This window comes from uncultured Albimonas sp. (assembly GCF_963977235.1).
Lineage (GTDB): Bacteria > Pseudomonadota > Alphaproteobacteria > Rhodobacterales > Rhodobacteraceae > Albimonas.
This window is the reverse complement of sequence record NZ_CAXBOD010000020.1, coordinates 1-54,566: the sequence shown is the minus strand read 5'-3', so window position 1 is coordinate 54,566 and position 54,566 is coordinate 1. Positions and strand designations below refer to the sequence as shown.

55 protein-coding genes and 2 pseudogenes (1 of these 57 running past the window's edge) are annotated in these 54,566 nt (G+C 71.5%); 22 read left to right on the top strand and 35 right to left on the bottom strand.

The window, feature by feature from the left end; genetic code table 11:
- From AAC134_RS11720 to AAC134_RS11700, 5 genes are all read right to left on the bottom strand, one after another.
- Positions 1-806, bottom strand: partial view of an ATP-binding protein gene (locus AAC134_RS11720; RefSeq protein ID WP_339949277.1) — the start only. Its footprint begins 1,252 nt before the window's first position; 806 of the gene's 2,058 nt are visible here — the first part of the coding sequence; the start codon lies at positions 804-806; its stop codon lies beyond the left edge, outside the window.
- Positions 807-912: 106 nt separating this feature from the next.
- Positions 913-2,229 (bottom strand): MFS transporter, encoded by a 1,317-nt coding sequence (locus AAC134_RS11715; protein ID WP_339949276.1) that lies wholly within the window; start codon positions 2,227-2,229, stop codon positions 913-915.
- Positions 2,230-2,379: 150 nt separating this feature from the next.
- Positions 2,380-3,564 carry a thiolase family protein gene (locus tag AAC134_RS11710; protein WP_339949275.1) on the bottom strand — a complete coding sequence of 395 codons (1,185 nt, stop codon included), beginning with the start codon at positions 3,562-3,564 and terminating at the stop codon, positions 2,380-2,382.
- A 10-nt stretch (positions 3,565-3,574) separates the two neighbouring features.
- Positions 3,575-4,402, bottom strand: a complete 828-nt coding sequence (locus AAC134_RS11705) for an alpha/beta hydrolase (RefSeq protein WP_339949274.1) — start codon at positions 4,400-4,402, stop codon at positions 3,575-3,577.
- Between the two features lie 144 nt (positions 4,403-4,546).
- Positions 4,547-5,506 (bottom strand): GlxA family transcriptional regulator, encoded by a 960-nt coding sequence (locus AAC134_RS11700; RefSeq protein WP_339949273.1) that lies wholly within the window; start codon positions 5,504-5,506, stop codon positions 4,547-4,549.
- Positions 5,507-5,696: 190 nt separating this feature from the next.
- Between AAC134_RS11700 and AAC134_RS11695 the strand changes: the two genes are divergently transcribed.
- Entirely contained in the window at positions 5,697-6,518 is an 822-nt protein-coding gene (locus AAC134_RS11695) for an SDR family oxidoreductase (protein WP_339949272.1), read from the top strand.
- Between the two features lie 119 nt (positions 6,519-6,637).
- Entirely contained in the window at positions 6,638-7,000 is a 363-nt protein-coding gene (locus tag AAC134_RS11690) for a carboxymuconolactone decarboxylase family protein (RefSeq protein WP_339949271.1), read from the top strand.
- Positions 7,001-7,071: 71 nt separating this feature from the next.
- Here AAC134_RS11690 and AAC134_RS11685 read toward each other — a convergent pair whose 3' ends face one another.
- Positions 7,072-7,749 (bottom strand): response regulator, encoded by a 678-nt coding sequence (locus AAC134_RS11685; protein WP_339949270.1) that lies wholly within the window; start codon positions 7,747-7,749, stop codon positions 7,072-7,074.
- Between the two features lie 173 nt (positions 7,750-7,922).
- Here AAC134_RS11685 and AAC134_RS11680 point away from each other — a divergent pair, with 173 nt between their 5' ends.
- The 6 genes from AAC134_RS11680 (at position 7,923) to AAC134_RS11655 (ending at position 14,225) form a co-directional block, all read left to right on the top strand.
- Positions 7,923-8,294, top strand: coding sequence for a response regulator (locus tag AAC134_RS11680; RefSeq protein ID WP_339949269.1), 372 nt, complete (start codon positions 7,923-7,925; stop codon positions 8,292-8,294).
- Positions 8,295-8,466: 172 nt separating this feature from the next.
- Positions 8,467-8,910 carry a (2Fe-2S)-binding protein gene (locus AAC134_RS11675; protein ID WP_339949268.1) on the top strand — a complete coding sequence of 148 codons (444 nt, stop codon included), beginning with the start codon at positions 8,467-8,469 and terminating at the stop codon, positions 8,908-8,910.
- A gap of 29 nt (positions 8,911-8,939) precedes the next feature.
- The gene (locus AAC134_RS11670; RefSeq protein WP_339949267.1) at positions 8,940-11,129 is read left to right on the top strand and encodes a molybdopterin cofactor-binding domain-containing protein; all 2,190 of its coding nucleotides are present in this window, start codon (positions 8,940-8,942) and stop codon (positions 11,127-11,129) included.
- 26 nt (positions 11,130-11,155) lie between these two features.
- Complete coding sequence (locus tag AAC134_RS11665; protein ID WP_339949266.1) at positions 11,156-11,881, top strand: cysteine hydrolase; 726 nt, start codon at positions 11,156-11,158, stop codon at positions 11,879-11,881.
- 159 nt (positions 11,882-12,040) lie between these two features.
- Positions 12,041-13,270 (top strand): bifunctional alpha/beta hydrolase/OsmC family protein, encoded by a 1,230-nt coding sequence (locus AAC134_RS11660; protein ID WP_339949265.1) that lies wholly within the window; start codon positions 12,041-12,043, stop codon positions 13,268-13,270.
- A gap of 70 nt (positions 13,271-13,340) precedes the next feature.
- Positions 13,341-14,225 carry a LysR family transcriptional regulator gene (locus tag AAC134_RS11655; RefSeq protein ID WP_339949264.1) on the top strand — a complete coding sequence of 295 codons (885 nt, stop codon included), beginning with the start codon at positions 13,341-13,343 and terminating at the stop codon, positions 14,223-14,225.
- Between the two features lie 98 nt (positions 14,226-14,323).
- Here the strand turns inward: AAC134_RS11655 and AAC134_RS11650 are convergent, their stop codons facing one another.
- Positions 14,324-15,289 (bottom strand): alpha/beta hydrolase, encoded by a 966-nt coding sequence (locus AAC134_RS11650; RefSeq protein WP_339949263.1) that lies wholly within the window; start codon positions 15,287-15,289, stop codon positions 14,324-14,326.
- Between the two features lie 287 nt (positions 15,290-15,576).
- Between AAC134_RS11650 and AAC134_RS11645 the strand changes: the two genes are divergently transcribed.
- The 4 genes from AAC134_RS11645 (at position 15,577) to AAC134_RS11630 (ending at position 19,329) form a co-directional block, all read left to right on the top strand.
- Positions 15,577-16,881 (top strand): L-dopachrome tautomerase-related protein, encoded by a 1,305-nt coding sequence (locus AAC134_RS11645; protein ID WP_339949262.1) that lies wholly within the window; start codon positions 15,577-15,579, stop codon positions 16,879-16,881.
- A gap of 150 nt (positions 16,882-17,031) precedes the next feature.
- Positions 17,032-17,565 carry an ester cyclase gene (locus tag AAC134_RS11640; protein WP_339949261.1) on the top strand — a complete coding sequence of 178 codons (534 nt, stop codon included), beginning with the start codon at positions 17,032-17,034 and terminating at the stop codon, positions 17,563-17,565.
- Positions 17,562-18,299, top strand: coding sequence for a glycine betaine ABC transporter substrate-binding protein (locus tag AAC134_RS11635; RefSeq protein ID WP_339949260.1), 738 nt, complete (start codon positions 17,562-17,564; stop codon positions 18,297-18,299). The genes AAC134_RS11640 and AAC134_RS11635 overlap by 4 nt, the downstream gene beginning before the upstream one ends.
- 19 nt (positions 18,300-18,318) lie before the next feature.
- Positions 18,319-19,329 (top strand): zinc-binding alcohol dehydrogenase family protein, encoded by a 1,011-nt coding sequence (locus AAC134_RS11630; protein WP_339949259.1) that lies wholly within the window; start codon positions 18,319-18,321, stop codon positions 19,327-19,329.
- Between the two features lie 71 nt (positions 19,330-19,400).
- Here the strand turns inward: AAC134_RS11630 and AAC134_RS11625 are convergent, their stop codons facing one another.
- Genes AAC134_RS11625 through AAC134_RS11605 form a run of 5 tightly spaced genes read right to left on the bottom strand, consistent with a single transcriptional unit; the run spans position 19,401 to position 22,588 of the window.
- Complete coding sequence (locus AAC134_RS11625) at positions 19,401-20,432, bottom strand: hypothetical protein (RefSeq protein WP_339949258.1); 1,032 nt, start codon at positions 20,430-20,432, stop codon at positions 19,401-19,403.
- On the bottom strand, positions 20,429-21,226 hold the full coding sequence (locus tag AAC134_RS11620; RefSeq protein ID WP_339949287.1) for an aquaporin: 798 nt from the start codon (positions 21,224-21,226) through the stop codon (positions 20,429-20,431). The genes AAC134_RS11625 and AAC134_RS11620 overlap by 4 nt, the downstream gene beginning before the upstream one ends.
- 14 nt (positions 21,227-21,240) lie before the next feature.
- Positions 21,241-21,624: a hypothetical protein gene (locus AAC134_RS11615; RefSeq protein WP_339949257.1), complete on the bottom strand. Its 384-nt coding sequence runs from the start codon at positions 21,622-21,624 to the stop codon at positions 21,241-21,243.
- A complete protein-coding gene (gene nthA / locus AAC134_RS11610; protein ID WP_339949256.1) occupies positions 21,624-22,271 on the bottom strand; it encodes a nitrile hydratase subunit alpha in 648 nt (215 codons plus the stop codon). Before nthA ends, AAC134_RS11615 begins: the two co-directional genes overlap by 1 nt.
- The gene (locus AAC134_RS11605; RefSeq protein ID WP_339949255.1) at positions 22,271-22,588 is read right to left on the bottom strand and encodes an SH3-like domain-containing protein; all 318 of its coding nucleotides are present in this window, start codon (positions 22,586-22,588) and stop codon (positions 22,271-22,273) included. The genes nthA and AAC134_RS11605 overlap by 1 nt, the downstream gene beginning before the upstream one ends.
- A gap of 262 nt (positions 22,589-22,850) precedes the next feature.
- Here AAC134_RS11605 and AAC134_RS11600 point away from each other — a divergent pair, with 262 nt between their 5' ends.
- The 3 genes from AAC134_RS11600 to AAC134_RS11590 are packed head-to-tail and all read left to right on the top strand — an operon-like array spanning position 22,851 to position 25,506.
- Positions 22,851-24,047, top strand: a complete 1,197-nt coding sequence (locus tag AAC134_RS11600; protein WP_339949254.1) for an L-dopachrome tautomerase-related protein — start codon at positions 22,851-22,853, stop codon at positions 24,045-24,047.
- On the top strand, positions 24,044-24,352 hold the full coding sequence (locus AAC134_RS11595; protein WP_339949253.1) for a putative quinol monooxygenase: 309 nt from the start codon (positions 24,044-24,046) through the stop codon (positions 24,350-24,352). Before AAC134_RS11600 ends, AAC134_RS11595 begins: the two co-directional genes overlap by 4 nt.
- 11 nt (positions 24,353-24,363) lie before the next feature.
- Positions 24,364-25,506: an enolase C-terminal domain-like protein gene (locus tag AAC134_RS11590; RefSeq protein WP_339949252.1), complete on the top strand. Its 1,143-nt coding sequence runs from the start codon at positions 24,364-24,366 to the stop codon at positions 25,504-25,506.
- A gap of 50 nt (positions 25,507-25,556) precedes the next feature.
- Here AAC134_RS11590 and AAC134_RS11585 read toward each other — a convergent pair whose 3' ends face one another.
- Positions 25,557-27,269 (bottom strand): thiamine pyrophosphate-dependent enzyme, encoded by a 1,713-nt coding sequence (locus AAC134_RS11585; RefSeq protein ID WP_339949251.1) that lies wholly within the window; start codon positions 27,267-27,269, stop codon positions 25,557-25,559.
- A 282-nt stretch (positions 27,270-27,551) separates the two neighbouring features.
- On the opposite strand from AAC134_RS11585, the gene AAC134_RS11580 reads away from it, so the two are divergent.
- The gene (locus AAC134_RS11580) at positions 27,552-27,920 is read left to right on the top strand and encodes a c-type cytochrome (RefSeq protein ID WP_339949250.1); all 369 of its coding nucleotides are present in this window, start codon (positions 27,552-27,554) and stop codon (positions 27,918-27,920) included.
- A gap of 55 nt (positions 27,921-27,975) precedes the next feature.
- Here the strand turns inward: AAC134_RS11580 and AAC134_RS11575 are convergent.
- A pseudogene (locus AAC134_RS11575) lies at positions 27,976-28,192 on the bottom strand (transposase); the annotation flags it as partial.
- Between the two features lie 209 nt (positions 28,193-28,401).
- Between AAC134_RS11575 and AAC134_RS11570 the strand changes: the two are divergent.
- Positions 28,402-29,106: an IS6 family transposase gene (locus tag AAC134_RS11570; RefSeq protein ID WP_339949249.1), complete on the top strand. Its 705-nt coding sequence runs from the start codon at positions 28,402-28,404 to the stop codon at positions 29,104-29,106.
- 132 nt (positions 29,107-29,238) lie between these two features.
- Here AAC134_RS11570 and AAC134_RS11565 read toward each other — a convergent pair whose 3' ends face one another.
- The 4 genes from AAC134_RS11565 to AAC134_RS11550 form a co-directional block, all read right to left on the bottom strand.
- Complete coding sequence (locus AAC134_RS11565; protein WP_339949248.1) at positions 29,239-30,519, bottom strand: TRAP transporter large permease; 1,281 nt, start codon at positions 30,517-30,519, stop codon at positions 29,239-29,241.
- A gap of 1 nt (position 30,520) precedes the next feature.
- Positions 30,521-31,063 (bottom strand): TRAP transporter small permease, encoded by a 543-nt coding sequence (locus AAC134_RS11560; protein ID WP_339949247.1) that lies wholly within the window; start codon positions 31,061-31,063, stop codon positions 30,521-30,523.
- Between the two features lie 70 nt (positions 31,064-31,133).
- Positions 31,134-32,123, bottom strand: coding sequence for a TRAP transporter substrate-binding protein (locus AAC134_RS11555; RefSeq protein WP_339949246.1), 990 nt, complete (start codon positions 32,121-32,123; stop codon positions 31,134-31,136).
- A gap of 168 nt (positions 32,124-32,291) precedes the next feature.
- On the bottom strand, positions 32,292-32,981 hold the full coding sequence (locus tag AAC134_RS11550; protein ID WP_339949245.1) for a GntR family transcriptional regulator: 690 nt from the start codon (positions 32,979-32,981) through the stop codon (positions 32,292-32,294).
- Between the two features lie 232 nt (positions 32,982-33,213).
- Here AAC134_RS11550 and AAC134_RS11545 point away from each other — a divergent pair, with 232 nt between their 5' ends.
- Genes AAC134_RS11545 through AAC134_RS11535 form a run of 3 tightly spaced genes read left to right on the top strand, consistent with a single transcriptional unit; the run spans position 33,214 to position 35,694 of the window.
- A complete protein-coding gene (locus tag AAC134_RS11545) occupies positions 33,214-33,957 on the top strand; it encodes a glucose 1-dehydrogenase (protein WP_339949244.1) in 744 nt (247 codons plus the stop codon).
- Positions 33,958-34,011: 54 nt separating this feature from the next.
- A complete protein-coding gene (locus AAC134_RS11540; RefSeq protein ID WP_339949243.1) occupies positions 34,012-34,932 on the top strand; it encodes a sugar kinase in 921 nt (306 codons plus the stop codon).
- A gap of 18 nt (positions 34,933-34,950) precedes the next feature.
- The gene (locus AAC134_RS11535) at positions 34,951-35,694 is read left to right on the top strand and encodes a ribonuclease activity regulator RraA (RefSeq protein ID WP_339949242.1); all 744 of its coding nucleotides are present in this window, start codon (positions 34,951-34,953) and stop codon (positions 35,692-35,694) included.
- 19 nt (positions 35,695-35,713) lie between these two features.
- Here the strand turns inward: AAC134_RS11535 and AAC134_RS11530 are convergent, their stop codons facing one another.
- A complete protein-coding gene (locus AAC134_RS11530; RefSeq protein WP_339949241.1) occupies positions 35,714-36,346 on the bottom strand; it encodes a TetR/AcrR family transcriptional regulator in 633 nt (210 codons plus the stop codon).
- Positions 36,347-36,511: 165 nt separating this feature from the next.
- Between AAC134_RS11530 and AAC134_RS11525 the strand changes: the two genes are divergently transcribed.
- A complete protein-coding gene (locus tag AAC134_RS11525) occupies positions 36,512-37,075 on the top strand; it encodes a carboxymuconolactone decarboxylase family protein (protein WP_339949240.1) in 564 nt (187 codons plus the stop codon).
- A 710-nt stretch (positions 37,076-37,785) separates the two neighbouring features.
- On the opposite strand, the gene AAC134_RS11520 is transcribed toward AAC134_RS11525, so the two are convergent.
- From AAC134_RS11520 to AAC134_RS11465, 12 genes and pseudogenes are all read right to left on the bottom strand, one after another.
- Positions 37,786-37,956, bottom strand: a complete 171-nt coding sequence (locus AAC134_RS11520; RefSeq protein ID WP_339949239.1) for a hypothetical protein — start codon at positions 37,954-37,956, stop codon at positions 37,786-37,788.
- A 142-nt stretch (positions 37,957-38,098) separates the two neighbouring features.
- Positions 38,099-38,482, bottom strand: coding sequence for a response regulator (locus tag AAC134_RS11515; protein ID WP_339949238.1), 384 nt, complete (start codon positions 38,480-38,482; stop codon positions 38,099-38,101).
- A complete protein-coding gene (locus tag AAC134_RS11510) occupies positions 38,482-40,509 on the bottom strand; it encodes an ATP-binding protein (protein ID WP_339949237.1) in 2,028 nt (675 codons plus the stop codon). Before AAC134_RS11510 ends, AAC134_RS11515 begins: the two co-directional genes overlap by 1 nt.
- A 97-nt stretch (positions 40,510-40,606) precedes the next feature.
- Positions 40,607-41,431, bottom strand: coding sequence for a hypothetical protein (locus tag AAC134_RS11505; RefSeq protein ID WP_339949236.1), 825 nt, complete (start codon positions 41,429-41,431; stop codon positions 40,607-40,609).
- On the bottom strand, positions 41,428-42,423 hold the full coding sequence (locus AAC134_RS11500; RefSeq protein ID WP_339949235.1) for a response regulator: 996 nt from the start codon (positions 42,421-42,423) through the stop codon (positions 41,428-41,430). Before AAC134_RS11500 ends, AAC134_RS11505 begins: the two co-directional genes overlap by 4 nt.
- Positions 42,420-43,892, bottom strand: a complete 1,473-nt coding sequence (locus AAC134_RS11495) for a hypothetical protein (RefSeq protein ID WP_339949234.1) — start codon at positions 43,890-43,892, stop codon at positions 42,420-42,422. Before AAC134_RS11495 ends, AAC134_RS11500 begins: the two co-directional genes overlap by 4 nt.
- Positions 43,889-45,763 carry a glycosyltransferase family 2 protein gene (locus AAC134_RS11490; protein WP_339949233.1) on the bottom strand — a complete coding sequence of 625 codons (1,875 nt, stop codon included), beginning with the start codon at positions 45,761-45,763 and terminating at the stop codon, positions 43,889-43,891. The genes AAC134_RS11495 and AAC134_RS11490 overlap by 4 nt, the downstream gene beginning before the upstream one ends.
- Before the next feature lie 10 nt (positions 45,764-45,773).
- Complete coding sequence (locus tag AAC134_RS11485) at positions 45,774-47,741, bottom strand: cellulose biosynthesis cyclic di-GMP-binding regulatory protein BcsB (protein WP_339949232.1); 1,968 nt, start codon at positions 47,739-47,741, stop codon at positions 45,774-45,776.
- The gene (locus AAC134_RS11480; RefSeq protein WP_339949231.1) at positions 47,741-48,115 is read right to left on the bottom strand and encodes an Hpt domain-containing protein; all 375 of its coding nucleotides are present in this window, start codon (positions 48,113-48,115) and stop codon (positions 47,741-47,743) included. The genes AAC134_RS11485 and AAC134_RS11480 overlap by 1 nt, the downstream gene beginning before the upstream one ends.
- A 133-nt stretch (positions 48,116-48,248) precedes the next feature.
- Positions 48,249-48,680, bottom strand: a complete 432-nt coding sequence (locus tag AAC134_RS11475) for a transposase (RefSeq protein ID WP_339949230.1) — start codon at positions 48,678-48,680, stop codon at positions 48,249-48,251.
- Between the two features lie 18 nt (positions 48,681-48,698).
- Complete coding sequence (locus AAC134_RS11470) at positions 48,699-49,346, bottom strand: DUF5681 domain-containing protein (protein ID WP_339949229.1); 648 nt, start codon at positions 49,344-49,346, stop codon at positions 48,699-48,701.
- 62 nt (positions 49,347-49,408) lie between these two features.
- Positions 49,409-50,743 (bottom strand): annotated as a pseudogene (locus AAC134_RS11465) (DNA methyltransferase).
- Between AAC134_RS11465 and AAC134_RS11460 the strand changes: the two are divergent.
- Positions 50,630-51,292 (top strand): ImmA/IrrE family metallo-endopeptidase, encoded by a 663-nt coding sequence (locus tag AAC134_RS11460; protein ID WP_339949228.1) that lies wholly within the window; start codon positions 50,630-50,632, stop codon positions 51,290-51,292. The pseudogene AAC134_RS11465 and the gene AAC134_RS11460 overlap by 114 nt on opposite strands.
- Positions 51,293-51,747: 455 nt before the next feature.
- On the opposite strand, the gene AAC134_RS11455 is transcribed toward AAC134_RS11460, so the two are convergent.
- The 4 genes from AAC134_RS11455 to AAC134_RS11440 all read right to left on the bottom strand — a co-directional run.
- Positions 51,748-53,394, bottom strand: coding sequence for a recombinase family protein (locus AAC134_RS11455; protein WP_339949227.1), 1,647 nt, complete (start codon positions 53,392-53,394; stop codon positions 51,748-51,750).
- Positions 53,391-53,525, bottom strand: coding sequence for a DUF2924 domain-containing protein (locus AAC134_RS11450; RefSeq protein WP_339949226.1), 135 nt, complete (start codon positions 53,523-53,525; stop codon positions 53,391-53,393). The genes AAC134_RS11455 and AAC134_RS11450 overlap by 4 nt, the downstream gene beginning before the upstream one ends.
- A 29-nt stretch (positions 53,526-53,554) precedes the next feature.
- Positions 53,555-53,755, bottom strand: coding sequence for a hypothetical protein (locus AAC134_RS11445; protein WP_339949225.1), 201 nt, complete (start codon positions 53,753-53,755; stop codon positions 53,555-53,557).
- 533 nt (positions 53,756-54,288) lie between these two features.
- Positions 54,289-54,566 (bottom strand): alpha/beta hydrolase (locus tag AAC134_RS11440; protein WP_339949224.1); only part of this gene is annotated, 278 nt, incomplete at its 5' end.

Genomic DNA, 54,566 nt, shown 5'->3' with positions numbered 1-54,566 from the left:
ACGTTGAGATCCTCGAGCAGGGCGCCGTAGCGGCCCTCGGCCAGCGAGAGCGCCGCCTCGCGGTCCCGGACCAGCGTCTCCAGCTCGGCGTTCAGACGCGAGATCTCCTCGCGCGCCTCGGTCTCGGCGTGCACGTCCATCGCCGCGCCGTGCCAGCCGATCAGCTCGCCGGTGTCGGGATCGCGCTCGGGATGCCGGTCGAAGGCCATCCAGCGCCAGACGCCGTCGCGCCGCCGGACCCGCAGCATCAGCCGGGGCAGATCCTCGTCCGGGCGGCGCGAGGCGAGGCGGGCGCGCAGCCGCGCGAGGTCCTGGGGATGCAGCACCTCGGACCAGGTCTGATCGGCGACGGCGCGGGCCGGATCGCGCCCGGTGAAGGTCTCGAACCAGCCGTTGATCCAGACCACGCGGTCCTGCGCGTCGGTGCGGAACAGGAACTGCGGCACGGTGTCGGTAAAGCGCCGCAGCGCGGCCTCGGCCTCCTCCACCGCGCAACGGGCCGCGTTCAGGCGCTGGCGCTGCAGCAGCAGCGCCGCCGTCAGGCCCAGCGCCAGCAGCGCGAACATAAGGCGCAGGGTGCTGGACGCGTCGGGGTCCGGCAGGTGGGTCAGCAGGAAGGACAGCATCGCAAGGCCGGCGCAGGCAGCGGTCCAGCCCAGCACCGCCCGCTCCCCTCGCCCGACCGAGCCCAGCGTCGGTGCCAGCACGTAGAGAACCGACACCGCCGCGTGGATCGGCAGCAGCGCGTCGACCGCGAACACCGCGCCCGCCACGACCGCGGCCGCCGTCGTTCCCGCGACGCGCACGCTTTCACTCGTCCACCCGCCCCGCACCGTCCGCTCCCTCGAATTGTCGCGCGATGCTAACAGGCAGAATGGCGTCCCGGAACTGACGAATTCCCGTCGATTCCGGTCATTGGCGCGAACGGACGAGCCGGGCGTCGAGCGCCAGCGCCGCCAGCTCGGCCGCCGCGGCGATGAGACCGATCGCCCACAGGGCCTGCGCCCCCAGCGCCGCCGCTCCGAGGGCGCTGCCGAGCGAGAAGCCGAAGTACATCGTCGAGGTGTTGAGGGCGAGCGCGACCGGCGCCTGCCCGGCCGGGCCTGCGGCCACCAGCCGGGCCATCTGGGCGGGAAAGAAGGACCAGACCGCGAAGCCCCACAACGCGATGGCGCCCAGCGCCAGCGGCGTCGCCTGCGGCTGCGGCGTCTCAGCCGCGGCGGCGAGCGCGAGATACGCCACCGCAAGCGCCGCGAGGGACGCGCGGGCCACGCGGTTCGAGCCGTGACGATCGTTCAGGGCGCCGCCGCACAGCACGCCGGCGGCCGCGAAAGCGCCCCACATCGAGACAGTCCAGCCGATCGCCGCAGCCTCGAAGCCAAGCGCGCGGCTCAGCCAGGCAGCGATGTAGGGGTAGGTCTCGTAGGCGCCGATCGACCACATCAGGGTGATGGCCAGCAGCCGGCGCACCGGAGCCTGGCGCGCCACCCCGAGCCGCTCGGCCAGCCCCGCCGCCGGCAGCCCGCGTCCACCCTCGGCGCGGATGCCCGCGAAGATGCCGCCGAAGGCCGCCGCCCCCAGCACGGCGACGCCCAGGAAGGTCGCGCGCCAGCCGAAGGCATGGCCCACCGCGGCGCCCAGCGGCAGACCCAGCGCGATGGCGAGCGTCATGCCGCCACTGACGATCCCCAGCGCCCGCCCGCGTCGCGCGGGCCCAGCCAGCGCCCCCGCCAGCGCGTTCGCCGCGGGGACATAGAGGCCCGCGCACACGGCCATGGCGATCCTCGCCCCCATCAGGCCCCAGAAGCCCGGGCCGAGCGCGGCGGCGAGGTTCGCCGCCGTGAACACCCCCATCGCCAAGAGCAGGACCGTGCGCCGGTTCAGCGCCCCAGTCAGGGCCGTCGACAGGGGCGAGGACAGCGCCAGCGCCAGGGTGAACGCCACGACCAGCGAGGCCGTCGCCGGCACGCTCAGCCCGAAGTCCTCGGCCATGGTCGGGAGCAGAGGCGCGATCATGAAGCCCTCGGCGCCAATGGCGAAGGTTCCCAGCGCCAGGATCGCTGCGGGGGCGAGCCTGCCCGGCCCCGCCCCACCGCCCTCGTCCGGCGCCTCGGGCCCGCGCGGTCCCGGGCGCGAGGTCGCGACACGGGCCAGCTCGGGCCCCGCGCGACGCGGATCGCCGGCGGCGAGGGGACCGGCGGCGACGCGGCGGAACGGATGGATCGACATGGCCCTGAGGCTCCTGCGAGGGAAGAGAAAAGGCCGGGCGCGGCGAGGGACAGGGCCGCGCCCGGCGCCGGACGCGGAGGCAGGCCGCGCCCGGGGACGGCGGGACCGGGGAGGTGGGCCCCGCCGAAGCGTCTCGGCCGTCTCGACCGCTCAGGGCCGCTCGACCGCTACGGCGATGCCCATGCCGCCGCCGATGCACAGGGTGACCAGCCCGCGGCGCTGGCCGGCGCGCGCCATGCCATGGATCAGCCGCGTCAGAAGGATCGCGCCGGTCGCGCCGATCGGGTGGCCGTGGGCGATGGCGCCCCCTTCGACGTTCACCACGTCCTCGGGCAGACCGAGCTCGTCGCAGACCGCGAGCGGGACGGCGGCGAAGGCCTCGTTTATCTCGACTCGCTCGAGGTCCGAGAGGCGCCAGCCTGCGCGCTCGAGCGCGATGCGTACCGCGGGGATCGGACCGAGTCCGAAGAGCCCGGGTTCGACCGCCGCGACGCCCCAGGAGATGAGCCGCGCGGCGGGCGCGAGGCCCTCGGCCTCAGCCCAGGCCCGGTCCGCGACGATCATCGCAGCGGCGCCGGCGCTCAGGCCCGGCGCGTTTCCCGCGGTCAGCGTGCCGCCGGCGCGGAAGGCGGGCTTCAGGGCGGCCAGCCCCTCGGCCGTGGTCTCGGGCCGCGGGGACTCGTCGACTGCGAACAGGGTCGTGCCGTAGCGCGCCTTGATGGGCGTGCCCACGATCTCGGGCGCGAACAGGAACGCGTCGCGGGCGGCGGCGAAGCGCTTCTGCGAGCGCAGGGCCCACGCGTCCTGCCGCTCGCGGCTCAGGCCCTGGCGCGCGACAAGGTCCTCGGTATGCCAGCCGGAGTGCTCGCCCGAGAAGGCGTCGGAAAGGCCGTCGCGCAGCATCGCGTCCTGGATCTCGGCCGGGCCCATGCGATAGCCGAACCGCCCGCGGTCGAGCAGGTAGGGCGCGCGGTCCATCGCCTCGAACCCGCCGGCCACCGCGACGCGGTGCTGGCCCGACAGGATCTCCTGCGCCGCGGTGACGATCGCCTGCGCGCCGGACCCGCAGACCCGGTTCACGGTCATCGCGGGTACCGACACCGGCAGCCCGCCGGCGCGCGCCGCCTGCCGGGCTGGGTTCATGCCTTGCCCCGCCTGGATCACCGAACCGAGGATCGCGCCCCCGACCTTCTCGGGCGCCAGGCGGGCGCGGCGCAGGGTCTCGGCAATGACGAGGCCGCCCAGTTCGACGGCGGAGGTGTCCTTCAGGGCGCCGCCGAACTTGCCGATGGCGGTGCGCACGGGGTGGGCGAGAATGATCTCGGGTCGGGTCATGATCCGCACCTCAGGCCAGGAAACGGTCGATCTGGAACGCGAAGTCCTCGATCTCCTGAAACAGGAAGCCGTGGCCGGCGTCCGGATAGAGGATCAGCTTCGCGTGCGGCGCCTCCTGCGAGAGCACGTAGGAGCGATAGGCCGGCAGCATCACGTCATGGGCGCCGTTGGCGACCAGCGCCGGCTGAACCAGGTTCGGGAGCCGGTCGCGCACGCCCCCCCAGGCGGCGATGGCCTTCATCTGCGCGAGCGCCGAAGCGGCGGAGGTCAGCGGGCCCCGGCCGGCCTGCCCCGAGATCCGGCGCAGCGAGGCGCGGCCCTTCGCGACCGCGGTCTCGGTCTCCGGGTGAAACAGGAACAGGAAGTCCGCCTCGTCATTCGCGCCGCGGGTCATGACCTCGCGCACCTTGGGGTGCGGCTGAGGGCCGTCCGGGACGCCGCCGGGGCTGGACCCCGCCACGATCAGCCGCCGGACGTGGTCGGGGAAGTCCAGCGCCAGCTGCTGGGCGACGATGCCGCCCAGCGACCAGCCGAGCACGTCGACCTGCGGCAGGCCGAGCCGGTCGACGAGCTCGGCCGCGAGCGCGGCCATGCCCTCGACCGTCTCCGGGACCTCGCCGCCGGACCGCCCGATCCCGGCGCTGTCGAAGCGGATCACTCTGCGCCGGGCGGCGAGAGCCTGGACGAACGCCGGATCCCAGTCGTCCAGGGTTCCGCGGAACCGCTGCAGCAGCAGAAGCGCAGGAGCTGGGGGAATGCGGTCGCCGGGACCGTCCTCGCGCCAGGCGAGGCGTCCGCGGGAGGAGTCCAACCACCGGATCGGGTCGGGTTGCGTCATCTCGGGATCTCCTGTTCCGCCAGGGGAGGCCGGCAGATGACAGGAAGCTGGACCGGATGCGGCTGGAAACCTACATATACGACGGTTCAGGACAAGCCGCCTGCGGTCGGGGCCGCGTCGCGATACGGGGCCCGACCGGACCTGTCACGCGACCTCGGCGTCGTCGTCGCCGTTCAGGAGGCGCAGGCTGCGACGCAGGCTCTGCGGGGGCTGACCGTAGGCCCGCAGGAAGGCGCGGCGCATTCGATCGCGGTCGGCAAACCCGGCCTCTCGCGCCACCTCGTCCATCGAGAGGCGGCCCTCCTCCAGCAGGGACCAGGCGGTTTCCAGCCGCAGGCGCTCCACCGCTTTGGCGGGCGACTGGCCGGTTTCCTCGCGGAACAGGCGGCTGAACTGGCGCGGGCTGAGGCTCGCGGCCTGCGCCAGCTCGTCGACGGTCAACGGGTTCTTCAGGTGCTCGCGCGCATGGATCAAGGCCCGGCGGATGCGGTCCGACCGCGGCTCGAGCTCCAGCAGAGTGGAGAACTGGGACTGGCCGCCAGGACGGCGGTGGTAAATCACGAGCCGTCGCGCCACCGAGCGGGCGACCTCCGCCCCCAGGTCGTCCTCGACAAGCGCCAGCGTCATATCGATGCCCGCCGTCATCCCGGCCGAGGTCCAGATCGGCCCGTCGGCGATGAATATCCGATCCTCGTTCACCCGGATGCCGGGGTGCATCTGCTGCAGCCTGCGGGCGTGCGCCCAATGGGTCGTGGCCGCGCGCCCGTCCAGGAGCCCCGCCTCGGCCAGCGCAAAGGCGCCCGTGCACACGCCCGCTACGCGCCGCGACTCGGACCCAGCCCGGGCGATCCAGTCGCGCGCTGCGGGCGACAATCCCTTGGGGCGAACCTCGCCGATGACGAGCAGCGTGTCGGGGTGCTCCGCCATCGCCTCGGTCTCGACCCGCGGGCCGAGGGAAGAGCGCGCCGGGCGTCCGTCCTCCGCGACGACCGCCACGCGGTAGACCTCGCGCCCCAGCTGGATATTGGCGAACTCGAACGGGGCCAGGGCTGCGAGGCCCATCAATTGGAACCCGTCCTTCAGGAACAGCGAGATCCGTCGCATCGTATGGTCCGGCTCCGATCTTGGACGCGAGCGGGCAGGCGCCCTCGGCGCCGGCGTCTGGATCGAGGCGGCCGCAGGCATGGCTGATATATACGCTTGTATGAGATCTCAGACAAGCGCCCGAGGGACTATCCTGCATCGGCGTCGGCGGACCGGCCGGCGCGAGACGCAAACCCACAGGAGCGATCCCATGACCTTCCCCTCCGGTTCGGTGCTGATCACCGGCGCCTCCTCGGGCATCGGCGCCGTCTATGCGGACCGCCTCGCCGCCCGCGGCCACGACCTGATCCTGGTCGCGCGCAACGAGCTGAAGCTGACCGCCCAGGCCGAGGCCCTGCGCGACCGTCATGGCGTCCAGGTCCGCGTCGCGCCGGCCGACCTGTCCACGGCCAAGGGCGTCGCCGAAATCGAGGCGCTGCTGATCCGGCAACCCGGGGTGGTGGGCTTGATCAACAACGCCGGCATCGGCGCCGTGGGCAAGCTGCTCGACAGCGATCCTGACGAGATGGAGCGCATGGTGACCCTGAACGCCGCCGCGCCCATGCGCCTGGCCCTGGCCGCGGCGCGGGCCTTCTCGGCTCATCGGCGCGGGGCGATCGTGAACATCTCCTCGATCGTCGCGATCGGGCCCGAGATCCTGAACGGCGTCTACGGGGGGACCAAGGCCTTCATGCTCGCCTTCTCGCGCTCGCTGGCGGCGGAGCTCGCCGATGCCGGCGTGCAGGTGCAGTGCGTGCTCCCCGGCGCCACCGGCACGGCCTTCTGGCAGATGCCCGGCGCTTCGATCGAGGCGCTGCCGAAGGCCTGGGTGATGACTCCCGAGGACCTGGTGGATGCGGCCCTGACGGGCTTCGACCGCGGCGAGTTCGCCACCCTGCCTTCCCTCGCCGACCCGGCCGAGTGGAATGCGTGGGAGCATGCGCGAGAGGCGATGCTGCCGCATCTGTCCTCCGCCTCGGTCGCCCCGCGCTACCGGGCCGAGGCCCGGGCCGGGGCCGCCGCGCGCGGCTGACCCGCCCGCCCCCTTCCCAACCGCCTCTTCCCGACTGCGTCCCCCGTTCCCGGGGGCCGCCCACGCGGGTCCGCATCGCCGGCGGGACGGACCCGCGCCCCTGACCGAAAGGACATGCCATGCACATGATGGACTGGAACGGCTACCGCGACCAGGTGCTCGCCGGGGTCGGCGAGCTCGGCAAGCTCAGCCCCGACACCACGCGGGGCTACATGACGCTCGGCGGCGCCGGCGCGAAGACCGGCCATCTGGAGGCGAAGACGCGCGAGCTGATCGCGCTCGCCTGCGCCGTGACCCTGCGCTGCGACGGCTGCATCACGGTGCATTCCGAGGCCGCCCGCAAGCTGGGCGCGACCCCCGAGGAGGTCGCCGAGGCGCTGGGCGTCGCCGTGTCGCTGAACGCGGGCGCGGCGCTGGTCTATTCGACCCGCACGCTCGACGCCTTCGCCGCGGCGGGCGACGCCGGACCAAACGAGCCCTGATTGAGGTCGCGCCCCGCGGGACCGGCTGCGGGGCGCTTTCCGAAGGGCCCCGCGGCGAAGTGTAATGCGCCCTACCGCAGGTCCAGCAGCCGGGCCTTGTGGATCAGGTCCGCCACGGTGCGCGCCTTCAGCTTCCGGAACGCCGAGGAGCGGTGCATCTTCACCGTGATCTCGGCGATCCCCAGCTCCCAGGCGATCTGCTTGTTCAGGAGCCCGCGGTCCACCCCCTGCAGCACCTCGATCTCGCGCGGGGTCAGGGCCTCGGCCAAGCGGCGCAGCTCCCGCATCTGGGCGTCGGCGGCGCGGCGCGCCGCGTCGTCGCGCAGAGCCTCGGCGACGGCGTCCAGCAACTCCTGGTCGCGGAACGGCTTGGGCAGGAAATTCACCGCCCCCAGGCGCATCGCGCGCACCGACATCGGCACGTCGGCATGGCCGGTGATGAAGATGATCGGGGGGGCCGAGCCCTGCGCGCGCAGCCGCGACTGGAAGTCCAGCCCGCTCTCGCCGGGCATGCGAACGTCCAGTACCAGGCACGAGGTCCGCTCGGGCAGCCCCGCGGCGATCAGCTCGCGGGTCGAGGCGAAGCAGGCGACCTCAATCCCCACCGAGCTGAACAGGTCGCCCAGGCTCTCGCGCACCAGCGGGTCGTCGTCGACGATCATCACCAGCGCGTCGGACAGGTCCGTCGCCTCGGCCTCGCCGCCCGGACCGGCCGCGTCCCGCCTGTCGCTCATCGTATGCGCCTTCATCGGGGTCTCCCTCGCCGGGCGGCGCGGAACCGCATCGCCTCGCGTCGAGGGAAAGGCTACCGAGGGCCGCGCCCCCGCGCAAACGATCCGGCGTCATACCGGGGTATGGATTGCCCGGAGCGCGCCGAAACGGGATGGGGGACGAAAGGCCCTTGCGCCGGAGGAACTTGCAGGTGGGTGTCCCGCCGTTGATCTCGATCGTCGATGACGACGACGGCGTACGCCTCGCCCTGCGCGACCTGCTCGCCTCGAACGACTGGAGGGTGGCGGACTTCGCCTCGCCCCAGCTCTTCCTCGCCGATCCGGCGAGCCGGGCGAGCGTCTGCGTGATCTCCGATCTGCAGATGCCGGACATGGACGGGCTGGCCCTGCATCGCGCCCTGCGCGCTCGCGGGACGGCGCCCCCGCTGCTGCTGATCACCGCCTTCGCCTCGCCCCTGGTGCGCACCCGGGCGGCCCGCCAGGGCGTCGCGGCGGTCCTGGAGAAGCCGTTCGATCCCGCGCTGCTGTTCGCCGCGCTCGCCCGCGCGACGGGGCGCGGCTGAGGCGCGATCCGGGCCGGGCGGCCGGCGGGCGAAGGCGGGGCCCCGAACGGGGCGCCCTCCAGTCTGGCGCAGCCTCTACGGCCGTATGATGGCGGCGGGGGGCGCGGCGCTCCTACCCTGGCTGCGTCGGGGCGAACCGCTCCGGCGCTTCCAGCCAGCCCGGAGACCCGCCATGAAGCTCACCGTCAATGGAACCGCCCATGAGGTGGACGTCGAGCCCGAGACGCCCCTGCTGTTCGTGCTGCGCGACACGCTGGGCCTGACCGGGACCAAGTACGGCTGCGGGGTCGCGATGTGCGGCGCCTGCACGGTGCTGGTCGACGGGCAGGCCACGCGGTCCTGCCAGTTCCCGGTCGATGCGGTCGGCGACAGCGAGATCGCCACCATCGAGGCGATCGAGGCCGATCCCGTCGGCGCCAAGGTGGTCGAGGCGTGGGTCGGGATCGAGGTTCCCCAGTGCGGCTACTGCCAGTCGGGCCAGGTGATGGCCGCGACGGCCCTGCTGAAGGAAACCCCGGCGCCGACGGACGAGGACATCGCCGCGGCGATGACCAACCTGTGCCGCTGCGGGACCTACAACGCCGTGGCGGACGCGATCCGCAAGGCCGCCGCCTGAGCCCCCCTCCGAGACCGGGAACCCCTACGATGATCCGCACCCTCCGCCCCTCCGCTTCCGGCCTTTCGCGCCGCGCTTTCCTGGCGACGTCCGGCGCGCTGACGCTGGCCGTCTCGCTGCCGGCCTCGCGGGTCCTCGCGCAGGCCGCCGCCGCCGTGCCCGCGCCGGGAACCCGGGTGACGGCCTTTCTCGAGATCCGGCCCGACGGGACCGTCCGCCTGCTGAGCCCCTTCGTCGAGGGCGGCCAGGGCATCGCCACCGGCATGGCCCAGATCGTGGCCGAGGAGCTGGACGCCGCGCCCTCCCGGTTCGAGGTCGACTGCGCCCCCCCGGGGCCCGACTACCTGTTCATCGGCGGCCTGCGCTTCACCGGCGGCAGCTTCTCGACCCGCACCAGCTATGAGCTGATGCGCCGGGTCGGGGCCGCCGCGCGCGACATGCTGATGCGCACGGCCGCGGCCCGCATGGGCGTGCCGAAGACCGAGCTGACCACGGACGACGGCCGGGTGATCCACACCCTGACCGGCCGGTTTCTGGGCTATGGCGAGCTTGCCGGCGAAGCCATGGCGCTCGACCCCGATCTGGAGGTTCCGCTGCGCGATCCCGCGTCCTTCCGCTGGATCGGCAAGGAGACGCCGCGCCTCGACATGCGGGCCAAGTCGACCGGCACGGCGAAATACGCCATCGACCTGGTCGAGCCGGGGATGCTGTTCGCCGCAGTGGTCCACGCGCCCTTCCTGGGGACGCGGCCCCTGTCGGTGGCCAACGAGGCCGCGGTGAGGGCGATGCCCGGCGTCCACTCGCTGCATCTGCTCGACGGCGCCGTGGCGGTCTGTGCCGACAGCTGGTGGCGCGCGCGCCAGGCGGTCGAGGCGGCCGAGGCGACGTGGTCCGAACCGGAGGCTACGGGCATCGAGAGCGCTTCGGCCGACTTTTCCTCGGCCGGGATGCTGGCGGCGCTCCGCGCCTGGGACGGCGAGACGCTGGAGGCGGAGGCCGTCGGCGACGCCCCCGGGGCGCTCGCCGGCGCAGCGAAGGCTATCGAGGCCGACTACGACGTCCCCTACCTCAACCACGCCCAGCTGGAGCCGCCCTCGGCGCTGGCGAAGTTCGACCCCGACGGCGCCCTGCACCTGTGGCTGCCCAACCAGGCGCCGGAGATGTTCCAGGCCTCCGCCGCCGCCGTCGCGGGGATCGAGCCCTCTCGGGTCCATATCCATTCGCCGATCCTGGGCGGCTTCTTCGGGCGACACTTCGTTTACGGCCCCGGCAACCCCTACCCGCAGGCGATCCAGCTCGCGAAAGCCACGGGCAGGCCGGTGAAGCTGGTCTGGAGCCGGGAGGAGGAGTTCGCCATGGACGCGCTGCGCCCGCTCTCCGCCACCCGGTTCCGCGGCGCCGTCGGCCCCGACGGACTGCCGCTCGCGATCGAGGCGCACACCGTCGGCGAGGGCCCCATGGGGCGCTACTTCGGGGTCGGCCCGGTGGATTCCTCGGCGGTCGAGGGGATCGTCGAGAAGCCCTACGCTATCCCCAACCGGCGCATGGTCTATGGAAAGCTGCCCCACCCGGTGACCATCGCCTTCTGGCGCTCGGTCGGGCACTCGATGAACGACTTCTTCTACGAATCCTTCCTCGACGAACTGGCCGAGGCCGGCGCCCAGGATCCGTTCCAAATGCGCCGGACGCTGCTGGCGAAGGACGCCCGTCGCCTGCGGCTGCTGGACGAGGTCGCGGACCTGTCCGGCGGCTGGAAGCGGGGCCCCTACGAGGTCGAGGGCGAGACGCGCGCCCGCGGCGTCGCCATGGCCTCGCCCTTCGGGTCCGAGACGGCGACCGTCGCCGAGGTCTCGGTCCGGGACGGCGAGGTGAAGGTGCATGACGTCTGGGTCGCCTTCGACCCCGGCTCGGTCGTCAATCCGAAGATCGTGCGCCGGCAGGTGGAGTCGGCCGTCGCGCTGGGGCTTTCCCAGACACTCGTCGAACAGGCGGTCTACGAGGACGGCCGCCGGCGGGACGCCAATTTCGACACCTACGCGATCCTCGACCGCAGCCGGATGCCGCGCGTGCATGTCCGCATCGTGGAAAGCGGCGCGCCGATGGGCGGGGTGGGGGAACCCGGGCTGCCCGGCGTGCCCCCGGCCGTCGCCAACGCCGTGGCCGCCCTGACCGGCCGGCGACCGCGCACCCTGCCGCTCAGCTCCATGACCTTCTCCTGACCGGCCCTGTCCCGAAAGGCAAAGCCATGACCATCCCCTCCGCCTATGCCGACCCGGCCGAGCCGGCGCTGCCGAAGGCGCCCTTCGCGCTGGACGCGGCCCGCGCCGCCCTGGTGCTGACCGATCCCCAGATCGACTTCCTCTCGCCCCAGGGCGCCGCCTGGGGCGCCTTCGGCGCCAGCGCGACGCAGCACGGGACCGTCCCCAACCTGCGCCGGCTGATGGAGGCGGCGAAGTCGGCCGAGATCCCTGTGGTGATCTCGCCCCACTACTACTACCCCCACGACCACGCCCATGGCTTCGCAGGGCCGGCCGAGCGGCTGATGCACCACCTGGGCATGTTCGAACGCCGCCACCCGCTGTCAGTCGAGGGCTTCGAGGGCTCGGGCGCCGACTGGCTGCCCGAACTGCGCGACCTGATCGAGGACGGACGCACTGTGGTCTGCTCGCCGCACAAGGTCGCCGGGCCGCAGACCAACGACACGATCTTCCAGCTGCGCAAGCTGGGCGTGGACCAGGTGGTGCTGGCGGGCATGGCGGCGAATTTCTGCGTCGACAGCCACCTGCGCGACTTCGTCGAGCATGGGTTCGAGGTCGCCGTGGTCCGCGACGCCACCGCCGGCGCGCAGCTGCCCGAGGGCGACGGCTATGCCGCCGCGCTGTTCAACTTCCGCTGGTTCGCCCATGCCCTGTGGACGACCGATGAGGCTACGGCGATCATGGCCGGCGACGCGGCGGCGCGCGCCGCCTGACCGCCCGGCCGCGGGAGGCGCGCGCCGGGCCCCCCTCGGAGCCGCCTGCCCTGGGGCAGGCGAGCTCCCGGGTCGAGCCGGGGGCGCGTCTCGCCGCGTGCGCGCCCCCGACGCCGGGCAGGCGTCGGGGGGGACCGGAACGAACAGGGAGACCACGCCATGCGCAGCGAGCGTTTCGACTTTCACGGCCATGACGGCGACGCCCTGGCGGGGCGGCTGGATCTGCCGGACGGGCCGCCGCTGGGCTTCGCGCTCTTCGCGCACTGCTTCTCCTGCTCCAAGGACCTGCACGCCTCGCGCCGGGTGGCGGCCGCGCTGGCGGGGCGGGGCTGGGGGGTGCTGCGCTTCGACTTCACCGGGCTGGGCGGCTCGGGGGGCGACTTCGCCAACACCTCCTTCTCTTCGAACGTCGCGGATCTGATCACTGCGGCCGAGGCGATGGCGAGGGCCGGTCGCCCGGTCTCGCTTCTGGTCGGCCATTCGCTGGGGGGCGCGGCCGTGCTGGCGGCCGCGAGACGCCTTTCCCAGGTCGCGGCCGTCGCGACCATCGCCGCGCCCTCGGACGTGGCACATGTGCTGGGGCAGCTCGGCTCCGACCTCGAGACCGTGGAGCGGGAGGGCGAGGCGCAGGTCACGCTCGCCGGCCGCCCCTTCCGCCTGCGCCGCGACTTCGTCGAGGACGCCCGCAGACAGCGCCTGGCGCAGGCGGTGCGCGAGCTGCGCCGGCCGCTGATGATCCTGCATTCGCCGACCGACGCGCTGGTCGACGTCGACCACGCGCGGCGCCTCTACGAAGGCGCGCGGCAGCCCAAGAGCTTCGTCTCCCTCGACGGCGCCTCGCATCTGCTGGACGATCCCGAAGACGCCGAGTTCGCCGCGGGCGTCATCGCCGCCTGGGCCGGGCGCTACCTGCCGCCGCCCGCGGCCGATCCCTGGCCAGAATCGCCCCCCGGCGGCGGCGCGGCGCGGGCGCTGGACCCCGCCCCGTTCCGGCTCGCGGTCGCCTCGGGCGCGCACCGGATGCTGGCCGACGAGCCGGAGGCACAGGGCGGCGCCGACGCCGGTCCCTCGCCCTACGACTTCCTCGCCATCGCGCTCGCGGCCTGCACCGCGATGACCCTGCGCCTCTACGCCGCCCGCAAAGGCTGGGAGCTGGGGGCGCTGGAGGTGAGCGTCACCCACGATAAGGTCCACGCCGACGATTGCGGCGCCTGCGTCGACCTCGGGCTGGAGGGCAAGGTGGACCGCTTCGCCCGGGTGATCCACGTCGGCGCCGACATCCCGCAAGAGGTCCGCGACCGCCTGGTCGAGATCGCCGGCAAGTGCCCCGTCCACCGCACGCTCGAGGCCCGGGCGGCGGTCGAGACGCAGGTGGCGACTCGCGTCTGACCGCCGCCGCCTTGCACGGAGGCCGAAGGGCGGGCGAGATGGCGGGGCCATTCTTCGGAGACGCCGCACGATGCTCCTCGACCAGCTCCGCGTGTTCCTGCGCATCTGCGAACTCGGCAGTCTCGCCGCCGCGGGGCGCGCGCTGGGCCTCGCGCCCGCCACGGTGTCCGAGCGGCTTTCGGCGCTCGAGGCCCATTACGGGGCGAACCTGATCCAGCGCACCACCCGCGCCTTGAGCCTCACCGAGGAGGGGCGGATCCTGGCCGAGGCCGCGCCCCGCCTGCTCGCCGAGGCCGAGGAGATCGAGACGCGCCTGCGCCACGGCGCGCAGGAGGTCTCCGGCCCGATCCGCCTCAGCGCGCCGCTGGACCTTGGCCGCAACCGGGTCGCTCGGATCCTGGAGGCGTTCCAGGAGGCGCACCCGCGGGTGGTGATCGACCTGCACCTCTCCGACGCCTACGTGGACCTCGCGGCCCAAGGCTTCGACCTGGCGGTGCGCTACGGGGACCTGGCGGACAGCGCGCTGCGTGTGCGCCGGCTCGCGCCCAGCGCACGGATCGTCTGCGCGGCGCCGTCCTACCTCGCCCGACGCGGGCGTCCGGAGCGGCCGGAGGACCTGGCCCGCCACGATTGCCTCGGGATGCGCTTCGGCGCACTGACCGACAGCATCTGGCCCTTCGTGATCGAGGGAAAGCAGCGGCAGGTGGTCGTGCATCCCCGCCTTCAGGCGAACGACGGCGGCTTGGTGCGGGCGTGGTGCGTGGCTGGCCGAGGGCTGGCGCGCAAGGCCTGGTGGGACGTGGCCGACGATCTCGCCGCGGGTCGCCTGGTGCCCCTGCTGCGGGCATACGAGACGCCGGCGATCGGCCTGCAGCTCGTATATCCGAAGGACCGCGGCCGCATTCGGCGCGTCGCCCTGCTGATCGAGGCGCTGGCCGTGGGCTTCAAGGCATAGGGCGCACTTCAATTCGCCGGGCGGCGGGGCCGGCGGCGGAGGCCGGGCCTGGGCGGGGGCCGGCCCGACGCGCCTGCCCCAGCCCAGGCCCGCGATCATCAGCCAGCGGCGACGAAGGCCAGCAGGTCGCGGTTGATCACCTCGGCATGCACCGTCGCCATGCCGTGGGGATAGCCCTCGTAGGCCTTCAGCTCGCCATTCTTCAGCAGCTTGGCCGAAAGCGCGGCGGAGTCGTCGAAGGGCACCACCTGGTCGTCGCGGCCGTGCATCACCAGGGTCGGGACCTCGATGGTCTTCAGGTCCTGCGTGAAGTCGGTTTCCGAGAAGGCCTTGATGCAGTCGTAGTGGGCCTTGGCCGAGCCCTCCATCCCCTGTCGCCACCAGTTGCGGATCAGGCCCTGGCTGACCTCCGCCCCCTCGCGATTGAAGCCGTAGAAGGGGCCGGAGGCGACGTCGAGGTAGAACTGCGGCCGGTTCGTCGCCAGCGCCTTGCGGAAGCCGTCGAAGACCTCGATTGGCGTGCCGCCGGGGTTGGCGGCCGATCTGACCATCACCGGCGGCACCGCGCCGATCAACACCAGCTTCGCCACCCGGCCGGGTTTCGCGCGGGCCACGTAGCGCGCCGCTTCGCCGCCGCCGGTGGAGTGGCCGACATGCACGGCGCCCTTCAGGTCCAGCGCGTCGGTCAGCGCCGCCACGTCGGCGGCGTAGGTGTCCATCTCGTTGCCCTCCTCGGTCCAGCCGGAGCGGCCGTGACCGCGACGGTCATGGGCGATCACGCGGAAGCCCTCGCCAAGGAAGTGCAACATCTGCGCGTCCCACTCGTCGCCCGTGAGGGGCCAGCCGTGATGGAAGACGATTGGGGTCGCGGTCTTCGGCCCCCAGTCCTTGTAGAAGATAGGGGTTCCGTCGGCGGCGTCGATGAAGCTCATGTCTCTGTCCTTGAGGTCGGGGGTGGGAACGGCGGCCTGCGCGAGCGCGCCCGAGCGGGCGAGCAGCGCGAGGCCCGCGCCGCCGAGCATCGCGGCGCGGCGGCTGACGAGGAGGGAGGGAAGGGCGTCCAAGGCGATCTCCTGTCCACAAGCCGCGGTGCGCGGCGCAGGCGGGGGCGAGCCGCGCAGACAGCGGCCCGGCGACCCCGTTGTGCCCCGGATCTTCGCGACGCGCCGTCATCCGCCCGTCTGGCCGACCGATACCCGGGTAGAGGCCGCAGGCCGGGGGGCCGCTGCAAACGCCTGATGCGCTTGACGAATATCCGCCGGCTTGGGGCGACCTGTGCCGAGGTATGGCTGGCCTGACCCGACGCCTCTGCGGACGCTTCCCCATCCCCCCGGATCGAGGAGACCGCTCCATGCATACCGTTCCCCATCCGACGCCCGCCGGCGAGGCCCGGCCCGTCTCCCCCCGCCTCCTGCGCGCCGCCCCGCCGCCGGCGCCGCCGTTCGCCGGGTCCGGCGGCGGGGCGCCGGCGCGACCGTCGGCGCCGGGGCGCCCGCCCCTCGGCTCCGGCCGGACGGCGCGGCTCGCCTTCGTCGCTGTGACGCTGGCGCTGCCGCCCTGGACGACCGAGGCCGGTCCGACGGCTCCCGGCCCCGTGCCCGTCGAGGTGTTCGCCGAGATCGACGGCGCCATGCCCACCGGCGTCGCCGCCACGCCCGACGGGCGCCTGTTCCTCACCTGGCCGAAGTGGGGCGACGGCGCCCCCTTCACGCTCGGAGAACTGGTGGACGGCCGGCCCCGCGCCTGGCCCTCGGCCGAGGCCAACGCCTGGGATCCCGCCGCGCCCTCGGCCGCGCTGCTGAGCGTGCAGAGCGCGGTTGCCGACGCCGCCGGCCGGCTCTGGGCGCTGGACACCGGAGCGCCGGGCTTCCAGGCGCCGATCCAGGGGGCCGCGAAGCTGGTCGCCTACGACCTCGCCTCCGGCGAGGCGGTGCGGACGATCCCCTTCGGGCCCGAGGCGCTGCTGCCGACGAGCTACGTCAACGACCTGCGCATCGACCTCGGGGCGGGGCCCGAGGGGACGATCTACATCACCGACAGCTCGCTGACCGGGCCGGGTGGGATCATCGTGGTCGACATCGCCTCGGGGACCGCGATCCGGCGGCTGTCGGGCCATGCCTCAACCGCGCCGGAGCCGGATTTCTCGATGGCCTTCGACGGCGAGCCCCTGCAGGTCCGCCCCGCCGGCGCCCCGCCGCAGCCCTGGCGGGTCGCCTCAGACGGCATCGCTCTGTCGGCCGACGGAAAGACGCTCTACTGGTGCGCGCTGACCTCCCGCCGTCTCTACAGCGCCCCGACCGCACTGCTGCGTGACCCCGGAGTCGGCGAGGTCGAGCTCGCCGCCGCGGTCCGCGACCTCGGGCCCAAGCCGCCCTCCGACGGGCTGGCCGAGGACGACCGAGGCCGGGTCTATGCCGGCGACCTGGAGGGTAACGCGATCCATGTGCGCGACCCCGACGGCGCCTGGCGCCTGCTGGCGCGCGACCCGAGGATGCGCTGGCCCGACACGCTGTCGGTGGGCCCGGACGGCTGGCTCTACGTCACCGCCAACCAGCTCGACCGGCAGGCGGGCTTCCACGAGGGGCGCGACCTGCGCCAGCCGCCCTACCGGGTGCTGCGCATGAAGATCGACGCCGGCCCGGTGCTGCGGGACTGAGGCTGGGCGCGCCGCGGATCGTTCGGAACTTCCGAAGACTGCTTCCGGATCGCGGCGCATTCCCCGCCCATCCCGTCCGCGCCAGATAGGCGGGACCGGCGAGCGTCTCGCCGGTCCCGACCGCCTCCAGACCCCGCCGAAGGAACAGTCATGGCCCTCCGCACCGCTTTCGCCGCGCTGGCGCTCACGGCTCTTGCCGCCGCGCCGGTCTCCGCGCAGACCATCGAGCAGGTGATCCGCTCCGGCGCAGATCCCGCGCGGGAGGCCGCGACCGAAGCCGCCGCGCGCCATTTCTACGCCTTCTGGAACACCGGCGCGCCGGCCGAGCTCTCCGCCGCCATTGCGCCGGACTTCACCGACCGGACCCTGCCCGCGGGCCGGCCCCAGGGCCCCGAGGGGCCGGCCACGGCCTCGGCCGCCTTCCGCGCCGCCGTGCCAGACCTGGGCGTCGCCATCCGCCGCATGGTGATCGCCGGCGACTGGGCGACCGTGCACATGGTCTTCTCCGGCCATTTCACGGGCGCCTTCAATGGCGTGCAGGGCCAGGGGCAGCCGATCGAGTTCATCGCCACCGACCTGGTGCGCGTCGAGGACGGCCGCATCGCCGACAACTGGCACATCGAGGACAACCTCGCCCTGCTGACCCAGATGGGCCTTGTGGTCCCCGCGGAGGGCGCGAAGTGACCACCGCCCCGATCCGGGTCGGTCACATCGACCTCGGCTTCCACGCCGCCGCCGCGCGCGAGGTCGAGCGCGCGCTGGAGGCCCATGGCCACGCCGTCGCCCGCTCCGCCGCCCCGCATGAAGAGATGTTCGCGCGGCTGGGGCGGGGGGAGGTGGACCTGATGGTCTCCGCCTGGCTGCCATCCAGCCACCAGGTCTATTTCGACCCCATCGCCGACCAGCTGCGCAGGCTCGGCGTGCTCTACGACCCCTGCTGCATCTGGGGCGTGACCGAGGCCGTGCCCGAGGCGGAGGTCGCCTCGGTCGCCGACCTCCTGCGCGAACCGGCGCTGAGCCGGATGGAACGGCTGATCCAGGGCATCAACCCCGGCGCCGGCATCAGCCGCTTCAGCCGGGCGATCGTCGAGCGCTACGGTCTCGCCGCCGCCGGCTACCGGTTCGAGACCGGGACCGAGGCCGACTGCTTCGACCGGTTCGAGCGGGCCCAGGCCGAAGGCCGCTGGATCGTCGTGCCCTTGTGGCATCCCCATTACCTGCACGCTCGCCACCGCATCCGCGCGCTGGAGGAGCCGCATGGCCTGCTGGGGGGCGCCGACGAGGCGACCCTGGTGGTGCGCCGCGACGCCGAGGCCCGGCTGGGCGCGGCGACGCTCGACGCCCTCTCCCGTCTCCGGCTCGGCAACGCCCGGGTCAGCGAGCTCGACGACGCGCGACGGCGCGGCGTCTCCCTGTGACTGCGAAAGGAACCGCATCATGAAAGCCATCGGCTACACCGCCCCCGGCGGCCCCGAGATCCTGCAGGACATCGATGTCCCGGTCCCCGCTCCGGGCCCCCGGGACATCCTGGTCCGGGTCGAGGCCATCTCGGTCAACCCGGTCGACGCCAAGGTCCGCGCAGCGGCCGCACCGGCCGAGGGGACCCACAAGATCCTCGGCTGGGACGCCGCCGGCGTGGTCGAGGCGATCGGGGCCGAGGTGACCCTCTTCGCCCCCGGCGACGAGGTCTGGTACGCCGGCGACGTCACCCGCGCGGGCGCCAACGCCGAACGGCACCTGGTGGACGAGCGGATCGCGGCGAAGAAGCCGGCCAGCCTCGGCTGGGCCGACGCGGCCGCTCTGCCCCTGACCGCGATCACCGCCTGGGAGCTGCTGTTCGACCGCCTCGGCGTGCGCGTCGGACGCAAGACCCAGGGCGGGACGCTGCTGGTGGTGAACGGGGCGGGCGGCGTCGGCTCGATCCTGATCCAGCTCGCGCGGCGGCTGACCGGGCTGACCGTGATCGCCACCGCCTCCCGCCCCGAGACAGTGGCCTGGGTCGAGCGGATGGGCGCCCACCACGTGGTCGACCACCGCAAGCCGCTGGACGAGGAGCTGGCCCGCATCGGCATCCCCGAGGTGGACTTCATCGCCAGCCTCACCGGTTCTGACGCGCAGCTTTCGACCTATCCGAAGATCATCCGCGCGCAGGGCAAGCTGGCGCTGATCGACGACCCCGACGCCTTTGACATCAACGGCTTCAAGCGCAAGTCGATCTCGATCCACTGGGAGTTCATGTTCGCCCGCCCGATGTGGAACACGGCCGACATGATCGAGCAGCACCGCCTGCTGAGCGAGCTTGCGGCCCTGGTGGACGCCGGCCTGATCGAGACCACCCGGACCGAGCGCCTGGCTCCTATCGACGCCGCCAACCTCCGCCGCGCCCACGCGCTGCAGGAAAGCGGCCGGGCGATCGGCAAGACCGTGCTCGAGGGCTGGCCCGCCTGAGCACGGGCCCCGCCGGACGCGGAAACGGCCGGCGCCGCAAGGCGCCGGCCGAACGTCGTCTGGTTCGCCGATCAGGCGACGGCCCGTGCGTCGCGCCCGCCCGCGGGGACCAGCGCGGCCGCGAGCGCCCAGGCGGCGGCGAAGGCGACGACGATGGAGAGGCCCAGCAGGTCGAAGCGCGATGCCAGCGCCTCGGCCGCGCGGATGAGGACGCCGCGAAGGCCGAAGGTTTCGGCGGCCAGCGCCGCGACCTGCACGGCGCCGACCAGCACCGCCGCCGCGATCGACATCAGCGTCAGGGCCAGGTTGCAACGCAGCTTGCGCCCCGGATCGTCCAGCGCCCAGCGATAGGCGCCGGTCATCAGCGCGCCGTCGGCCGTGTCGACCAGCGACATGCCGGCCGCGAACAGCGCCGGGAACGCCAGCGCCGCGCCGAGACCCAGGCCCGAGCCCGCCTGCGCCGCGGCCAGGCCGAACAGCGCCACCTCGGTCGCGGTGTCGAAGCCCAGCCCGAACAGGACGCCCAGCGGCGCCATGTGCCAGGGCCGCCCGATCCGCTCGAACAGCGGGCCGAACAGCCGCGACAGCGGCCCCCTCGCGGCGGCCTCCGGCCCGCAGGGCGCCTCCCCCGCGCGCAGGCGGCGCAGGTCGCCCAAGGCGCCGCGCAGGATCTGCAGGTTCATCGCCGCCACCGCCAGCAGGAACCCCCCGGAGACGCAGGTCGCCACGATCCCGCCGAGCTCGCGCGCGCCCGGAAGCGCCGACAGCCGGCCGGCCGCGAGGATGACGACCAGCGTCGCCGCGACCACCAGTCCCGAATGGCCCAGCGCGAACCAGAGCCCGACCGAGGCCGACGGCCGCTCGCCCTGCGCCAGGCGGCGCGCGACATTGTCGATCGCCGCGATATGGTCCGCGTCGACCGCATGGCGCAGGCCCAGCGCATAGACCAGCCCGGCGGTCGCCAGCAGGTCGGCGCGGCCGTCGAAGGCCAGCAGCGCCCAACCCCAGGCGCCGAGGTTCATCAGCCCGGCCACGGCGAGTGCGGAGGCGGCCCGGGCGCGGAACGCGCGGTCAGGGCTGGGGCGGGAAGCGGTGGGGGTCATGACGGATCGCCCGGTTGCAGGAGGAGGGCCCTCCCCGCGCCGCCTCGGCGCGGGAAAAGCAGCTGGATGCACGCGAACGCGGCCAGCGCGCCGCCGACCTGCGCCGGCCAGAACCAGGCCAGGGCCGAGGCCGGAAGCGCCGCGGGCCCGGCCGTCAGCACGACGCCGAGCGCCACCGCCGGGTTGGCGCAGGACATGGAGGGCAAGGCGAGGATCGCTGCCGTCAGCCAGGCGGCCACGGCGAAGGGGCCGGTCTCGGGCTTCAGGCTCCGGGCGCAGCCGAAGACCACCAGCATCAGGCCGGCGCTCGCCGCCGCTTCGCTCGCCGCCTCCGGCCAGCCGGGGGACGGCAGTGCCAGGGCCCCGGCGCCGGCGCGGACGCCCCAGAGGAGCGCCGCGGCGACGCCTCCGGCCGCGGCCCCGGCCGTCTGCGCGGCCGCATAGGCCGCCAGGCAGCGCCCCGAGCGGTCGCCCGCCAGCCATTGCAGGCCGGTGATCAGCGGGTTGAAATGTCCGCCGGACAACGCGCCGAACGCCACGATCAGCCCCGCGAGCGCCGCCGGGATCGTCAGCGCCAGCATCGGCAGGATCAGGTCCGCGCCCGGACCGAAGGCCCGCTCCGCCGCCAGCCCTGCGCCCCCGGCGGCGAGGACAAGCATCGCGGTCCCCAGCCCCTCGGCTGCGGCGCGGCGCACGAGGGGCGCCTCCGGGTCCGCCTCGTGGAAGCATGTGCGCGCGCCCCCGGGCCAGGGGCGGCGCGACGCGCCTCTCCTGGCGAAGGACGCGGCCGCCATGCCGGGCCGGGGCGTCATCGTTTCGCCCCGGACGCGCGACCCTCGGCGTCTGGGGCCACGCTCGCTTCGACAGGTGGGAACCGCGCCTCGACCTCCTGCATCTTGCGGGCAAGTTCGGAGGGGGTCAGCAGGCCCTTGGCGAACAGGATGTTGGCGAAGGCCACGGTCCACCGCTCGTAATAGGGAAGCTGGCCGATCAGGGTCTCGCCCAGCGCCTCGACGCCCTTCCGCTTCTCCTCCGTGTTCACGATCTTGCGGAAGTCGAGGACGTCTGCCAGCGCGTGGCAGCGTTTCTCCCAGGGCAGCAGGGTATGCTCGACCTGCACGATCGGGCCGGCTTCGGCCCCGCCGATATCGTTGGGAAGGCGGGAGACGCGATCGGGAACGAACGCGGCCATCACGCGGCCTCCTGCGACAGCGTGACCGGCACGACGCCGATCATGGCGTCGCGGGTGACGAGGGCGGCCAGCGCCTCTTCGGACCAGCCGGCGGTTCCCTCCGGCCGGCGGGGCAGCACCAGGTAGCGGACCAGCGAGGTCGAGTCGCTGACCCGGATCTCCATGCCCTCGGGCAGCACCGTGCCGAATTCCTCCAGCACCTTGCGGGGTTCGGAGACGGCGCGCGCGCGGTAGGGCTTCAGCTTGTACCAGTCGGGCGGCAGCCCCAGCACCGGACGCGGGTAGCACGAGCAGAGCGTGCAGACGATCAGGTTGTGCATGGTCTCGGTGTTCTCGAGCACGATCAGCTGGGTGTCGTCGTAGACGGAGATGCCCAGCTCCTCGACCGCGGCACGCCCGTCGGCCAGCAGGCGGGCGCGGTAGTCGGGATCGGTCCAGGCCCGCGCCACCACCTTCGCGCCGAGCGCGGGCGTGCGGCTGTCGAGCACCTCGATCTGCCGTCGGATCTCGGCCGCGGTGATCAGGCCCTTGGCGATCAGGAGTTCGCGCAGCGCGGTCTCCATCACCTCGTAGTATCCGGGCGTCGCGTCCTCGACGATCGGGGCGTGGTCGTCGTGATCGTGCGGGTGGTCATGATCGTGGGGCATCAGGCGCGCTCCAGCCAGGTTTCGAAGATCTCGATCTGCAGTTCGTCGCCCTTCGCGGCGGGATAGCCGTTCCAGAGGCGGGCGAGCGGGATGGCGACGCGGTAGTAGCGCCCGCGCAGGCCGCCGGCGTTGCGGCCGTAGCCTTCCTCCTCGTTGTCGATAAGCGCCGGCTCGATGATCCGGGTGACCCTGGCCTCGCGGCCGCGGACATAGATTGGCACGCGGTAGTGGCCGATGGGCGCGCGGGTCGCGATGCGCACCCGGTCGCCGACGGCGAAGGGCGGCTGCTCATGGAGGGCGGGAAGCGGGGAGGACATGGGGGCGATCTCCTTTCCGGACAGGCCCCCAGCCTGCGCGAGCGCGCCCCCGCAGGGCGCCTGAACGTCGGTCTCCGCGCCCCATACCGCAGTTCGGGCCGCCCTCGCCGGAGCCTTGCGCGACACGCCGGACGCGCGCCGGCTGCGGCGCCCCCGACCGTCGTATGTCTGGCCGCGGCGCGCCCGGGCGCCTTTCTCCGGCAAGCCCGGCGCCCCTCTCCGCGCCGTCCGTCGAGCCCGCAGCCCCGGAGGAGCCGCATCGATGTCGGTCCATGTCCCCGCGCCGTTTCTCGAGGCCGCCGCCCTCGGTCTGGCCTGCTCGTTCGTGGTCGCTCTCGCGGCGACCCGCCTCTTCGCTGCGGCGCCGGAGCCGCCGCCGGCGCAGGCGCCCCTGAGGGCGGAGGCGACTTCGCGGACCCTCGTCTGGAACGCCGTGGTTCCCGCGGCGCATGACGTCTTCGTCTCCGGCCCCCGCTGGGCGTCCGGGAGCGGGCCGCAGCTGTCGCGCGCCGTGGACGGCTCGGCGAGGCCGTTTCCCGACGCGCACTGGAACGCCTGGGCGCCCGGACTGGACGCCGCCGACCGCTTCGTGAACCTCAACGCCCTGCGGCTCGACGCCGAGGGCGCGCTCTGGGCCGTGGATACCGGCGCGCCGGGGTTCGGCGGAGATCCGCTGCCCGGAGGCGCCAAGCTGGTGCGGATGGATCCTGCCTCGGGCCGGGTGCTGCGGGTGATCCGCTTCGGGCCCGATGCGGCGCTGCCCGGGTCATACATCGACGACGTGCGGTTCCAGGGCCGGCGCGCCTATCTCACGGACGCGGGGCGGCCGGGGCTGATCGTCGTCGACCTCGACCGGGGGACGGCCCGCCGCGCGCTCGAGGGACATCCCTCAACTGTCGCGCGCGACGACCGGCCGATCGTGGTCGACGGCGAGATCCTGCGCGGGCCCGACGGACGACCGCTGAAGGTCCATGCCGACCCGCTGGAGCTGTCGCCGGACGGCCGGTGGCTGCTCTACGGTCCGTTGGCCGGGCCCTGGTCGCGGGTTCCGCTGGCCGCCCTCGACGACCCCGCCTTGCCGGCCGAGGCGCTGGCGGCCGCGGTCGAGCCCTTCGCCGACCTGCCGCCCACCGGCGGCACGGCGATGGCGCCGGACGGCCGTCTGGTGTTCTCGGACCTTGCGGCCGACGCGATCCGGGCGCTTGGGCCCGACGGCCGCGTCGAGACCCTGTTCGCGGACCCGCGCTTGCACTGGGTCGACGCCATGAACCTCGACGTCCTCGGGCGTCTCTGGATGCCCGCGGCCCAGATCGACCGCGCCGCCCTGTTCCATGCCGGCGGGGCGCGGCTGCACCTTCCCGTGACCCTGTGGTCCGCGCCTCTGCCGCCCGCCGGCGCCACGCTGTCGCGTTCTCTCCCCCTGACTGATCTCCCCCTGACCGAAAGGAGCCCCCGATGACCCCCGACCGTACCGAAGAAGTCCGCCTCCTCGCCCGCCTGACCGCCCGCCCCGGGCGCGAGCAGGCGCTGCGCGACGCCATCGCCGATCTCGTGCCCCGCGTCCTCGTTGAGGATGGGTGCATCGCGTATCACGCCCACGTCTCCGACGCGGCGCCGGCAACCGTGGTGATGTACGAGGCCTGGCGCGATCAGGCGGCGCTCGATGTCCACGCGGCCGGCCCGGCGCTCGCCGAGCTGGCGGCGCGGTTCGACGATCTCCTGGCCGAGCCCATGGCGCTCGAGCCCCTGCGCCGCTTCGCCTGAGGGAGGGACGGATGTCCGACGCCTCGCCCGTCGAATGGCCGCAGACGCGCGCTCACGCGATCCGGACGCCCCCCGGCGCCATCCGGAGCTTGCGCGCCCGCGCCGTGCTGGTTCCCCTTCGACGCCCGGTGATCGCCGCCATCGGGCGCTTCGACCGCTGGCCGCTGGTCCTGGTCGACGTCGAATTGGCGGGCGGGGTCGTGGGCAGCGCCTATGTCGCCCCCTATCGCGCCGCCTCGGTCCCTGCCGTGCTGGCGGAGCTCTCGGACCTCGCGGAGGTCCTGGTCGGCCGCCCCGCCGCGCCCTTCGACGTCGAGGCCGGCCTGATGCGCGCGCTGAACGTCGTCGGCGTCGCGGGGCTGACGACCATCGCCGCCGCGGCGATCGACATGGCCCTCTGGGACGCCCGCGCCAAGGCGGCCGGCCTGCCGCTGGTGGAGCTGCTCGGGGGGACCCTCGGGCCGGTCCGCGCCTACAATTCCAACGGGCTCTGGCGTCACGAGATCGGCTCCCTGGGTCGCGAGGCGCGAGAGCTCGCCGATGAGGGCGGCTTCTCCGCTCTGAAGCTGCGTCTGGGGGCGGAGCGGCTGGCCGACGATCTTGCCGCCATAGCCGCGGTGCGCGAAGGCGTGGGGCGGGACCTCGACCTGATGGTCGACTTCAACCAGGGCCTCGGCGGCGGCGACGCGCTGCGGCGCTGCCATGAGCTCGACGAGCAGGGGCTCTACTGGTTCGAAGAGCCGCTCGCCTACGACGACCTTCGCGGCTACGCCGAACTGGCCGCCCGTCTGCGCACGCCGCTGCAGCTGGGCGAGAACCTCTACGGCGCCCGCGACCTGATGCGCTTCGTAGAGGCGCGGGCGCTGCACTATGCGATGGGCGACCTGATGCGGATCGGCGGCGTGACCGGCTGGCTGCGCGCCGCCGCCGTGGCCGGGGCGGCGGGGGTGCAGTTCTCGAACCATCTCTACCCGGAGATCGCCGCTCATCTGCTCAGGGTCACGCCGAGCGCGCACTGGTTGGAATGGGTCGATTGGGCCTCGCCGATCCTGCTCGATCCGCCGGTCCCGTCTCAGGGTCGGATCGTGGCGAGCGGTCTGCCGGGCATGGACGTGCGGTGGGACGAGGCCGCGGTCCGTCGCTACGCGATCTGACGCCACTGCAAGGCGTCGACCCGGCTCTGTCGGCCGGGCCGACGCCGATCTCAGCTCAACGCCCCGCGGATCAGCGCCGCCGCCTCGCGCCCGCGTCCCGCCAGGACGGCCCGGGCGGAATAGAGCGCCGCGCCGTAGATCTGCGAGGCCTCGACCTTCGGCGGCATGACCAGTTCGTATCGGTCGGTCACCACGTCGAGCAGCGCCGGCCCCTCGGCCGCCAGCCAGTCGTGGACCGCCATGTCCAGGTCGCTGGCGCGCTCCACCCGCCGGCCCCACAGGCCCATCGCCTGCGCCACCTGCGCGAAATCGGGATTCATCAGATCGGTGTAGGCGTCGAGCAGCCCCTCGACCTTCTGCTCCAGCTCGACGAAGCCGAGGGAGGCGTTGTCGAAGACGCAGATCTTGATCGGCAGCCGCTCCTGCACGGTCGTCATCAGGTCTCCGAACAGCATTGCGAGGCCCCCGTCGCCGGACATCGAGATCACCTGCCGATCCGGGAATGCTGCCTGCGCGCCCAGCGCCTGGGGCATGGCGTTGGCCATCGTGCCATGGGTCAGCGACACGATCGTCCGGTTGCGCCCGGTCGCCGGCACATGCCGCAGGCACCAGACCATCGGCGAACCGCCGTCGGCCGTGAACACCGCGTCCCGCGCCGCATGCCGGGCCACGGTGAGCGCGAGGTATTGCGGGTGAATGGGTCGCGAGTCGTCGGCGACCGCGTGCCGCTCCTGCGCCTTGCGGGCGCGGGTCCTGTGAGCGAGGCATTCGTCGAGGAACGCGCGCTCGGCGCGCGGCGCGATCCGCGGCGTCAGCGCTTCCAGAGTCTCGCGAACGTCCCCCACCACGCCGAGGTCCACCGGGTGGCGGCGGCCGAGATGCGTCGCGTCGAGATCCACCTGCAGGATGGTCGCCTTCGAGGGGTAGAACTGCCGCCAGGCGAAGTCGCACCCCAGCAAGAGGAGCGTGTCGCATGCGCCCAGCGCATGGGCGCCCGCCTCGGAACCGAAGACGCCGGTCATGCCCACGTCGAACGAGTTCCCCGGCTCGAGGAAGTCCTTCGCGCGGGAGGTGTGGGCGACCGGCGCGCCCAGCCGCTCGGCCAGGGCCGTCACCGCTTCGCGCGCACCCTCGCAGCCCGAGCCGCCGTAGATGGCGATCCGGCGCCCGGCGTTCAGCCGTTCGGCCAGCGCCGTCAGTTCCGGTTCCGACGGGAGGACGCGCGGCCGGGCGCGATGCACTTCGAACGCCGGCGACTTCGCCGCCGGGGCGCGGGCCACGTCGGCCGGCACGATCAGGACGGCGACGCCCCGGCGCGCGAGCGCGGCCTGCGCCGCCATGGCCGTCATCCGGCGAGCCTGAGCCGGCGTGCGGATCTCCTCGCAGAAGACGCTGCAGGACGCGTAGATGGCGCGGAAGTCGACCTCCTGCGGGAAGTCGAAGCCGATCTCGTCGCGCACGATCTGGCTGGCGATCAGCACGACGGGGGCCCGGTTGCGGTGGCTCTCGAAGATGCCGTTGACGAAGTGCAGGCTGCCCGGCCCGCAGGAGCCGGCGCAGGCGGCCAGTTCGCCGGTGAGCATCGCCTCGGCCCCGGCGGCGAAGCCGCCGGCCTCTTCGTGGCGGACATGCACCCATCGGATGCCGCTTCGGCGGATTGCGTCGGTGACGTGGTTGAGCGTGTCGCCGGGAACCCCGTAGCAGCGGCGCACTCCGGCCCGCGCGAGGGTGTCGACGATCACGTCGGCGGTGGTTTCGGTCATGAGACGTCTCCTTGGGGACAAGCGCAAGGATAGGAGCCGCACGCCCCGACCACCCTATGCACGGAGGAAGGGCCCGCCCCCTGCCGGGGTATGTGCGGACCGCCGCACGGCTGCGAAGCGGCCGCGGTCGGGCCTCCCATCCCCTGGGCGGATCGCTCACCTCCTTCGGTATGTCTGGCGCAGCGGCCGGCGGGATCCGACCCTTTGACCGGTCGCGGCCATCGCCGGCCGCAGCCCCGATCCGACGGGCGCCCCCGCCCGACCCCGACGAAGGAGACGACCATGATCCTGCGCGCACCTGCGCTCGCGCTCGCGCTCGCCGCGGCCACGAACTTGCCCGCGCTCGCCGACGGCGACGCCTCTCGCGGCCAGGCCGAGTTCAAGCGTTGTGCGGCTTGCCACGCGACCGACGCCACGCCGCGCGTCGGGCCGGGTCTGGGCGGGATCGTCGGCCGTCCTGTCGGCACCGCCGCCGGGTTCCGCTACTCGAAAGCGCTTGCGCAGCTGGGCGGCGACTGGTCCCCTGACCGGCTGGAGGCGTTCCTCGCCGACCCGCGCGGCTACGCGCCCGGGACGCGAATGACCCTGCGCATCGCGAAGCCCGAGGACCGGGCCGATCTGGTCGCCTACCTCGCGACGCTGAGAAGGTGACGACGCCGACCGTCGCCCGGTGCGGACCGTTTGTCCCACGGTTTCCGTTGGAATGCTTCATGCGGGCGCCCTTCAATGTGCCGGGCCGGGTGTCGAGGGCGCGGTCGCGGTAGCCATTGCGCCAGGTCCTGCGGCCCTCCGCCCGCTTGTGCCGGCCCGCGCCGAGCCACCCCCTCGACGTCTGTCTCCATGATGAGCTGCCAGACCGCCTCGGCGATCGCGCGGAGGAAGTCGCCGTCGTGGTGCTTCTCAAGCAGCTCGGCCACGCTCATGCCGGGCTTGGTCGTCGCGGTCCCTTCGGCGACGGGTTGAAGTCGGCAAACTCCACCCTGACCGTACAGCTCGATCGCCACCCCGCTCTCCACCGCCGGCGCCGCGGGAAATTCCGCTACCTCCGCGGACCCAACACGGCGATGCTCTCCAGTTGGCTTTGACACGTAAACCGGAGGGCGGCCCGAAGCGCGATGCGATAGGCCCGAGCATGCGACGCATCTCCTACGCCCGCCATCGCTTTCCGCCGGCCATCATCCAGCATGCGGTCTGGCTCTACCTCCGGTTCGCCCTGAGCTACCGCGATGTCGAGGACCTGCTCGCCGAGCGCGGCATCGATGTCTCTTACGAAACGGTGCGCCGCTGGACCCTCAAGTGCGGCGCCGCCTATGCGCAGCGGATCCGGGCGCGACGCCCACGGCCCAGCAGCCGCTGGCATCTGGACGAGGTCTTCATCCGAATCCTGGGCCGGATCCACTATCTCTGGCGCGCTGTCGATGACGAGGGCGAGGGCGAGGGCGAGGTGCTCGAGGTGATCGTTCAGCCGCGACGAGACCGGAAGGCGGCGCTGAAATTGCTGCGAGAACTTCTGAAGCGGCAGGGTGTCGTGCCCGACGCGATCGTGACCGACCGGCTGCGCTCCTACGGCGCGGCGTTGCGGGATCTCGCCCTGGCGAACCGCCATGTGGCCGGCGGCCGGTCCAACAACCGGGCAGAGGTCTCGCACCAACCGACGCGCAAGAAGGAGCGCCAGAGGCGAGGATTCCGCTCGCCGGGCTCGGCCCAGCGCTTCCTCTCGCGTCACGCCGCCGCCTACAACCACTTTAACATCCAGCGCCACCTGATCGCCCGCCGAACGATGAAGTCGCTCCGGGCGGAGGCCTTCGCGACCTGGCGCGAGATCGCCGCCGCCTGAGGGCGGGCCCCATGCGGCTCACGGGCACCTGCTCATCTATGTGACAATGCCGTCCAAGCACAGTGCGTCGAGACGAGGCGACTCGATGGTCGATGCACCAGAACGCGGCGGGCGTTGCCCTGGATCAGGGCTCTACTCAAGGATCGAGGGCAGCCAGAGCGAGACGCCCGGCACGTAGGTGACCAACAGCAGGGCCGCGAAGATCGCTAGGTAGAAGGGCCAGATCGAGCGCATCGCGTGCTCGATGCGGATCTTTCCCACTGCGCAGCCGACGAACAGGCAGGTGCCCACCGGCGGCGTGCACAGACCGATGCCGAGGTTGATCAGCAGCATGATCCCGAACTGTACCGGGTCCATCCCGAGGCCGGTGGCGATGGGTAGAAAGATCGGGGTGCAGATCAGAATCAGCGCCGCCATGTCCATGATCATGCCCAGCATCAGCAGGATCACGTTGATCATCAAAAGGATCACGATCGGGTTGTCGGAGATCGACACCAGCAGCCCGCTGAGCGCGGCCGGCACCTGATAGAGCGCCAGCAGATAGGCGAAGGAGCTGGCGAAGGCGATCAGGATCATCACCATCGCCGTGGTGCGCACCGCGCCGACCACGGACTTGCGGAACGCATCCCAGGTCAGCGTGCGGTAATAGAATGCGGTCAGCAGCACCGCGTAAATCGCTCCGAACGCGCCGGATTCGGTGACCGTAAACACCCCCGACAGCGTCCCGCCCACGATGATCACCGCCGTCATGAAACCGGGGATGGCGTCCATCGCCGCGCGGCCGACCACGCGCCATCCGGGGAAGGGCTCGGCGGGGTAGTTGTGGCGGATCGACAGGACCCAGGCCGCGACCGCGAGGCTGACGCACATCAGGATGCCGGGGATGACGCCGGCCAGAAACAGCTTGGAGACCGAGATCCCGCCCCCCGCGGCCACCGCGAAGATGATCATGTTGTGGCTGGGCGGGATCACGATGCCCGCGATCGAGGAGGTGACGGTCACGTTGACCGCGAAATCCGGACGGTAGCCCCGCTCCTTCATCACCGGGACGAGCAGGGAGCCGAGCGCCGAGATGTCGGCCACCGCCGAGCCCGAGATGCCGCCGAACAGCATCGAGGAGAAGATGTTGACCATCGCCAGCCCGCCTTTGAGGTGGCCGACCAGCGCGGAGGCGAGCTTGACCAGCCGCTGGGCGATGCCGCCATGCAGCATGATCTCGCCCGCGAAGATGAAGAACGGGATCGCCAGGAGCGAGAACACCGAGACCCCGGCCGTGGCCCGCTGGAAGGTGATCAGGCTGGGGAAGCCCTCGACCAGGAAGGCGGCCGCGGCGGCGATGCCCATGGCGAAGGCCACGGGCATGCCGATGACCACCCCGACGGCGAAGGCGCCGAGCAGAATGAAGAGACCCACGTCAGGCGTCCTTGATGTCGTCGTTCAGGAACTCGTCGGGCGTCCAGCTGCGGAACCGGAGGATGCGCAGCAGCGCGCGGGTTCCCGAGAACAGCAGCATCAGGCCGCCGAGCGAGGTGATGGCCAGGGTTCGGATGCTTTCCGGAACGTCGAGCATCGGCAGCATCGTGTCCCAGCCGAACGCCGCCAGCTCGAGACCCGCCGAGAGCATGACGGCCCCGAACGCCGCCAGCATCATGTCCACCGCGATCATCAGCACCTTTCGCACCGGCATCGGCGCCATGTCGCGGAACAGCAGCACGCCGATATGGGTGTCGTCGCGCACGCCGACCGCGGCGCCCAGGAAGGCGATCCAGCAGATCAGCAGCAGCGCCAGCTGCTCGACCCAGGTGGGCGTGGCGTTCAGGACGTAGCGGCCGAAAACCAGCCAGCCGAACGCGGCGATCAGCAGGACCAGGGCGATGGAGGCGACGACCATGCAGACGCCGCGGATCAGGTCCAGAGCCTGCTCGACGCGCCGGAACGGAAGCGGTTCGGTGGACATGCGTCCCCTCTGGCTTGAAGGAAAGGCGCCGCGGGGCGCCGGCGCGGCCGGCGTCCCGCGGCGGGTCCGATCAGTCGGCGTCGCGGATCAGCGAGACCAGGTCGGCGAGGTCGGGGTTGTCCTCGAGGAACGCGTCGTAGACCGGGGTCATCGCGTCCTGGAACGGCGCCTTGTCGGCGACGGTGTTGACGGTCACGCCGCCGGCCTCGACCGTCTCCATGCTCGCGGCCTCGCGCTCGGCCCACAGCTCGCGCTGCATGCCGGCGCTGGCGCGGCCGGCCGCCATCACGATCTCCTGCTGCTCGGGCGTCAGCTTCTCCCAGGTCTTGAGGCTCATGCACAGGCACTCGGGGATGATCAGATGCTCGGTCAGCGAGTAATACTGCGCGACCTCGTAGTGGTTGGTCGATTCGTAGGAGGGGGGGTTGTTCTCGGCCCCGTCCACGACGCCGGTCTTGATCGACTGGTAGACCTCGGCGAAGGCCATCGGCGTGGCGTTGCCGTCCATGGCCTCGACCATCTTCACGAACAGGTCGTTGCTCATCACGCGGACCTTGAGCCCCTCGACGTCGGCGGGCGTGTTGATCGGGCGCACCGAGTTGTAGAAGGACCGCGCGCCGGCGGCGTACCAGCCCAGCGGCACGATGCCCTTGGCCTTCATGCCCTCGCCGATCGCCTCGCCGGCGGCGCCGTCCATCAGCGCGTACATCTGCGGCACGCTCTTGAAGATGAAGGGCAGCGCGGTGACGTTGGCCTCGGGCACCGCCTGGCCCATCGGGCCGAGGTTGAACTCGCCGAAATCGATCACGCCCAGGCGCATCTGCTCGATCGCGTCGGGCTGCGAGCCGAGAACGCCGTTGTGGTAGACCTTGCCCGAAATTTCTCCGCCGGTCTTTTCCTCGACCTCCGCGAGGAACGACTCCATCGCGATGGAGACGGGGTAGTCCTCGACATGGATGTTCCAGCCGCGCAGCTCCAGCGCGGATGCGGAGACCGGCGCCAGCCCGATGGCCAGCAGCGTCGCGGCCGCGACGCCCTTTGCATGGTTCAGTGCGGTCATCGTCTTCCTCCCTGCGAATGTCCTGCCGGCGCAACACCCACCTCCCGTGGTCGCCGACTCCCGCACAATGCATGTATCCCAACTTGTATCCAAGAAGAATCTTAAGGCGAGATGCGATGGCTGCGCGCGCAGGGCGGCGCGACCTGGCGCCCCACCTCTCGGCCGGTCTCAGTCATCGTCGTCGAAATAGGCGGCGCTGGCGATCTTGATGGCCTCGATGGTCGCATCGAGGCGGGAGAGGTGCTCCGTCCCGGCCTCGACCGCCTCTTCATCGCGGCCGGCCTTCAGCGCTTCGGCGATCCGGGCGTGGTCGTCGATCAGCTGAGGCATCCGGTCCTCCCGCGAGAGGGCGAGCATGCACAGCCGATCCACCTTCTTCTTCTCTGCGTGGATCACGTCGAAGGCGAAGGGGACGCCGGCGATGCCGCAGATGGCGCGGTGGAAATCGTAATCGAGCTGGGCGAACCCGAGCTGATCCCCTCTCGCCAGGGCCTTGCGCTGCAGGGCCAGGCAGGCGTCCAGCTCATGGCCGTCCGCCGCAGTGCAGCGTCGCGCGGCGCGGCGCAGCACTTCCATCTCGACGGCGGCGCGCACGAAGCGGGACTTCTCGATCTCGCTGCGCGAAAAGCGCTTCACCTCGGTCGCCTTGCGGGGGCGGATGCGCAGGAGGCCCATGCTTTCCAGGCGGCTGAACGCGTCACGCACCGGCTGGCGAGAGACGCCGAATTGCGCGGCGATTTCCGGCTCCGAGATCCGGGATCCCGGCATCAGGCGCATCGAGGATATGTCCTCCTGCAGCCGCTCGACGATCATGTCGACGCTGCTCTTGCGGCCATTGGGCTCGGATGATCGTTCCATGCTGCACTCTCCCGTCGCCTCGCGTGATAGCCGGCGGCGTCGGGATTTTCCAGCGCGCGCCCGCTGGCCCGCGAGCCGCGGCGCCTGCGGCCTTCAGGCTACGTGTATTCCATCTTGTATTCAACACTTGACCAGCCGCACGGTTCCGGGCCACCCATGACCACACCCGACCGACGGGCCGCTCAGGCGGCCGTCGCATCGACGAGGACCGGGAAGCATGCGAGAGCAGGACATGAGACTGAGCGGCAAAGCGGCGATCATCACCGGCGGCGGACGCGACATCGGGCGGGCCTGCGCGCTGGCGCTGGCCGCCGATGGCGCCGACGTGGCCATCAACTACCACTCCAGCGCCGAGGGCGCCGAGGCGACGGTCGCGGCGATCAAGCAGGCCGGCGGCCGCGCCTTCGCGATGCGGGGCGACCTGACCCGGCCCGAGGACGCGCAGGCGCTGGCCGACGCGGCCACCGAGGCCTTCGGCGGCATCCACGTGCTGGTCAACAACACAGGCGGCCTGATCGCGCGAAAAACCATCGCCGAGATGGAGCCCGAGCACTGGAACGCGGTGCTGGCGCTGAACGTGACCAGCGCCTTCCTGATGACCCGGGCCTGCCTGCGCCACATGACCGCCGGCGCGATCGTCAACATCGCCAGTCAGGCCGGGCGCGACGGCGGCGGCGGCGGCGCGGTGGCTTACGGCGCCTCGAAAGGCGCGGTGATGACCATGACGCGCGGACTGGCCAAGGAGCTCGGCCCCGACATCCGCGTCAACGCGCTGTGCCCCGGCATGATCGACACCGACTTCCACAATACCTTCACCCCCGACGAGGTGCGCGCCAAGGTCGCTGGCGCCACGCCGATGCGCCGCGAAGGAACTTCCGAGGACGTGGCCCGCCTGGTCGCCTTCCTCGCCGGCCCGGACGCGGCGTTCATGACCGGAACCAACGTCGACATCAACGGCGGCACGCTGTTCAGCTGAGGTCCTCGCCCGGCGGCGCCGCCCGCGCCGCCGGGTCTGCGCGGAGGGATCCCCATGCGCTTCCTGTCCATCGGCGAATGCATGGCCGAGTTGTCGCCTGCCGGCGACGCGCGCGACCCGAGGGCTTATCGGCTCGACTACGCAGGCGACACATACAACACCGCCTGGTACTTCCGCCGCCTCCGCCCCGACGCCCGCTGCGCCTATCTGTCGGCGGCGGGGGACGACGCGCCCTCGGACGCGATGATCTCGGCGATCGGGTCCGCCGGCGTCGACACGCGGTTCATCCAGCGCCGGGCAGGGGAGTCCATCGGGCTCTACATGATCGCGTTGGACGGGGCGGAGCGGCGGTTCTGCTACTGGCGCTCGGCCTCCGCCGCGCGGAACCTCGCCGAGGATCCGGCCCGGCTCGACGCCGCGATGGAGGCCTCGGACCTCCTGTTCTTCTCGGGCATAACCCTGGGCATCCTGCCGCGGGCCGGACGGCAAGCGCTGCTCGACGCGCTGTCCCGCGCCCGCGACCGGGGCCGGACCGTCGCCTTCGACCCCAACCTGCGTCCCGCCCTGTGGTCCGACGCCGACGAGATGCGCGCCTGGATCATGCGCGGCGCGCAGGTCTGCGACATCGCTCTGCCGTCGCGCGAGGACGATGCGCTCCATTTCGGCGATCGCGATGGCCAGGCGGTGCTCGACCGCTACCGGAGCGCGGGCGCGCGGTGCGTGGTGGTCAAGGACGGGCCGGGCCCGGTGCTCTACGACGCGGGGGAGGAGACCGGGGAGGTCGAGACGCCGCCCGCCGACGCCGTCGTCGACACCACGGCGGCCGGCGACGCGTTCAACGCCGGGTTCCTGTCGCGCTTCGACTCCGGCGAGGGTCTGGCCACGCGGATCGCCCACGCCTCGGCCCTCGCGCGTCACGTCATCTCGGTGCGCGGCGCGCTCGCGCCGCCGCCCGACCCCGCCTTCTCCTCCTGAACACGAGGCTCGCCCGACATGCCCGACCCCAGGCCCGCAGCCGAGATCCCGCTGGCGCCCGAGACCCTGGACCAGCTTCGGCGGGTCAGCACCGCCTCGCTCGCGACGCTTCTGTTCAAGCGCGGCTTCCGCAACGCCTATGTGCAGGGTGTGGCGCCGCTGCGCGCGGGCGGCCCGCGGATGGTCGGGCCGGCCTTCACCCTGCGCCACATCCCCGCGCGCGAGGACACCGACCCGCTGGAGGCGTTCCGGGAGCGGGACCATCCCCAGCGCGTGGCGGTGGAGACCTGCCCGGAAGGTCATGTCCTGGTCATGGACTGCCGCCGCGACGTTTCGGCCGCGTCTGCAGGCTCGATCCTGCTGACCCGTCTCGAGGTTCGCGGAGCGGCGGGCGTGGTCACCGACGGCGGCGTGCGCGACGTCGAGGGGGCCGCGGAGCTGTCCCTGCCGGTCTTCGCCGCCGGCCCCTCGGCGCCGACGAACCTCACCAGGCACCACGCCATCGACATCGACGTGCCCATCGGCTGCGGCGGCGTGGCGGTCTATCCCGGCGACATCGTGGTGGGCGACGGCGACGGGGTGATGGTGATCCCCCGCGCGCTGGCCGACGACATCGCCCGCGAGGCCGTGTCGATGGAGAGCTACGAGGATTTCGTCCTCGAGGAGGTCCGCGCCGGTCGCCCGGTGATTGGCCTCTACCCGCTCACCGACTCCGAGAACCAGGCGAGGTTCGAGACCTGGCAGGCGGCGCGCCGGCGCTGAGCCGGGCTGTCCGTCCGCGTCAGTGGAGGCGGGCGGTGCCCGTCTCCGGGCGACCCCATGCCTGCACATCGCGAGCCAGGGCGTCGGCCAGCTCTACCAGCGCCGCGGGATCTCCGCCGCGATGCGCCTCCAGACGCAGCGCCGAGATCTCGGTCTGGTAGCGTCGCGCGAGCCGCTCCGGGTCGGCGTCCGGCGGCAGCTCTCCGGCCTCCTGCGCGCGGCGGAACCATTGGGCGAAGGCCGCGCGCATGCCGTCGAAACATTCGCGCGCGCGAGCCGCGACGGCGCCGTCGGCCTCGGTCGTCTCGACCAGGGTCTTCACGATCATGCACATGCGCGCGCCGTCGCGGTATTCGGCCTCCGGCGCCTCGGGCGCGCCGAAGCCGCGCAGATGGTCGGCCAGCCCGCCCAGCACCGTCTCCGCCTTTGCCATGCGGGCGTCGAGCCCGGCCAGGCTGCGCTGGAAGTAGCGCTCGAGGCTGGTGAGAAACAGCGCCTCCTTGCTGCGGAAGGCCGCATAGATGCTGCCCGGCTTCATCGCCAGCGCCGCCTCGAGATCCTTGAGCGAGGTCGCGTGGTAGCCCTTGCGCCAGAACAGCGCCATGGCCGCGTCCAGCGCCGCCTCGCGATCGTAGGGCCGAGCTCGTTTCATGGTCGCATCCTATCGCCTCGCGTGCGGCTTGTCCCGCGAGCGACGCAGGCCGCGCATGCACGATTGAGTGATTGCTCAAATCCGGCATTGAGCGTTCGCTCAAAAGGACCTACCTCTGCCGTGCCGCCGGCGACCCGCGCCGGCCGAACGAAAAGGACGCCCGAGATGATCGAGTTCGCCAAGCACGACGAGACCACCGCGCCCGAGGGCTCGAAGCCCCTGATCGAGAAGTCCAAGGCCGCCTTCGGACGCCTGCCGGGGCTGCACGCGGTCCTCGCCGAGTCGCCCGCGGCCTACGAGGGCTACCAGGTCCTGCACGCGCTGTTCCTGCAGACCAGCTTCACCGACGAGGAGAAGACCGTGGTCTGGCAGACGATCAACGTCGAGAACCGCTGCCACTACTGCGTGCCTGCCCATACCGGTATCGCCAAGGCGATGAAGGTGGACGACGCGATCAGCCAGGCGCTGCGCGACGAGACCCCGCTGCCGACGCCGAAGCTGGAGGCGCTGCGCACCTTCATCCTGCAGGTGATGCGGGGTCGCGGCGACGTGCCGGAGGCCGACCTGAAGGCCTTCCTCGGCGCCGGTTTCACGAGACAGAACGTGCTGGAGGTGATCCTGGGCCTGAGCCAGAAGATCATTTCCAACTACACCAACCGCTTCGCGCAGACGCCGGTCGACCCGGTGATGCAAAAGTTCGCCTGGGAGCCGGCCGACAAGGCCGCCTGAGGGCGCCTGCGCCCCTCGGTTCGGCGAAGGCGCGCGCGTCTTCGCCGATTCATTTTGTCGGCGTTGACCGCGTGGCCGTGGCGCTTATCGATGCGCACGCCTGCGTGCTAAAGCACGCCGGTGATTTCGCAGGCTGGTGAACTGACCAACTTGCTCGGTGTTGAAGTTCTACGGCGGACCGTTCCGCACCAGGACCTCTTCAGCTTCTCGACGCAGACGTCCGCGTGGACCGTGTTCGACACACGCCAGGCCGGCGCCTTCCGCGTCGCCCAGTCCAAGACCGCGACCGATTAGAGGAACCCGCGGCGCATCGGGCTGCAGGGGGTGTCCCGTGCGCCAGACCTGAACAGGCCGGTCGACGATCCTGTTCCGCAGTAGGTACGGCTAGACCTTGTGGTCAGGGCGCGGTTGCGATGACTTTGGACGCTGGTAGACGGCTTGAACGCCGATCTTCGCCATCAGCCGCAGGATGCGCTTGCGCCCGACCTCGTGGCCCGGCGGCGTAGAAGCCGGGCCATCTGGCGCGAGCCGTACCACGACGTCTCCAACAGCGGCTCGTCGATCAGCCGCATCAGGGCCCGGTTCAGCGGACTCTCGCTTTTGGCCGGTCCTAAGACACGCAGACCGGCTGATCGCCACGAGCCTGCACCGCCGTGCGATCGACAGGCGCAGCTGAGCGGGATCTAACATCTCTCGCCTCCGGGACACGCTCATCGTCCGGAGGCCGTCCGCAAAGGATGACGTTCCACGACCAGTTCTTCAATCTTCGCGTGCAGCTTCGATGGCTCCGTCACCCGATCGGCCGCCGCCCCCTCGGCCTTGCGAAAACACGCCGGACGTGCCTTCGACGCCTGTCGCTTCTGGGTGTGGATCAGCGTCACCTTTGCCTTGAATTCGACGCTGCAGCGCCGCCTCTTCCCCGCTATACGGTTAGTCCTCGCTCCCCCACGAAACGTGGCTTAGCCGCATGTCCGGTATCGGGGAGCACCTCAAGCCTGAGCCCATCGACGCGACAGTGCCGCATCAGGACGCCCTGCCCGCACGCTGCAGGATCAGCTGGTCCAACATGACGCGCAGCGTGGCAAGGTCGAACGGCTTGGCGATGACGCGATCCGCGCCGGCCTGCACGATCCGGTCGTGCTCCGGCCCGTGGGTCATCGCGCTCGCCAACACGATTGCAAGGCCCTCGAAGCGGGGATCCGAGCGGAGCTGCGCGACCACCTGCGGGCCATCCGGCGCGGGCATCATGGCGTCGATCACCAGGGCGTCGAAAGACTGCGTCTCCAGGATTTCCAGCGCCTGCGCGCCGGACAACGCGAGGGTCACTTCAACGCCCTCCTCGAACCGCATCGCGATCCTCGCAAGCTGGAGGATGTCCTCCTCGTCATCAACGTAGAGCAATCTCATCAGACCTCCTCTCGCGGCGCGCCCTGTCGCCCCTCGCCCGCCCGGTCGTCGCCGCCATGAACGGCGAAACGGATCCGGAACACGGTGCCCGATGCTTCGCCAGGGGCGATTTCGCCGACGGCCCGGGTCTCGTAGCCGATGTCTCCGCCGAGGCGGGTGACGAGCTCATGGCTGATGGCAAGGCCGAGACCCGTCCCCTGCGCCCCGGCGATGCCCCCCCGATCCCGACCCGGCGCGAAACGCTCGAACAGGCGCGCGCGGAGGTCCCAGGGGATGCCGTCGCCGTCATCCGCTACTTCATACACGACCGAGCCGGCCTCCACTGCCATCGACACGCGCACCTCGCCGTTGCGGGGGCTGAACTTCACGGCATTCGAGATGAGGTTCGCGAAGACCTGCAGCAACCGGTCCCGATCCACCAGGATCGTGGGGTGCGAACCGTCGGTGACGAGGATCAACCGCACCCCGAACCCGTCGGCATAGCCCTGGAGACTGTCGACGGCGTCCTGGACGGCCTCGTCGGCTTTCACCGGCGCGACGCTCAACGACAAGCCGTCCGCATCGATCGCCTGCACGGTGAGAACGTCGTTGACCAGGTTCAAGAGCCGCTCTGCGTTGCGCTGCGACAGCTTGATGAGCGTGGCCGCGTCCGCGTCCAGCCCGGCAGCGAAATGGCGGGCGAACATATCGAGCGAGCCCTTGAGCGAGGTGAGCGGCGTGCGCAGCTCATGATTGACCGAAGCGACGAAACGAGCGCGCGCGCGCTCCAAGCGACGCTCCTGCGTAAGGTCGCGCAGGATACAGAATAGGGTGAGACGGGCGCCCGTTTCGACGCGGCTCACGGCGCAGGAAAACTCCCGCACGACCCCGTCCGGGCCGACGGCCTCGCGCGCCGCCAAGTCGCGTCGCGGGGAGCCCTGATCCTCCTCGATTTCGGGGAAAATCTCCAGCAGCCGCTCGACCGCGCTTTCCGCGTCGGCGGCGCCCAGCTGGTTCAGCGCCGCGCGGCTCGCGCGGGAGAACTCGCCGTCTGCATCGTAGATCACCACGCTGTCGCCAACACTCTCGAAGATCGCCTCGAACTCGGCACGCGCGCGGGTGGCCGCGCGCTCGTCGTTGCGGGCGCGGATCATCGCCGTGACCAGCGCAAACTGCCGATTGCGCACTGACACCGCGGACACCGCGAGTATCGCGGCCAGCGAGATGGCGAAGGCTGTGGTCACTATCGCACGAAGCTTCCAATCCGAGATCGCAGGCGCGATGTCCTGCGTGACCGAAATGCGGTAGTCTAGGTTGGGCGCCTGCGCTCCGGCCGCCAGCACTCCAGCGCCGCCCCCAAGCCCTGCCGCGCTCATCATCGCCTCGAAGATGGCGTCCTCGGAGGTCGACCGGCGCGGTGCGCGAACTTCTTCGGATAGCGAGGCGACCAGGACCCGCTCGCCCTTGTTGGTGGCGACTTCGACGGTCATCCCGGGCTCGAGGGCCAGGGTCTCGACGAACGAGCCGAAGAACCCTACGTCAAGCGATGCCGCAAGTACGCCCTTCCGCACCCCGTCAGCATCGTGCACCGGCCAGGCCAGCGGCGTGAGATAGCGCCCCGTCCCGCGCGAGATGATCGGGTCGCCGAGAACCATCGTCCCGGGCGGGGCGCTCATTGCGTCGCGGAAGTACTCGCGATCGGAGATATCGACGCCGACGATGCGGGTGGTGGTGCTCCACAGCACGACGCCCTCCAGGCCGGCGGCCACGACAGCGTCGATGGCGTCGCTGGAATCCGCGAGCGCGGTCAACATCGGCGCATGGCGACGGGAGAAGCGGATGGGGTCGTCTATCCAGCCCTTGGCCAGCTCCTCCATCTGCACCTCGATCTGGAGGCTGGCGTTCTGCACCGTGTTCGAAATCTGGATCGCGAGAAGGTCGGCCGCCCTGGCGTTGCGCTCTCCCGCTGCGCCGATGGTCTGGCGCAGATCGAAATAGGCCGACCAGCCGGCGACGCCGATGATGCCGATGCAGGCGAGCGCCACCATCCACAGCTCGATCGGCCCGCCGCGCCGGCGCGTGGCGCGGCTGCGGGCCCGACGCTCTCGGGACGGTCCGAGGCGGGGCGGCGGGAAGGACACGCGCTCAGAACCGTCGCCAGACGGCGGCCAGGGCTGCGCGTTCGACCAGGGCGTTGCGGCCCCAGACGGTGGCGAACGCGCCGACCTGCACCGACCAGGCTTCGGTCACGTCGTAGACGACACTGGCCTGCAGCTTGACGTAGTCGCTGTCGGGAAACACGCCGCGCGCCGAACCGTCGGACAGGGTCGTGAAGCTCTGCCCCAGCAGCAACCAGTCGTCGTGCGGCCGAACCCCGAAGGAGGCGTCGACGCGGATCTCGTTGGGGGGATCGTCGAAGCGGACCCGGTAGCCCGTCTGAAGCTCGGCGAATGCAGGCAGGCCGGCGGCCTTGCCGGAGCGGCCGAGCAGCAGGCGCAGGTCGGTCTCGACGTCGGTGATGCCCGCCTGGGCCGGGTCGCGGGAGTCGGTGGCGCCGGGCAGGCGGACCGAGCCCTGGCCGGAGATCACCCAGCGCTCGCCCTGCGCCAGACGCTGGCGGAGCCCCAGCTCCGTGTAGTCCAGTCCCTGATAGTCCGACGCGAAGGGGGGCGCCGTCTCGCGGCTGGTCAGCGTGGTCTGGCCGATCAGGGTGAGGTCGTCGCGCAGGCCGTATTCGACGAAGCCGGTCACCTCGATCCGGTCGAGCCCGCCGCCGCCGATCACCGTGCCGGAGCCATCGAAGGTCCGGTCGGCGTTGTTGACCACCAAGCCCAGGATCGCCTGCCCGTCGCCTTCCGGCAAGGTCCAGGCGCCGGCGAGCGCGTCGGGCGCGGGCAGCATCGAAGCCGCGAACAGCGCGGCGCACACGGCGAGTCCGCGGCGGGGAGGGAAGGCGAAGCGACCGGTCATGTCCCGTTGTATCTTTCGGCGCGAGGCGAGGCGGATGCGGCGGTCCGCACAGGTGACGAGCCGATGGCCAGAATCGCATCCGCGATCAGCGTTCCCGGCTGCTGCTCGGCGTCGCCGGCGAAAGCGAGGCCGACGCAGCCGACGCGGCCCCGCACCCCGTTGAGGGGATCCTCATCGCGCGATAGCTCGGCGAGGATCCCGCCCAGTCGATCGCGCAACGCAAAGCAGGATTCGCGATCGCCGCGCTCGGCAAGCATGACGAAGAGATCGCCCTCGTAGTGGACGAGCAGATCCCCTGCGAGCGCCGGCGCAGCGGCCAGCGCGCGCGCGACCCGTCCGGTCCGCGCGATCCGGATCTCCTCCGGTTCCGGGTCGGCGACCTCGTCCGGATCGGAGGGCGCCAGCCAGTCCGCCCGCAGGGCGAGGACCGCCAGAGGCCCGTCGGGGCGCGCCCCCCCGGCGCGGTCGATCAACCGGGCCCGCAGCACCGACTCGAAGGCGCCGCGTGACGGCAACCCGCCGGGACCGGGCGCGTCGACGCTTTCGGGCGCGCGGCGGCGCAGCTCGGCCACCTGTCGCTCCCTGGCCTGCCGGCGGTCGCGTTCGGCCTTGATCTTGAGACTGTTGCGCACGCGGGCGCGCAGCTCGACCTGCTGGAACGGCTTGGTCAGGTAGTCGTCCGCCCCCGCCAGCATCGCCTGGTCCAGCGTCTCGACGTCGGTGTCCGCGGTCAGCATGATGATCGGGGTGCCGGCATAGGCCGGCATCTGGCGCAGCGTCGCGCACAGGTCGATGCCGTCGACCCCGGGCATCATCACGTCGAGCAGCACGAGCTCCGGCGGCGGCGCCCCGCGCGCGGCCGCCTCCTGCATGGCGGCGAGAAAGGCCTCTGCGCCATCGAACAGGGCCACGTCCTCATAGCCGGCATCCGCGAGCGCCGCGCCGATCAGGAGGCGCGCAGTTTCGGAATCGTCGATCGCAACCAAGGTCACGTCGCACCTCCCATCTGCATCAGGGGAAGGGTTCGGCGACGGTAGATGCGCCAGTCCTCCTGCCGCAACACCAGTTCGTAGGTCGGCGACTCCGGCCCCAGAGCCGCGCCGAAGGCGCGCGCGACGGCGTCGGGCCGACCGGCGGGCAAGCCCTCGGCCCGGACCGCGACCCAGGCGCTTGCCGGACGGCCCCGCGCCAGCGCGCGTTCGAAGCGCGGATCGCCCGGCGTCACCACGCCGGGAGGGCCGCCCAGCGCGACGACCAGTTCCGGGCTCGCCTGGGGATCCATCATCAGGTCGTCGCGTCCGCGCAAAAAGGCCGCCACCTCCCCGACTTCGGCAAGAAGTGTGACCGGCGCGGGGGACAGCGCCGCGGCGCGCCAGGCGCTCGCTCCCGGCGCGGTGGACAGGCCAAGGGTCAGCGCTCCGCCGAAGACCCCGACCAGCGACAGGGCCAGCGCCGCGGGCGTCCGGCCGCGCTTCGTCGGCCAGTAGCGGATGGCCACGAAGGCCGCCGTCAGCATGGGGGCCAGCGCCAGCGCGAGCTCGGGCTGATAGCCATAGGCGAGATCAAGCAGCGCCGCCGCGACCACCGTCGCCGCCGTCGCGGCCATCGGCAGGGCCAGGCGGGCCGTGGCGCGCGCCGCCGCCAACGCCCCCAGGACCGCCGGCGCCACGCACAAGGCGAGGCACAGGCGCCATGCGGCGGCCTGCCAGCCCTGCAGCGCCTGGTCGGCGCCTGCCCGTCCCGGCGGCGAAAGCAACGTCTCCACCAGCCCGTCGGAGAACACGGCCCCGAGGAACAGGTAGGCGAAGGCGGCGCCGGCGACCGGGAAGAACAGCGCCACGAGATAGCCGTGGGGCGAGGAAGTCAGCAGGCTCGGCCGCGCGGCGACGGAGGCGAAGGGAAAGGCCGCCAGCACGAGCATCATGCCATAGCGATGGGAGAAGGCCAGGATCAGCAGCCCCAGCGCGAAGCGCATCATGTCGTGCGCCGACCCGCTGAGCCGCAGGCTGAAGAAACCCCGCCCCACGGTCCAGACCCCGATCACCAGCAGCACCTGCGCCGGCCCTTCTGCCACGCAACGTAGGAACAGGGGGTTGAGGACCAGCAGCGCCACGATCGCCAGCGAGGCGAGCCTGCCCACGTCGCCCCGCTCCCGCAGGTCGGCCCGCCAGGTCGCCGCCATCAGCCCGCCCAGCAGGCAGGAGACAAGCACCGGCGGCGGCGGTCCCGCAGGCACAAACGTCTGCACCGCCAGGGTCAGCAGGAACGGCAGGGGAGGATAGAAGCTCTGCCCCTGCTGCAGCAGAAAGCCCTCGTGGTCCAGCAGCAGGGCCCGCGACCACAGCTCCAGCGTCTCCCGCGAGAGGAAGCCGCCGCCCTCGACCCAGGCGCAGGCCGCCAGAAGCAGGCCAGAGAACCCGGCGACAACGCCCAGAAAAACCAGCGTACGCACCGGGTTCATGCCGCCGCCTCCGCATCGGCGATTTCCTCGGCGGTGCGCTTGGACAGGCCGTGCTGGGTCTTCTCCCAGTAGAACGGGTTCCAGATCAGCTGCCCCAGCGCCTTGTAGGAGGCGATGGTCATCAGCACCCAGTAGCCCACGACCGTCATCCCCCAGGGCGCCAGCCCCACCCAGCGCCGCCGGAACGGCGCCACCATGGTCAGGTAGATCAGCAGCCCGTTTCCGGCCAGCAGGTTCAGCAGGCTGATGTAGAGGATCACCGGAGGGAACAGCTGCTCGAACATCTCGGCGCCGATGATCAGCCAAAGCGCGAAGATTCCCCAGAAGAACGGGTTCACCACCCCCGACAGGCAGGTGCCGCCGATGAAGAACACGAAGCCCAGCACTCCCAGCGGTCCGATCGAGCGCACCAGGTGCAGCGGCCGGCGGGTGTGGACCAGGAAGGTCTGCATGTAGCCCTTGATCCAGCGCGAGCGCTGCCGGATCCAGTTGGGGATCGAGACGTTGGCCTCCTCGAAGGTGGTCGAGTCGATCACCCGCACCCGGTAGCCCTTCTGGGTCAGGCGGATGCCCAGATCGGCGTCCTCGGTGACGTTGAACGGGTCCCAGGCGCGCAGCTCGCGCAGCACGTCCATGCGGAAATGGTTCGAGGTGCCCCCCAGCGGGATCGGCACGCCCAGCCGCTCGAGCCCCGGGAGCATCAGGTCGAACCACAGCGAGTAATCCAGCGTGAACATCCGCGTCAGCCAGTTCTCGTCGCTGTTGTAGTAGTTCAGGCGGCACTGCACGCAGGCGGTGTTGGGCGGCGACTGGCGGAAGGCGGCCAGCACCTTCTTGAGCTGGTCGGGCTCGGGCTTGTCCTCGGCGTCGAAGATCACCAGGAACTCGCCGCGGGCGAACTGGAGCGCGTAGTTGCAGGCCTTGGGCTTGGTCTGCGGCTGCGAGGCAGGCACGCGGATGATCTCGAACACCCCCTCGAGCCCCAACGCCCGGGCGGCGTCGATGGTCTCGTGGTCGCCTTCCTCGAGCACGATCTTGATGTCGAGCCGGGCGATCGGATAGTCGAGCCGCCGCAGCGCCGCCGTCAGGATCGGCAGCACCTCGGGTTCGCGGAACATCGGCACCAGCACGGTGTAGACCGGCAGGTCGTCGTCGCGCATCAGCCGGGCCTCGGCCTCGATCGCGGTCGAGGCGCGGGCCTGCGCCTCGCCGCCCAGCCAGACCAGCAGCGCCTTGAACACGAAGTTGCCGAGGTAGAACACCGACATCAGCGCGTTCAACGCGATCAGCGTGGCCCAGGGCGCCAGCCAGAAGCCCAGCGCCAGCAGCGTGACCAGCAGCCAGATCGCCAGAACCTGGCCGGGCACGATCACCCGCTGCGCCGACATCTGTGGGTCGCTCTCGGCCAGGTCGAACACCGCGCGGTGGGACTGGCGGTCGCGGTGCACCCGTTGGATCGCCCAGATCACGTCGAACTTGCTCGCCACCACGAAGCGGATCGCGCGCCCGTAGCGCCGGCGCGAAGCCGAGACCGCCCGCGGGCCGGGAAGCGCGGTGGCTAGTACCGTTACCCCGTTCTCCACCCGCCAGGGCACAGTCAGCTCTTCGGCCATCTCGTTGGGATCGATGCCGGCCAGCAGTGCCGGATCGCAGGGCTCGGCCATGAGGTCGACGCAGGCGAGGCCGAAATGCCGCGACAGCATCTCGTAAAGGCGATCCGGCTCGATCCAGCGCCGCGCCAGCAGCACGTCGAGCAGCCCCACCCGCCAGGCCCCGGCGGACTCGACGGCCTCGTCGAGTTGCTCGATCGTCAGCAGCCCGCGCTCCAGCAGCAGGTCCCCGAAAGCCTCGTCGGAGTAGGAGAGCGCCATCGACTCCGCCTCACTCGCGCTTGCGGCTGCTGGCGTAGAGACGCCGGATGATCAGCACCGCGACGACCGTAGCCAGCGCCCATGCGGCCAGGATCAGCCAGCCGTAGTAGCGTTTCGCCAGACGCAGCGGGTCGAACACGTCGGGATAGCTGATGCGCAACAGGTCCCGCCGGTCGCTGGCCAGCGACAGGGCCGTGCCCCCCGCGTCGAGAAAGGCGATGTCGCCGCGATCGAGCGCCACGACGTCGCCCTCGCCCGGCGGCTCGCCGGCGCCGGGGCGGATCCACACGCCCGCCGTCTCGCCCACCCGCACCAGCTGCACGACGTCCGCCTGGTCGATGGCGGCCTGTTCCAGCCAGGGCCGACCGTCCGGCATTGCCAGGCTGGCCCGACCGCGATCGAAGACCAGCGGCGGGGAGGACCCCTCCGGCGCCGAGGCGGAGAGCTGCAGGAAGGGCAGTTGCGGCGCCTCCGGCAGGGCGTCCGCCACCTGCACCGGCGCATCCGCGGCGCCAAGCGCGGCGAAGACCGGCGCCAGATGCGCCAGCGCCCGCTCCGCGTCGAAGCCCAGCGCCGGGTCGATGGCCAGGATCGCGCCGTTGCGGAAGGCGGGGATCAGCTGGTGGAACTCGCGCGCGGGCTCCGCCGCGGCCAGCAGGATCGCGCTGGACGGCAGAAGCTGCGCGGGAAAGCCGGTCGGGCGGATCAGGCAGTCGCCGCCCGTTGCGCGCCGCTGCACCGCGACGCGCACCTGATTGGAGCGGCCGACGAGCCCCTCGGGAAGATCCACTACCAGGCGGGTCCGTTCGCCCCCCTCGGTGGAGGTCGAGCCCAGCAGCAGGTCGTTCACGAAAGCGCTGATCACCAGGCCGGAGCCTTCAGGGTCCGGCGCCACAGCCATGTCGATCTGCACGGCGGCGGGGCGGCGTCCGGCCGGCATGTCCGCCATCTCGAACCCGGCCTCGAAGAAGGAGCGTTCGACCACGTAGTCGATCGAGGCCGCGCCGGCCGGGATCAGCGGGACCTGGTCGGCATCGCCCTCGCGCACGGCCGCCCGGTCGAGCGACAGCCCCCCGCCGGCCGCAACCGAAGCAAGCGGCGCCAGCCCTTCGGACAACGCGCCGACGGCGTCCTGCACCGCAGGACCGCTCACGACCAGCGCCGGCCGGCCGTCGCGCGGTTCGGCCCGCAGGGTGGCGCCGGCCTGTCCGCCGGCGCCGGCGACGACGAACAGGCCGCGCGCCCAGGCGCCTTCGTCGGCCGTCTCCGACGGGGCGGAGCCGGTCCCCACCCAGGCCCGCCCGGCGTCCGCCCGGTAAAACGCCGCCGCCCGAAGCGCTGCCGCCAGCATCTCGTCGCTGACCGGGCCCTCCGGCTCGAGCGTGATGCCGACCTTCGATGGAAAAAGCGCAACCGCGTCGGCGACCCCGAGTTCGTCGGCTTGCGAGAAGCTCAATTCGAGTGCCGTCCGCGGCTCGATGTGGAGATAGTCTCCGGCGGCGCGCTCATCCATGCAGCGGTACTCGCTGATCGCGCCGCCATAGCGAAAGCCCAGCTTCACGAAGCCGTCGCGGCGAGCCTCCGCCGGGACGTCGACCACGATCTCCCGGGCCTCGTCGCCCCCGCTCAACGTGACCACCCGCTGGACCCGGTCGTCGACGAGCAGGGACAGGTGCCGATCGCTCCGCAGCGCGGCGGCCTGCCGCAGGTGCAGACGCAGCTTCATGGCGCGGACCGGCGCGTTGCGCGGAACCGGGATGAAGACCTCGCGGTAGCCGCTCAGCATCGAGAACTCGAACCCCGCCTCGAAGCCCAGTTCGCGCAGCGTGACTGCGCGCAGAAAACCATCGGGCCCGACCTGGGATCCGACGGCGATCGTCGGCTGGGCCGGAGCGGTCGGGGACGCGTTCTGCTGAGCGGCGACGGGCGCCGCGAGGATCAGCGCGGCGCCAGCCGCCCATGCGGAAAGTCTCGCCATCAGGTCCCTTCGCTCGTTTCGGCGAGCGCGCGTCGAAGCTCGCTCAGGCCTCTAGTAAAAAGCTCATGTTCGCGCGGTGTCATCGCCCGGCCGCCCGCGGGTGCAGGGCCGAAGACGCTCAGGATCTCTCGGGCTATGGAAGCGGATTCCGGGAGGTCGAGCATGCCGGCGGTGCCGACGAACTGATGCAGCTCGTGTCGTAGTTCCTGGGTCAGCGCGCCCTCTGGATTGCTCATCGCCGTCGCCAGGATCCCGTCGATGCGTTCCGGCCCCTGTCGCAGGAACCTGGCACGAAGGCGCTTCTTTTCTTCCTCGAAGCTCAAACGCGCCTCCAAGTGACTGACGCAGGTCGTCGACGGCAACGGATCGATCATTAGCACCTTCCGCCCAATGCCTTACTCCGTGATCGCGGGCACGGCGGAGGCAGGCCAAGATTCCTTCCTGACCTGTCGTAGCTGGGCAACAGAGCCCACGTCGTGGCTGCCATCACGTGGTTGGTCGCGCTGGCTAGGGCGTGTTGACAAAGTTCCTTATCCAGAGGCGGATCAAGGCGATCTGGGCGAAGCCGAGGTAGCTGTCCGCGGTCTTGTCGTAGCGGGTGGCGACGCGGCGGGCGTTCTTGAGGCGGTTGAAGCACCGCTCAATGCGGTTGCGCGGGGCGTAGATATGGGCGTCGACGATGTCGCGGACTCTGCGGGTTTTGCGGGCCGGCATCACGGCGACGCCGCCTCTGGCTTCCATGTCCTGGCGGATCGCATCGGAATCGTAGCCCCGGTCAGCCAGCGGCACGCGGGCGGGCGGCCCGTTCGCCGCCAACGGGGGTGCATAGCCGCGATGGTCGGAGCCCTGGCCGCTGCTTTGATCCCCGACAGCTGGACCGAGGGAAGCTAAAAAAAGCCGGCCGGCGGGCTGACGTAAAGGCGCCGCGTCACAGGCCATCGCTCCGACGGTCGGACGTCAATCCGGAAACACTTTGCTCATCAAATTCAGCAGGCGCTCGTCATGCGCGATGTCGGCCTCGATCAGGTCGCGGTCCGGATGGTCCGGATCGTCCTCAAGCATGCGCCTGAGCTCGACGACCTCGTCCTCGAACATCCGCCTGCGCGCCCGCAGCCAGTCCCAGTCCGGATTCTCCTCCGCCGTCATCGGCCCGCGCACCTGGACCTGCCCGGTGCGCATGTCGACGACGATGTCGTCGGGATGCGGGATCGGGTCCGGCGCCGAGATGCCGAGCGCCCTGCGCCGCTCCAGCTCGCGGGTCCAATCAGCCTTGTAGCTGATTGCCGTCTCCAGCCACTCGTCATGCAGCCGCTTGTTCCCCCGCTCGGTGGCCGCGAGCAGCTCGGTAAACAGCTCCTGCGCCCGGGTCTTTCCCTTCGCGGCGTTCACCGCCAGAGAGCGGACCACCGCCTGCGCGATCGGAACCGTCACGCTGCGCTCGCCGTCGCGCACCGACACCGTCCGGTAGGCCTCGTCGAGGATGATGTCCTTCAGCCTCTCCTCATGAAGCGCCGGCCGGTTGCGCGACCCCGTCGGCCGCCCCTTCGGGTTGCCGGAGACACCGGGCCGGAAGCGGCTCTTCGCCGGCGCTTTCGCGTAGCCCACCTCTTAGCCGGCCTCCGGGCGGTTCGCCCGGAGCGCCTTGCGGTCTTTGTCGTCGTTCCGGCTCATTCGGCGGCCTCCGCGAAGGCGGCGCCGGGCCAGCCGCAGACCACGCGTTCGGCGTCATCCTTCGCGTAGGCCTCCCAGCGCCGGAGGATCCGGTCGCAGTAGACCGGGTCCAGCTCGCAAAGGAACGCCCGCCGGCCGGTCTTCTCGGCCGCGATCAGCGTCGAGCCGGAACCGCCGAACAGGTCCAGCACAATCTACCCGCGCCCGGAGACGTCCTTGATCGCGTCGGCGATCATCTGCACCGGCTTCACTGTCGGGAGCAGCGCGAGCTCTTCTATGCGCCCTGCCCGCATCGTGTTCACGCCGCGGTATTCCCAGACGTTGGTGCGGTAGCGCCCATGCTGGCCGAGCTCGAAGGCGTTCACATGCGGCGCCGTTCCGACCTTGAAGGCGAAGATCAGCTCGTGGCGGGAGCGGTAGAAGCTGCCCATGCCGCCGTTGTCCTTCGCCCAGACGACCAGGTTCTTCAGCTCCGAGTAGGCCCCCTGCCCCGCCGCCATCACCTCCTGCATGTGGCGCCAGTCCATGCAGATGAAATGGATGGCGCCGTCGAGACTGTGATCCGCGAGGTTGCGGAAGGTGGTCCCGAGGAAGGCGGTGAACTCGGCCGGGCTCATCTCGCCCGAGGCCATCGCGAACTCCCGGTGCTTCGTCTTGCCCAGGCCGCCGACATGACCGTCGATCGGCACGTTGTAGGGCGGGTCCGTGAACACCATCCGCGCCCGCTCGCCACCCATCAGCAGGTTCACCACCTCCCGGTCCAGAGCGTCCCCGCAGACCAGCCGGTGCTCGCCGAGCACCCAGACGTCCCCCGGCCGGCACCGCCGCGGCCCGTCCGCGACGGGAGCGTCGTCGGCCGGATCGCCCGGCTCCTCCGGCGTCAGCCCCTCGACCAGCGAGTCGATCTCGGGGGTCGAGAAACCTGTGAGGCTGACGTCGAACTGAAGGTCCTGCAGGGCGCCCAGCTCCTCGGCCAGCGGTTCGTCGTCCCAGCCCGCGTTCAGGGCCAGCTTGTTGTCCGTCAGCACGTAGGCGCGCTTCTGCGCCTCGCTCATTTCCGACAGCAGCCGGCAGGGGACGGTCTCCAGCCCCAGCAGCTTCGCCGCCTCCACCCGGCCGTGGCCGGCGAGGATGTTGAGGTCTTCGTCGATCTGCACCGGGTTGGTGAAGCCGAACTCGCGGATGCTGTCCGCGATCTGGCGGAGCTGCTTCTTCGAGTGCTTGCGCGCGTTGCGCGCCCAGGTCCGGAGCCGGTCGGGGGGAATGAGGCGCAGAGCCTCGTCCTGCGCGCGGGTCAGACTCCGCGCCGCAAGCGTTACACCATCGCACATGAGCTGGGGCATTTCCTCAACGAGCGACACCGTCCGGTGGATGGAGTTCGCTTCGCCTGCACGGCGCAGGACATGCGGTCCCCGGTGCGGGAGGGGGTCCGCCTGCGCCAGGAGCGCGAGGCGAACGCCTTCGCCATCGAGGTGCTCACGCCGCGCAGGCTTCTCGGTCGGCATCTCAAGCTCTCCGCCGACCTGGAGCACGTGCTGAAGATGTCAGATCGTTTCGACGTGAGCCGCGCCGCCGCCGCCCGCCGGTACGTGGCGCTTCACGAGGCGACGCTGGCGGTGATCTTCTCTCGCGACGGCCGGGTCCTCTACATCGACAAGGACGAGGCGTTTCCCCGGACGGCGGCCTGGAAAGGCGACGCGATCGGCCACCTGCTTCCCCAGCCCGGCCGCGAGCCGCTGAGCGGCATGGACCAGGTCGAGGCGGAGGACTGGATCGCCGGCTGGTTCCCCGGCGAGGTCTTCGCCCAGACCCTTCGTCAGGCGGACGGCCACGCGATGACCTTGCTGCTGGCGGAGCCCCGGGACCGCGGAGACGGGTGAGCCGGCCGGCTTCCCCGGGCTCCCTGTTCCGGCGCCGAACTTCCCTGTTCCGCCCCTGAGAATTCCCTGATCGCCTGGATTCAATTCCCTGTTCCGCGGAACAGGGAAATCGCCTGCACGCCCTTGCGAATGGGCGGGTTTCCGCGACGGCTTCCGCTCGGAGCGCACGAAACCGCATGGATTTCCCTGTAAGTTCCCTGTTCTTGACCCAGAGCAGGGTTCGGGCGGGACTGCGTCCACCACCACGCAGCCCTTCTCAAAACCACCGATCCTGCCTCGTCTCGGAAGTCTCCGACATTTCCGAGGGTTAGCTTCCCGTAGGCGCGCTAGAACCTCACGAGAGCACCGAAATCGGAGCGGAAACGCCCCGCGAAGGGGCGTTTGCTCTGCGGCCGAGTTTCAGGTGAGGTCTTGAGGCCGGCGCCTCGGGGCGCAGGCACCTAGTCCGGACGAGACTAGAAGCCCAGAAGGCGGCGCTGCTCGGTCCAGTCGAGCGGGAGGCCCGGAAGTCGGCGAAGCGCGCTGGCGGTCAGCGTCTCGGGCTGATCCCCGTTCACGATCGCCTCCGAGATGTCCGGCGCCAGGAAGGCCAGCGGCAGGATGCGGCTGACCGATCCCTTCCGGCCACCCTCCCGCCGTTCGATCTCACCAACCGAGGCGGTCGCGCCCGAGAGCAGCTCGCCTGCCCATCGCCGCGCATCGGCGACCATCGCGATCAACTCCAAATCCGGCCTCCGCTCGCGTCGGTCGAGCCCGATCACGATGGGCTTCGCCCGGCCGGCCTGGCGGGACCGCAGCGGCGCCTGGATGCGAATCGGTTCGCCGGGCGCGTCGGCAACGAGATCGCCAGAGAAGGCGACGGGCCTGACCATGATCGTCAGCGCGCCGCGCCCCAATGCGATCCGCTCGACCAGGTCGAGCAGCGGCGCGATACGATCATCCGGCTGCACCGCGAGCGTCCTCGCACGCTTCAGCGCTTCGGCGATGCCTGTCGGCGGCACGCCAGCCTGATGCAGGTCCGCGGCGAGCCGATCTTCGTCGCCGAGATGGGCTTTGAGGGTGCGCCACACGAAGCTCTCCAGCTCGCCGGCCGGCATCCGCATCGCCGGCGCATCCCCATCCGGTCGAGACGCGTAGTACCAGTAGCGCTTGCGCACGACGCCCTGCCCTGCCTTCACCGACCGCGACGCATGCGTCGGCTTCGTCGCGCGGCCCCGCGCATCGAACAGCAGCCCGTCGAGCGGCCGCGCCGATGAGCGAGACGAGCTGGATCGCTTTCCGCCGCCGTTGTCGTCCAACGCCCGTTGCACCGCGTCCCAGGTGTCGCGGTCCAGGATCGCATCGTGCATCCCCGGATGCCGCTCGCCCTTGTGCCGCGTCTCGCCGACGTAGACCGGGTTGCGCAGCAGCTCGTGGAGCGCCCCACGCGAGATCGGCTTGCCGCCCGAGCCGTTCGCCCGCCGCTTGCTGACCACGCCGTCGGCATCCAGCTCCGCCTTCAGCGCCCGGACGCAACCGAGATCGAGATAGCGGCGGAAGATCGTCCGCACCGTCTCCGCCTCGGCCGCGTTGACCGCCAGCGCCCGGTCCTTCACATCGTAGCCCAGCGGCGGCAGCCCGCCCATCCACATGCCCTTGCGCTTCGAGGCCGCGATCTTGTCCCGGATCCGTTCCGCCGTGACCTCCCGCTCGAACTGCGCGAAGGACAGCAGAACGTTCAGCGTCAATCGCCCCATCGAGCTGGTGGTGTTGAACGCCTGGGTCACCGAGACGAAGGACACGCCCGCCGCGTCGAAGATCTCCACGATCTTGGCGAAGTCCGACAGCGCCCGCGTCAGCCGGTCCACCTTGTAGACCACGACGGTATCGATCCGCTCGGCGCGGACATCGTCGAGCAGGCGCTGGAGCCCCGGCCGGTTCATGGTCCCGCCTGAGATGCCGCCATCGTCGTAGCGTTCCGGCACCTCGCGCCAGCCCTCGTGCCGCTGGCTGAGCACATAGGCGGCGCAGGCCTCCCGCTGCGCCTCCAGCGAGTTGAAGCCCTGGTCGAGCCCCTCCTCGGAGGACTTGCGGGTGTAGATGGCGCAGCGCTTCAGGCTCATCGGCCGGGCTCCTCGCGCAGGCCGAAGAAGGCGGGCCCGTTGCGCCGCGTGCCGGTGATGGCGCGGGCCACCGCGGAGAGGGAGGCGTAGCGCCGCCCCCTCCATTCTACGACGTCCGCCGTCGCCGCCACCTCGTGCGTCTCGCCGCGCCAGAGCTTGATCAGCCGCGCGCCGGCTCAGGCTCGGCATTCAGCGCCGGCGGCTTCCCGGCCTCCGCAGGCTCGGTCGGCATCGGCGCGGTCACCGGCGGCTGATCGTCGACGCCCTCCGAGGCGTGCGCCGGCAGGAGCATGAAGTCCGGTCGCGCGGAGGCGGCGGAGAGCAGCACCGGCTGCAGGTCGGTGAGCTTGATCCCGGTCATCGTCGCGGTCTCCCGGCGAGGCCCGCTCCCGATGCCCGGGCCTCCCACCGCGCAGAGGCCCCGGCGAAGGCGCCGAGACGGTCGCGGCAGGTCAGGCCCTGCGTCGCGACGTCGACGCCACCGCTTCCTGTGCGGGGGCAGTCCGTGCGAATTCGACCTGCGTCGGCGCGAAACCCGCTTCGGAGGCGGAACAGCGGAACCACTGCGCCAGGCGCCCCGAAATCCTGGCACTGCAAGCGGTCCACCGCCAGGACCAGCCCGCGATAGCGGTCGTTCGCTGCGACCGACACCGACTAGCATCCTGGGCGGGAAGCGGAACCTCGCCGCACTATCGACGAACGACCGCTTCCGGCCGTTGACCCACTGGTTTCGCCGCGGGGCGGCCGGCGCCGGGCGACTGGGCGTTGACCCTGGCGGGGCTCCGACCCGACCATTCTGCACGTCGTATGAGCTCAATGAACCTGCGCGCCGTCATGGCGGATCTGCGTCGGGCGCGGCGGGACCGAGCCGCCGCGCCCGGGCAGGAGGCCGGGTCAGGCCAGCGCGCGGACGAAGGCCAGCAGGTCGGGGTTCACGACCTCGGCATGGGTCGTGCACATGCCATGGGGGAAACCCTTGTAGACCTTCAGTTCCGAGGCCTGCAGCAGGTCGGCCGACAGCAGCGCCGAGTCGGCGATCGGCACGATCTGGTCGTCGTCGCCATGCATCACCAGCGCGGGGACCGAGACGGCGCGGAGATCCTCGGTGAAATCGGTCTCCGAAAAGGCCTTGATGCCGTCGTAATGGGCCTTGGCGCCGCCCATCATGCCCT

Excerpts from the sequence above, each read along its gene's own strand:
- AAC134_RS11705 (WP_339949274.1), bottom strand. The coding sequence starts at position 4,402 with ATGACGCAACCCGACCCGATCCGGTGGTTGGACTCCTCCCGCGGACGC.
- AAC134_RS11715 (WP_339949276.1), bottom strand. The coding sequence starts at position 2,229 with ATGTCGATCCATCCGTTCCGCCGCGTCGCCGCCGGTCCCCTCGCCGCC.
- AAC134_RS11530 (WP_339949241.1), bottom strand. The coding sequence starts at position 36,346 with ATGAAACGAGCTCGGCCCTACGATCGCGAGGCGGCGCTGGACGCGGCC.
- AAC134_RS11480 (WP_339949231.1), bottom strand. The coding sequence starts at position 48,115 with ATGATCGATCCGTTGCCGTCGACGACCTGCGTCAGTCACTTGGAGGCG.
- AAC134_RS11570 (WP_339949249.1), top strand. The coding sequence starts at position 28,402 with ATGCGACGCATCTCCTACGCCCGCCATCGCTTTCCGCCGGCCATCATC.
- AAC134_RS11695 (WP_339949272.1), top strand. The coding sequence starts at position 5,697 with ATGACCTTCCCCTCCGGTTCGGTGCTGATCACCGGCGCCTCCTCGGGC.
- AAC134_RS11515 (WP_339949238.1), bottom strand. The coding sequence starts at position 38,482 with ATGAGATTGCTCTACGTTGATGACGAGGAGGACATCCTCCAGCTTGCG.
- AAC134_RS11620 (WP_339949287.1), bottom strand. The coding sequence starts at position 21,226 with ATGGCGGCCGCGTCCTTCGCCAGGAGAGGCGCGTCGCGCCGCCCCTGG.
- AAC134_RS11600 (WP_339949254.1), top strand. The coding sequence starts at position 22,851 with ATGTCGGTCCATGTCCCCGCGCCGTTTCTCGAGGCCGCCGCCCTCGGT.
- AAC134_RS11700 (WP_339949273.1), bottom strand. The coding sequence starts at position 5,506 with ATGCGACGGATCTCGCTGTTCCTGAAGGACGGGTTCCAATTGATGGGC.
- AAC134_RS11545 (WP_339949244.1), top strand. The coding sequence starts at position 33,214 with ATGAGACTGAGCGGCAAAGCGGCGATCATCACCGGCGGCGGACGCGAC.
- AAC134_RS11485 (WP_339949232.1), bottom strand. The coding sequence starts at position 47,741 with ATGGCGAGACTTTCCGCATGGGCGGCTGGCGCCGCGCTGATCCTCGCG.
- AAC134_RS11675 (WP_339949268.1), top strand. The coding sequence starts at position 8,467 with ATGAAGCTCACCGTCAATGGAACCGCCCATGAGGTGGACGTCGAGCCC.
- AAC134_RS11535 (WP_339949242.1), top strand. The coding sequence starts at position 34,951 with ATGCCCGACCCCAGGCCCGCAGCCGAGATCCCGCTGGCGCCCGAGACC.
- AAC134_RS11555 (WP_339949246.1), bottom strand. The coding sequence starts at position 32,123 with ATGACCGCACTGAACCATGCAAAGGGCGTCGCGGCCGCGACGCTGCTG.
- AAC134_RS11580 (WP_339949250.1), top strand. The coding sequence starts at position 27,552 with ATGATCCTGCGCGCACCTGCGCTCGCGCTCGCGCTCGCCGCGGCCACG.
- AAC134_RS11445 (WP_339949225.1), bottom strand. The coding sequence starts at position 53,755 with ATGACCGGGATCAAGCTCACCGACCTGCAGCCGGTGCTGCTCTCCGCC.
- AAC134_RS11510 (WP_339949237.1), bottom strand. The coding sequence starts at position 40,509 with ATGGTGGCGCTCGCCTGCATCGGCATCATCGGCGTCGCCGGCTGGTCG.
- AAC134_RS11670 (WP_339949267.1), top strand. The coding sequence starts at position 8,940 with ATGATCCGCACCCTCCGCCCCTCCGCTTCCGGCCTTTCGCGCCGCGCT.
- AAC134_RS11475 (WP_339949230.1), bottom strand. The coding sequence starts at position 48,680 with ATGGCCTGTGACGCGGCGCCTTTACGTCAGCCCGCCGGCCGGCTTTTT.
- AAC134_RS11525 (WP_339949240.1), top strand. The coding sequence starts at position 36,512 with ATGATCGAGTTCGCCAAGCACGACGAGACCACCGCGCCCGAGGGCTCG.
- AAC134_RS11710 (WP_339949275.1), bottom strand. The coding sequence starts at position 3,564 with ATGACCCGACCCGAGATCATTCTCGCCCACCCCGTGCGCACCGCCATC.
- AAC134_RS11595 (WP_339949253.1), top strand. The coding sequence starts at position 24,044 with ATGACCCCCGACCGTACCGAAGAAGTCCGCCTCCTCGCCCGCCTGACC.
- AAC134_RS11625 (WP_339949258.1), bottom strand. The coding sequence starts at position 20,432 with ATGACCCCCACCGCTTCCCGCCCCAGCCCTGACCGCGCGTTCCGCGCC.
- AAC134_RS11690 (WP_339949271.1), top strand. The coding sequence starts at position 6,638 with ATGCACATGATGGACTGGAACGGCTACCGCGACCAGGTGCTCGCCGGG.
- AAC134_RS11495 (WP_339949234.1), bottom strand. The coding sequence starts at position 43,892 with ATGAACCCGGTGCGTACGCTGGTTTTTCTGGGCGTTGTCGCCGGGTTC.
- AAC134_RS11455 (WP_339949227.1), bottom strand. The coding sequence starts at position 53,394 with ATGAGCCTGAAGCGCTGCGCCATCTACACCCGCAAGTCCTCCGAGGAG.
- AAC134_RS11590 (WP_339949252.1), top strand. The coding sequence starts at position 24,364 with ATGTCCGACGCCTCGCCCGTCGAATGGCCGCAGACGCGCGCTCACGCG.
- AAC134_RS11550 (WP_339949245.1), bottom strand. The coding sequence starts at position 32,981 with ATGGAACGATCATCCGAGCCCAATGGCCGCAAGAGCAGCGTCGACATG.
- AAC134_RS11490 (WP_339949233.1), bottom strand. The coding sequence starts at position 45,763 with ATGGCGCTCTCCTACTCCGACGAGGCTTTCGGGGACCTGCTGCTGGAG.
- AAC134_RS11640 (WP_339949261.1), top strand. The coding sequence starts at position 17,032 with ATGGCCCTCCGCACCGCTTTCGCCGCGCTGGCGCTCACGGCTCTTGCC.
- AAC134_RS11645 (WP_339949262.1), top strand. The coding sequence starts at position 15,577 with ATGCATACCGTTCCCCATCCGACGCCCGCCGGCGAGGCCCGGCCCGTC.
- AAC134_RS11615 (WP_339949257.1), bottom strand. The coding sequence starts at position 21,624 with ATGGCCGCGTTCGTTCCCGATCGCGTCTCCCGCCTTCCCAACGATATC.
- nthA (WP_339949256.1), bottom strand. The coding sequence starts at position 22,271 with ATGCCCCACGATCATGACCACCCGCACGATCACGACGACCACGCCCCG.
- AAC134_RS11585 (WP_339949251.1), bottom strand. The coding sequence starts at position 27,269 with ATGACCGAAACCACCGCCGACGTGATCGTCGACACCCTCGCGCGGGCC.
- AAC134_RS11655 (WP_339949264.1), top strand. The coding sequence starts at position 13,341 with ATGCTCCTCGACCAGCTCCGCGTGTTCCTGCGCATCTGCGAACTCGGC.
- AAC134_RS11605 (WP_339949255.1), bottom strand. The coding sequence starts at position 22,588 with ATGTCCTCCCCGCTTCCCGCCCTCCATGAGCAGCCGCCCTTCGCCGTC.
- AAC134_RS11685 (WP_339949270.1), bottom strand. The coding sequence starts at position 7,749 with ATGAAGGCGCATACGATGAGCGACAGGCGGGACGCGGCCGGTCCGGGC.
- AAC134_RS11630 (WP_339949259.1), top strand. The coding sequence starts at position 18,319 with ATGAAAGCCATCGGCTACACCGCCCCCGGCGGCCCCGAGATCCTGCAG.
- AAC134_RS11505 (WP_339949236.1), bottom strand. The coding sequence starts at position 41,431 with ATGACCGGTCGCTTCGCCTTCCCTCCCCGCCGCGGACTCGCCGTGTGC.
- AAC134_RS11560 (WP_339949247.1), bottom strand. The coding sequence starts at position 31,063 with ATGTCCACCGAACCGCTTCCGTTCCGGCGCGTCGAGCAGGCTCTGGAC.
- AAC134_RS11665 (WP_339949266.1), top strand. The coding sequence starts at position 11,156 with ATGACCATCCCCTCCGCCTATGCCGACCCGGCCGAGCCGGCGCTGCCG.
- AAC134_RS11540 (WP_339949243.1), top strand. The coding sequence starts at position 34,012 with ATGCGCTTCCTGTCCATCGGCGAATGCATGGCCGAGTTGTCGCCTGCC.
- AAC134_RS11660 (WP_339949265.1), top strand. The coding sequence starts at position 12,041 with ATGCGCAGCGAGCGTTTCGACTTTCACGGCCATGACGGCGACGCCCTG.